The organism is Loigolactobacillus rennini DSM 20253 (genome assembly GCF_001436505.1).
GTDB lineage: Bacteria > Bacillota > Bacilli > Lactobacillales > Lactobacillaceae > Loigolactobacillus > Loigolactobacillus rennini.
This window is the reverse complement of sequence record NZ_AYYI01000007.1, coordinates 1-56,628: the sequence shown is the minus strand read 5'-3', so window position 1 is coordinate 56,628 and position 56,628 is coordinate 1. Positions and strand designations below refer to the sequence as shown.

51 protein-coding genes are annotated in these 56,628 nt (G+C 40.6%); 7 read left to right on the top strand and 44 right to left on the bottom strand.

Going from position 1 to position 56,628, the window contains the following annotated elements; genetic code table 11:
• Positions 1–359: 359 nt before the first annotated feature.
• The 13 genes from FC24_RS01535 to pth all read right to left on the bottom strand — a co-directional run bounded on the left by FC24_RS01535 (position 360) and on the right by pth (position 16,403).
• Complete coding sequence (locus FC24_RS01535) at positions 360–809, bottom strand: AraC family transcriptional regulator (RefSeq protein ID WP_057873110.1); 450 nt, start codon at positions 807–809, stop codon at positions 360–362.
• 366 nt (positions 810–1,175) lie between these two features.
• Positions 1,176–2,669: a lysine--tRNA ligase gene (lysS, locus tag FC24_RS01530; protein WP_420805245.1), complete on the bottom strand. Its 1,494-nt coding sequence runs from the start codon at positions 2,667–2,669 to the stop codon at positions 1,176–1,178.
• 115 nt (positions 2,670–2,784) lie between these two features.
• Positions 2,785–3,765 carry a tRNA dihydrouridine synthase DusB gene (gene dusB, locus FC24_RS01525; RefSeq protein WP_057873108.1) on the bottom strand — a complete coding sequence of 327 codons (981 nt, stop codon included), beginning with the start codon at positions 3,763–3,765 and terminating at the stop codon, positions 2,785–2,787.
• 182 nt (positions 3,766–3,947) lie between these two features.
• Positions 3,948–4,838: an Hsp33 family molecular chaperone HslO gene (hslO, locus tag FC24_RS01520; protein ID WP_057873113.1), complete on the bottom strand. Its 891-nt coding sequence runs from the start codon at positions 4,836–4,838 to the stop codon at positions 3,948–3,950.
• A gap of 138 nt (positions 4,839–4,976) precedes the next feature.
• Positions 4,977–7,148, bottom strand: coding sequence for an ATP-dependent zinc metalloprotease FtsH (ftsH, locus tag FC24_RS01515; protein ID WP_057873107.1), 2,172 nt, complete (start codon positions 7,146–7,148; stop codon positions 4,977–4,979).
• 96 nt (positions 7,149–7,244) lie between these two features.
• Positions 7,245–7,787: a hypoxanthine phosphoribosyltransferase gene (gene hpt, locus FC24_RS01510; RefSeq protein WP_057873106.1), complete on the bottom strand. Its 543-nt coding sequence runs from the start codon at positions 7,785–7,787 to the stop codon at positions 7,245–7,247.
• A 68-nt stretch (positions 7,788–7,855) separates the two neighbouring features.
• Positions 7,856–9,211 carry a tRNA lysidine(34) synthetase TilS gene (tilS, locus tag FC24_RS01505; RefSeq protein WP_057873105.1) on the bottom strand — a complete coding sequence of 452 codons (1,356 nt, stop codon included), beginning with the start codon at positions 9,209–9,211 and terminating at the stop codon, positions 7,856–7,858.
• A gap of 147 nt (positions 9,212–9,358) precedes the next feature.
• The gene (locus FC24_RS01500; protein ID WP_057873104.1) at positions 9,359–9,847 is read right to left on the bottom strand and encodes a S1 domain-containing RNA-binding protein; all 489 of its coding nucleotides are present in this window, start codon (positions 9,845–9,847) and stop codon (positions 9,359–9,361) included.
• Between the two features lie 78 nt (positions 9,848–9,925).
• Entirely contained in the window at positions 9,926–10,339 is a 414-nt protein-coding gene (locus FC24_RS01495; RefSeq protein WP_057873103.1) for an FtsB family cell division protein, read from the bottom strand.
• Positions 10,340–10,440: 101 nt separating this feature from the next.
• Positions 10,441–10,704 (bottom strand): RNA-binding S4 domain-containing protein, encoded by a 264-nt coding sequence (locus FC24_RS01490; RefSeq protein WP_057873102.1) that lies wholly within the window; start codon positions 10,702–10,704, stop codon positions 10,441–10,443.
• On the bottom strand, positions 10,704–12,293 hold the full coding sequence (locus FC24_RS01485; protein ID WP_057873101.1) for a putative polysaccharide biosynthesis protein: 1,590 nt from the start codon (positions 12,291–12,293) through the stop codon (positions 10,704–10,706). The genes FC24_RS01490 and FC24_RS01485 overlap by 1 nt, the downstream gene beginning before the upstream one ends.
• Positions 12,294–12,312: 19 nt before the next feature.
• Complete coding sequence (mfd, locus tag FC24_RS01480) at positions 12,313–15,834, bottom strand: transcription-repair coupling factor (RefSeq protein WP_057873100.1); 3,522 nt, start codon at positions 15,832–15,834, stop codon at positions 12,313–12,315.
• Positions 15,835–15,836: 2 nt separating this feature from the next.
• A complete protein-coding gene (gene pth / locus FC24_RS01475) occupies positions 15,837–16,403 on the bottom strand; it encodes an aminoacyl-tRNA hydrolase (protein ID WP_057873099.1) in 567 nt (188 codons plus the stop codon).
• Positions 16,404–16,770: 367 nt separating this feature from the next.
• Between pth and FC24_RS01470 the strand changes: the two genes are divergently transcribed.
• Together FC24_RS01470 and FC24_RS01465 are read left to right on the top strand one after the other, a co-directional pair.
• Positions 16,771–17,169 carry a PTS sugar transporter subunit IIA domain-containing protein gene (locus tag FC24_RS01470; RefSeq protein ID WP_057873098.1) on the top strand — a complete coding sequence of 133 codons (399 nt, stop codon included), beginning with the start codon at positions 16,771–16,773 and terminating at the stop codon, positions 17,167–17,169.
• A gap of 276 nt (positions 17,170–17,445) precedes the next feature.
• Positions 17,446–18,822, top strand: a complete 1,377-nt coding sequence (locus FC24_RS01465) for a L,D-transpeptidase family protein (protein ID WP_057873097.1) — start codon at positions 17,446–17,448, stop codon at positions 18,820–18,822.
• Positions 18,823–18,935: 113 nt separating this feature from the next.
• Here the strand turns inward: FC24_RS01465 and FC24_RS01460 are convergent, their stop codons facing one another.
• Entirely contained in the window at positions 18,936–19,610 is a 675-nt protein-coding gene (locus tag FC24_RS01460) for an O-methyltransferase (RefSeq protein ID WP_057873112.1), read from the bottom strand.
• A gap of 146 nt (positions 19,611–19,756) precedes the next feature.
• On the opposite strand from FC24_RS01460, the gene cbpA reads away from it, so the two are divergent.
• A complete protein-coding gene (gene cbpA, locus FC24_RS01455) occupies positions 19,757–20,392 on the top strand; it encodes a cyclic di-AMP binding protein CbpA (RefSeq protein ID WP_057873096.1) in 636 nt (211 codons plus the stop codon).
• A 103-nt stretch (positions 20,393–20,495) separates the two neighbouring features.
• Here cbpA and FC24_RS01450 read toward each other — a convergent pair whose 3' ends face one another.
• The 4 genes from FC24_RS01450 to acpS form a co-directional block, all read right to left on the bottom strand.
• Positions 20,496–20,852, bottom strand: coding sequence for a type II toxin-antitoxin system PemK/MazF family toxin (locus FC24_RS01450; protein ID WP_057873095.1), 357 nt, complete (start codon positions 20,850–20,852; stop codon positions 20,496–20,498).
• Positions 20,853–20,881: 29 nt separating this feature from the next.
• On the bottom strand, positions 20,882–21,130 hold the full coding sequence (locus FC24_RS01445; protein ID WP_235807290.1) for a hypothetical protein: 249 nt from the start codon (positions 21,128–21,130) through the stop codon (positions 20,882–20,884).
• A gap of 98 nt (positions 21,131–21,228) precedes the next feature.
• A complete protein-coding gene (gene alr, locus FC24_RS01440; protein ID WP_057873093.1) occupies positions 21,229–22,356 on the bottom strand; it encodes an alanine racemase in 1,128 nt (375 codons plus the stop codon).
• Positions 22,353–22,715 carry a holo-ACP synthase gene (gene acpS / locus FC24_RS01435; protein ID WP_057873092.1) on the bottom strand — a complete coding sequence of 121 codons (363 nt, stop codon included), beginning with the start codon at positions 22,713–22,715 and terminating at the stop codon, positions 22,353–22,355. Before acpS ends, alr begins: the two co-directional genes overlap by 4 nt.
• 261 nt (positions 22,716–22,976) lie before the next feature.
• Between acpS and FC24_RS01430 the strand changes: the two genes are divergently transcribed.
• The gene (locus FC24_RS01430) at positions 22,977–24,029 is read left to right on the top strand and encodes a D-alanine--D-alanine ligase family protein (RefSeq protein ID WP_057873091.1); all 1,053 of its coding nucleotides are present in this window, start codon (positions 22,977–22,979) and stop codon (positions 24,027–24,029) included.
• A 75-nt stretch (positions 24,030–24,104) separates the two neighbouring features.
• On the top strand, positions 24,105–25,004 hold the full coding sequence (locus FC24_RS01425; protein WP_420805244.1) for an aldo/keto reductase: 900 nt from the start codon (positions 24,105–24,107) through the stop codon (positions 25,002–25,004).
• 96 nt (positions 25,005–25,100) lie between these two features.
• Here the strand turns inward: FC24_RS01425 and FC24_RS01420 are convergent, their stop codons facing one another.
• The 10 genes from FC24_RS01420 to FC24_RS01375 all read right to left on the bottom strand — a co-directional run bounded on the left by FC24_RS01420 (position 25,101) and on the right by FC24_RS01375 (position 36,598).
• Positions 25,101–26,294: a MalY/PatB family protein gene (locus FC24_RS01420; RefSeq protein ID WP_057873090.1), complete on the bottom strand. Its 1,194-nt coding sequence runs from the start codon at positions 26,292–26,294 to the stop codon at positions 25,101–25,103.
• Positions 26,295–26,487: 193 nt separating this feature from the next.
• Positions 26,488–27,894, bottom strand: coding sequence for a C69 family dipeptidase (locus FC24_RS01415; protein ID WP_057873089.1), 1,407 nt, complete (start codon positions 27,892–27,894; stop codon positions 26,488–26,490).
• Positions 27,895–28,100: 206 nt separating this feature from the next.
• Positions 28,101–28,880 (bottom strand): ABC transporter permease, encoded by a 780-nt coding sequence (locus FC24_RS01410; RefSeq protein ID WP_057873088.1) that lies wholly within the window; start codon positions 28,878–28,880, stop codon positions 28,101–28,103.
• Positions 28,881–28,901: 21 nt separating this feature from the next.
• Entirely contained in the window at positions 28,902–29,660 is a 759-nt protein-coding gene (locus FC24_RS01405) for an ABC transporter permease (protein WP_057873087.1), read from the bottom strand.
• The gene (locus tag FC24_RS01400; RefSeq protein WP_057873086.1) at positions 29,641–30,537 is read right to left on the bottom strand and encodes an ABC transporter ATP-binding protein; all 897 of its coding nucleotides are present in this window, start codon (positions 30,535–30,537) and stop codon (positions 29,641–29,643) included. The genes FC24_RS01405 and FC24_RS01400 overlap by 20 nt, the downstream gene beginning before the upstream one ends.
• A 223-nt stretch (positions 30,538–30,760) precedes the next feature.
• Positions 30,761–32,272: a degradosome RNA helicase CshA gene (gene cshA, locus FC24_RS01395; protein ID WP_057873085.1), complete on the bottom strand. Its 1,512-nt coding sequence runs from the start codon at positions 32,270–32,272 to the stop codon at positions 30,761–30,763.
• Positions 32,273–32,537: 265 nt separating this feature from the next.
• Positions 32,538–33,923 (bottom strand): UDP-N-acetylmuramoyl-tripeptide--D-alanyl-D-alanine ligase, encoded by a 1,386-nt coding sequence (locus tag FC24_RS01390; protein ID WP_057873084.1) that lies wholly within the window; start codon positions 33,921–33,923, stop codon positions 32,538–32,540.
• Positions 33,924–34,018: 95 nt separating this feature from the next.
• On the bottom strand, positions 34,019–35,095 hold the full coding sequence (locus FC24_RS01385; protein ID WP_057873083.1) for a D-alanine--D-alanine ligase family protein: 1,077 nt from the start codon (positions 35,093–35,095) through the stop codon (positions 34,019–34,021).
• Positions 35,096–35,129: 34 nt separating this feature from the next.
• Positions 35,130–35,891 (bottom strand): hypothetical protein, encoded by a 762-nt coding sequence (locus FC24_RS01380; RefSeq protein WP_057873082.1) that lies wholly within the window; start codon positions 35,889–35,891, stop codon positions 35,130–35,132.
• A 146-nt stretch (positions 35,892–36,037) separates the two neighbouring features.
• On the bottom strand, positions 36,038–36,598 hold the full coding sequence (locus tag FC24_RS01375; protein WP_057873081.1) for a LemA family protein: 561 nt from the start codon (positions 36,596–36,598) through the stop codon (positions 36,038–36,040).
• Positions 36,599–36,818: 220 nt separating this feature from the next.
• On the opposite strand from FC24_RS01375, the gene FC24_RS01370 reads away from it, so the two are divergent.
• Positions 36,819–38,036, top strand: coding sequence for a multidrug efflux MFS transporter (locus tag FC24_RS01370; RefSeq protein ID WP_057873080.1), 1,218 nt, complete (start codon positions 36,819–36,821; stop codon positions 38,034–38,036).
• Positions 38,037–38,096: 60 nt separating this feature from the next.
• Here the strand turns inward: FC24_RS01370 and FC24_RS01365 are convergent, their stop codons facing one another.
• The 7 genes from FC24_RS01365 to FC24_RS01335 all read right to left on the bottom strand — a co-directional run bounded on the left by FC24_RS01365 (position 38,097) and on the right by FC24_RS01335 (position 45,267).
• Positions 38,097–38,765, bottom strand: a complete 669-nt coding sequence (locus FC24_RS01365) for a DUF2238 domain-containing protein (protein ID WP_057873079.1) — start codon at positions 38,763–38,765, stop codon at positions 38,097–38,099.
• 79 nt (positions 38,766–38,844) lie between these two features.
• The gene (locus FC24_RS01360) at positions 38,845–39,117 is read right to left on the bottom strand and encodes a type B 50S ribosomal protein L31 (protein WP_057873078.1); all 273 of its coding nucleotides are present in this window, start codon (positions 39,115–39,117) and stop codon (positions 38,845–38,847) included.
• A gap of 166 nt (positions 39,118–39,283) precedes the next feature.
• A complete protein-coding gene (rho, locus tag FC24_RS01355; protein WP_057873077.1) occupies positions 39,284–40,561 on the bottom strand; it encodes a transcription termination factor Rho in 1,278 nt (425 codons plus the stop codon).
• A gap of 151 nt (positions 40,562–40,712) precedes the next feature.
• Positions 40,713–42,005, bottom strand: coding sequence for a UDP-N-acetylglucosamine 1-carboxyvinyltransferase (locus tag FC24_RS01350; protein ID WP_057873076.1), 1,293 nt, complete (start codon positions 42,003–42,005; stop codon positions 40,713–40,715).
• A gap of 308 nt (positions 42,006–42,313) precedes the next feature.
• Positions 42,314–43,912, bottom strand: coding sequence for a CTP synthase (locus FC24_RS01345; RefSeq protein WP_057873075.1), 1,599 nt, complete (start codon positions 43,910–43,912; stop codon positions 42,314–42,316).
• A 224-nt stretch (positions 43,913–44,136) separates the two neighbouring features.
• A complete protein-coding gene (gene rpoE / locus FC24_RS01340; protein WP_057873074.1) occupies positions 44,137–44,757 on the bottom strand; it encodes a DNA-directed RNA polymerase subunit delta in 621 nt (206 codons plus the stop codon).
• A 63-nt stretch (positions 44,758–44,820) separates the two neighbouring features.
• Positions 44,821–45,267, bottom strand: a complete 447-nt coding sequence (locus FC24_RS01335; RefSeq protein WP_057873073.1) for a YwiB family protein — start codon at positions 45,265–45,267, stop codon at positions 44,821–44,823.
• 156 nt (positions 45,268–45,423) lie between these two features.
• Between FC24_RS01335 and FC24_RS01330 the strand changes: the two genes are divergently transcribed.
• Complete coding sequence (locus FC24_RS01330; protein WP_057873072.1) at positions 45,424–46,770, top strand: HD domain-containing protein; 1,347 nt, start codon at positions 45,424–45,426, stop codon at positions 46,768–46,770.
• Positions 46,771–46,928: 158 nt separating this feature from the next.
• Here the strand turns inward: FC24_RS01330 and rlmN are convergent, their stop codons facing one another.
• From rlmN to FC24_RS01285, 9 genes are all read right to left on the bottom strand, one after another.
• Positions 46,929–48,008, bottom strand: a complete 1,080-nt coding sequence (rlmN, locus tag FC24_RS01325) for a dual-specificity RNA methyltransferase RlmN (protein ID WP_057873071.1) — start codon at positions 48,006–48,008, stop codon at positions 46,929–46,931.
• Positions 48,009–48,088: 80 nt separating this feature from the next.
• Entirely contained in the window at positions 48,089–48,988 is a 900-nt protein-coding gene (locus tag FC24_RS01320) for a YdcF family protein (protein ID WP_162257001.1), read from the bottom strand.
• A 117-nt stretch (positions 48,989–49,105) separates the two neighbouring features.
• Positions 49,106–50,092: a ribose-phosphate diphosphokinase gene (locus tag FC24_RS01315; protein ID WP_057873069.1), complete on the bottom strand. Its 987-nt coding sequence runs from the start codon at positions 50,090–50,092 to the stop codon at positions 49,106–49,108.
• Positions 50,093–50,207: 115 nt separating this feature from the next.
• The gene (gene glmU / locus FC24_RS01310; protein ID WP_057873068.1) at positions 50,208–51,587 is read right to left on the bottom strand and encodes a bifunctional UDP-N-acetylglucosamine diphosphorylase/glucosamine-1-phosphate N-acetyltransferase GlmU; all 1,380 of its coding nucleotides are present in this window, start codon (positions 51,585–51,587) and stop codon (positions 50,208–50,210) included.
• A 235-nt stretch (positions 51,588–51,822) separates the two neighbouring features.
• Positions 51,823–52,650, bottom strand: a complete 828-nt coding sequence (gene purR, locus FC24_RS01305) for a pur operon repressor (protein ID WP_057873067.1) — start codon at positions 52,648–52,650, stop codon at positions 51,823–51,825.
• Positions 52,651–52,821: 171 nt separating this feature from the next.
• Positions 52,822–53,673, bottom strand: a complete 852-nt coding sequence (ispE, locus tag FC24_RS01300) for a 4-(cytidine 5'-diphospho)-2-C-methyl-D-erythritol kinase (RefSeq protein WP_057873066.1) — start codon at positions 53,671–53,673, stop codon at positions 52,822–52,824.
• Between the two features lie 139 nt (positions 53,674–53,812).
• Entirely contained in the window at positions 53,813–55,351 is a 1,539-nt protein-coding gene (locus FC24_RS01295; protein ID WP_057873065.1) for an L-lactate permease, read from the bottom strand.
• A 177-nt stretch (positions 55,352–55,528) separates the two neighbouring features.
• Positions 55,529–55,969, bottom strand: coding sequence for an acyl-CoA thioesterase (locus tag FC24_RS01290; protein ID WP_057873064.1), 441 nt, complete (start codon positions 55,967–55,969; stop codon positions 55,529–55,531).
• A 65-nt stretch (positions 55,970–56,034) separates the two neighbouring features.
• Positions 56,035–56,628: MFS transporter (locus FC24_RS01285; protein WP_157059063.1), on the bottom strand; the 594-nt coding region annotated here is incomplete at its 5' end.

Below are 56,628 nucleotides of genomic sequence, written 5' to 3'. Positions count from 1 at the left end.
GTGTTGCCAACGCAACTTGATTAGTTTACCATGCGGCTATTAGCTTGTCAAGCTTAGTTTTGCATAATCATGCAAAACATAAAGCCAAACTTCCTAAAGCCACAACTAACTATTGCTAAATTTGTATAAAGCCACTGAATTATTGAATAATTATTACTAATTAAACATAAAAATAATCCGTAGCCATCAATCGACAACAGAAACTACTATATCAGGAATCCGAAGTCGCGTCAATTACTTTTGGAAAATTTATCTTAAAAATTCACTTATTATTTAAATCCATCTTGATTTCCACCAAATACCAATTCATTTCAACTCAAATAGCCTAAACTAAAAAGACGCAAAATATCCTTACTTCATTATCGGATAGGAACTAATATTTCACACAAGTGCTTAGTGATCATTTGTGCAGTATATCTTTCTATGATTGGTTGCGCTTTGATTGACAGATTATTTCTTTTTATCTCAGAAAAAATATTGCCCCAAAACTCACTAATCGCCTCTTTTGTATGATCAACTAAGAAAACAGCGTATTTACCACCAGAGAATTCACCAATATGAGCTGGCTTTGTTACAATTAAATCTTTATTTATAATTACACAAACATCGTATCGACATGCCTCTTTAGGAACAATCTCTGGATTATCTTGCGGTATACCTAAAATCGTGGCATCATCGAAGACACCGTTTAATTTTGCCCACTTTTTAAAAGAAGCCATTAATTTTTGATTTTGTTTTCCACCATACTCCCCAACATTTCGGAAATAAGCAATTCTTGATTTAGGTAATTCTTCAACAGTGACTTTCATATTTAAATCTCCCTTCTTCGTCAAGATAACCTGGTTTAAAATGTTTTTCAAATTCTTTTTTAAACGAATTTGATTAAAGGATTAAAGTAAGAATTAATCAACCTTTTATGCCACCACACAACTCGATGTCAGTCATTTTACATATATTCTAAAAGTTTAATCACTCGTCCAGTCCATAAAATAATAAAAGCTACCACTGTTTACCAAGTAATCATAATTGAACATAAAAAAGAGCAGGCTTTAACACCTGCTCTACCTCGTCCATTAAAATAACAATGACTTAATTAATAACTATCCGTTTGAAGAACAACAATTAAATTGACCTCACTAACAGACATTAATTATTTCAAAGCACGGAACTACTTTTTACTTCTCATCATCGGTCAAGGTTTTTTCTGGTCGCATGGTTGGAAACAATTGAACATCACGGATGGAATCAACATCAGTTAATAACATAATTAGCCGATCAACACCGATGCCTAAACCACCTGTTGGCGGTAAACCATATTCTAAAGCTTCAACATAATCCTCATCGATACCGTGTGCCTCATCATTACCTTCTTTGCGCTCATTAGCTTGCGCTTCAAAACGCTGCCGCTGATCAATTGGATCATTCAATTCAGTAAAGGCATTACCATATTCGCCACCATGAATGAACAACTCAAAACGCTGAACAAACCGTGGATCTTTAGGATCTTTTTTGGCCAAAGGCGAAATTTCAATTGGATGCCCATAGACAAAAGTCGGTTGTGTCAAAGTATGCTCAACAAATGTTTCAAAGAATGCATTGATAATGTGACCAACTTGCCACCAATCTTTATAGTCAACCTGGTGCTCGTCTGCCAATTGACGGGCTTGATCTAAGGTCATTTCAGGCCAAAAATCAACACCAGTCTTTTCCTTAATTAAATCAACCATGTGTGCCCGTGCAAATGGTTGTTCTAAATCAATGGCTTGGCCTTGATAATTAATGTGGCCACTACCAGTAACTTTTTGGGCAACAAAACGAATTAATCCTTCCGTTTCATCCATCACGTCTTTCAAATCCCAATAAGCAGCGTAAGTCTCTAACATAGTGAATTCTGGATTATGTTGGGTATCGATACCTTCATTACGAAATACAGGCCCGATTTCATAGACGCGTTCCATACCACCAACAATTAACCGTTTCAAATGCAACTCTAAAGCAATCCGCAAATAAAGGTTAATGTCCAAGGCATTATGGTGCGTAATAAACGGACGTGCAGACGCGCCACCGACTTGTGTATGCAAAACCGGCGTTGTCACTTCAATAAACCGGTTTTGGTCCAAATATTGCCGAATCGCACTGATAATCTGGCTGCGCTTAACAAAACGATCAAAACTATCACGGTTAGCGATTAAATCTAAGTAGCGCTGCCGATATTTCTGTTCAACATTGTGTAAGCCATGATACTTATCCGGCAGTGGTCGCAATGCTTTAGTTAAAAAGGTGACATGATTGGCCCGGACAGTTAATTCACCAGTATCTGTCTTCATTACATCGCCTGTCACACCCATAATGTCGCCTAAATCTGAGCGTTTGAAAATATGATAGTTTTCCTCACCAACTCGATCCTTACGTACATAAACTTGAATCCGGCCGTCACGGTCAGCAAAATCTGCAAAACCAACTTTGCCTTTTCCGCGTTTAGACATCATACGACCTGCAATGGTAACCATGTGTTGTTCATCATTTAACTGTTCTTTAGTTTCATCCCCGTAGCGCTCACGAATTTGTTGACTAGTTGCACTACGCTCAAACCGATGTCCAAAAGGATCAATGCCTTCCGAACGTAACTCATCCATCTTTTGCCGGCGAACCCGCAATTGATCATTCATTGCAGTCGGCTTTTGACCGTTCTTAGCCACTATAATTCCTCCATTCAACTTATACATCTTTATTTTGCCGATTCCTAGCTAAAAAAGCAAGTCACGGTGTAAAACTCTATTAAACTTACTCAACTTCTAATTTAGCTACAAAATCATCTAAAATTTGATCAACACCTGCTTGTGTCTCCGCGCGATTAACTGCTGCCTTTGTCTTTGCAGCGTGACGAATTCCCTTTAAATAATAGGCAGAAGATGTTCGAAATTCACGTACACCAATTTTTTCACCCTTTAGTTCAACCAAACGTTTTAAATGTGCTTTAGCAATTTGTACTTTTTCACGCGGTGTTGGTTCAGGCAACAGCACCCCATCAGCTAAATATTCCGCCGTTCGTTTTAAAATCCAAGGATTACCTAAAGCGGCACGTCCGATCATTACTGCATCACAGCCGACTTCTGTTAACATTTTTTTGGCATCTTCTGGCGTCCGAACATCACCATTACCCATAAACGGGATGGTAATATGATCGCGAACGTCTTTTAAGATTTGCCAATCCGCCTGCCCACGATACATTTGCTTACGTGTCCGGCCATGCATAGCTAATGCCGCGGCGCCCGCTTTTTGTGCCGCCATAGCGTTTTTAACCGCATAAATATGGTCATCATCCCAACCAGTACGCATTTTAACCGTTACCGGTTTGCTGACTGCCGCAGTGACTGCTGCAACCATTTCGTACACTTTATCAGGATCTAATAACCATTTTGCACCGGCATCTGTTTTCACCACTTTATTTACCGGGCAGCCCATATTGATATCAATAATATCCGCACTAGTGTGTTGATCAACAAATTTCGCTGCCCCTACTAATGTTTCTTTTGTCCCACCAAAAATTTGAACGCTGACTGGATGCTCATTTGGATCGACAAACAACATGTTCAGCGTCTTTTGATTATGATGTAAGATCCCCCGGTCACTGATCATTTCACAAACTACCAAACCAGCACCAAAGCGCCGACAAATCATGCGAAATGCAGCGTTCGTAATACCAGCCATCGGTGCAACTACTACTTGATTGGGAATTTTTACATTACCAATTTGCCATTCCATTCCAGTTACCACCCATCATAAATTAAGTGAACGTCTTTTGTATCATAGCACAATTCCGTTCTTCCGAAAACAACCTAGCTTATCATTTTCAGAAAGCCAAAAACAATAAAAAGGAGCCAGCAGACACAGCTGTCCGGCTCCTTTCACTAATTTAACAAGTCCTGCTCATCACTGCTTTTTACTTAAGGCTTTTTACTTAAGGCCTTTTGCTTTAATCCTTTCAATTCAGCAACATCAAACTGATACTTACGACCACAGAAATGACAAACTGCCTGAGCACCATGGTCTTCATCAATCATCGCTTGTATTTCTGCTGGATCTAACGACGCAATCGAACGACCAAAACGTGCTTTAGAACAGTCACACTTAAAAGCAACTGGCATTTTCGTCAAAATTTTTAAATCAGTACCAAAAATTGCCGTTAAAATTGCCTCCGGCGTTTTACCTGCAAGTAACAATTCTGAAAGTTGTGGTAAAGCTTTGATTTTTTGCTCAACCGATTGGGCAACTTCATCAGTCGCTCCTGGCATCATCTCAATTAAAAAGCCGCCAGCCACTTGAATCGTATTGTCCGGATTAACAAAAACAGAAACGCCTACCGCCGATGGTATTTGCTCGGAAGCGGCCATGTAATAGGTGAAATCATCCCCTAATTCACCAGAAACTAAAGGCGTTTGCCCTGTAAATGGCTGTTCCAAGCCTAAATCTTTGGTCACTGCAATTTTGCCCTTTGTTCCTACAGCTTGCCGAACATCAATGTGATGTTGCCGATTCGGTGGTAAATTAACGTGCGGATTTTGAATGTAGCCCTTAACTGTCCCTTTAGCATTCCCATCAGCAATAATTGCGCCAACAGGACCATCACCCATTACTTTTGCCGTTAAAGTTTGTTCATCCTGCAAACCCGCCGTACTCATAAGCAATGTTGCAATTAACGTTCTACCTAAGGCAGCTGAAGAAGCTGGCCAAGTATCATGCTTTTGTTGTGCCTGAGCCACTAACTGACTTGCATCAACTGCATAAGCGCGCACCATACCTTGATGGGCTAAGCTTTTCACTAAATAATCAGTCATTTTATTCTGTCCTTTCATGTCAAACTTAAACACATCATTGACTGCCTAAATATGTAAAAAAGAAGCTGCAACAAAATCACTTTGCTACAACTTCTTTTTACCGCAATCAATATCACAAAACCGTCACTTGAACACTAACTAATCTTCTTTATGATCATTTTGCGAATCCGCTGCTGAACTTGCAGTTGAATCTGCTGAATCTGCTGTAGACGCGCCACTAGTCGCTGAAGCAGGTGCGGTCGAATCTGCCGTAGCAGATTGATCGTGGGCATTTTCGGAAGTAGCTTGTTCCGCGTCCGCATCGGACATGTCATGCTTATCTTCTACCTGTTTAGCAGCATCTTGCCGTTCTAATTCTTTCTTAGATTGTTCAAACGTGGCTGCCTTTTCACTTGGAAACTCTTCAGAACCAGCTTCGTGTGGCATTTCACCCGTTTTATACAAACTCAGAATTTGTTTTTCATTCAGTGTTTCATATTCAAGCAATTTCTCAGCAATTAACTTATGCTGATCACGGTGAGCTTGAATAATTTCATAAGCTTGATGGTGGGCTTCATTCATAATCCGCCGCACCTCATCATCAATCGCAGTAGCCGTCGCTTCTGAATATGGCCGAACACCAAATTCTTGTTGCTGCATCGCGGCGCCTTCATACTGAATGTCACCTAATTTAGAACTCATCCCATACTGGGTAACCATTGCTCGTGCTAACTGTGTCGCCTGCTGGAAGTCATTAGAAGCCCCAGTAGATTGCGTGCCAAAAATAATTTCTTCGGCAGTTCGTCCACCTAACAGCCCCACAATTTGTTCATTTAATTCCCGTTTGGTCATTAAGAACTGGTCTTCACGCGGCAGCATGATGGCATAACCACCAGCACGCCCACGCGGCACAATGGTTACTTTCCGGACAACACGTGAATCACTTAGCACTAAACCAGCGATAGTGTGCCCAGCTTCATGGTAAGCCACCATGGTACGTTCTTTCTTGCTAATGACACGGTCACGTTTGGCCGGACCAGCAATCACCCGATCTTCGGCTTCATCAACATCTGCTGCGTCAATGGCTTTCTTATCCCGCCTTGCCGCGACTAATGCCGCCTCATTGAGCAAGTTCTCCAAATCAGCCCCCACAAAACCAGGGGTAGTCTTGGCTAGCGTCTTCAAATTAACATCTTGTGCCAACGGTTTGTTCTTAGCGTGAACCTTCAAAATGGCTTCACGTCCTTTAACGTCTGGACTACCAACCAAAATTTTCCGGTCAAACCGACCAGGCCGTAGCAAAGCTGGATCCAACACATCAGAACGGTTAGTTGCCGCAATGACAATGACACCTTCACTACCAGTAAACCCATCAAGTTCAACTAGCAACTGGTTAAGAGTTTGTTCACGTTCATCGTGGCCGCCGCCCATGCCGCTGCCACGTTTACGACCAACCGCATCAATTTCATCAATGAAGATGATAGCAGGTGCATTTTTCTTCGCCTGTTCAAACAAATCACGGACACGACTAGCCCCAACACCGACAAACATTTCAACAAAGTCTGAACCAGAAATCGAATAAAATGGCACGCCAGCTTCACCAGCGACCGCTTTAGCTAGTAGCGTTTTACCAGTACCAGGCGGGCCCTCTAGCAAAACACCGGCTGGGATCCGTGCTCCTAGAGAAACGTATTTACGTGGATCCTTTAAAAATTCAACGACTTCAACTAATTCCTGCTTTTCTTCTTCGGCACCAGCAACATCGGAAAAGCGAACTTTGTTAGCCTTTTTGTCTGCTGGTTTAACTTTAGATTTGCCAAAGTTCATGACTCGGTTGTTGCCGCCACCTTGGCCGGCTTGTCCCATCATCATGTAGAAGAAGAAAATAATCATAACTAACGGTAACGCATAAAGCAAAATTTGAATCCAGAAACCGCTGGATTCCTCTGCTTTGGTATTCATCTTGATGTTGTTCTTCTCTGCAATACGCATTACCTGCGCCACTTGAGAATCACTATCTAACATCACCGTTGTAAATCCTTTAACACTACTGGACGAACTTGGTACTAAACCAAATCCGCCCCCATTTGAGGAAGCTTTTTGCGCTTTACGGTAATTACCCGTAATTTTATAAACACCATTATTGGGTTGTACACTAAAGTCTTTGATTTTGTCATCTTTGAGTTGCGTAATAAATTCACTAGATTGTAATTCTTTAGTTTGTGAATTTGATTGCCCGTTTGAAAAGAAGTAGATAATTCCGATCAAACTAAGAAAGATAACAATGTAAAACAGACTGTTGCGAAAAAGTCCATTCCGCTTATTATTCATACGTGACCTCCGTTTCTGAATTGTTATCAGTTAAAAATGATAGCTTAGCTTAACATTTCAGTTATTGATAATAGCATAGTTGATCAATACTGACCATTATTTCGTTTCATAAACTGAAGATTTTAAAATACCAACATAAGGTAAGTTGCGGTAGTTTTCTTCATAATCCAAGCCATACCCTACTAAAAAGGCATTGGGAACGGTATACCCAACGTAATCACTATGAACTGGCAAAACTCGGGTTTCCGGTTTATCTAACAGCGTGCAGATCTTAACTGATTTGGCTTGCCGATACTTAAATAAGTTAACCAAATAATTCAGTGTTCGTCCAGTATCAATGATGTCTTCAACGATTAAAACATCACGATTTTTAAGCGGAATGTCCAAGTCTTTAATGATTTTAACTTCGCCAGTAGATTTTGTCCCCCCTTGATAGCTGGAAACATCTAAAAAGTCCATTTCTAGATGTGTGTCAATCTGGCGGACCAAATCAGCCATAAATAACATTGCACCCTTTAACACGCAAATAACCAGTGGATTTTTCCCTGCATAATCCTTTGTTAATTGCGCCCCTAACTTTTTAGTTACACGCGCAATCGCAGCTTGATCATACAGAATACGTTCAATATCCTGATGCATCGCTAAACTCCTCTCCAACCTAATAAGCGTTCATTACATCATAAGTACATTGTAACAAAGTTAGTCGGCTATGTTTTTTTAATCGTCAATCTGTAATGTATTTTATCAGTTTGTTGGGGCTTAAACAATTGCGACTTTTTAAGCCCTAACAACCACAAAACTAAATTTTGCTGCGTAGCAATCACCCATAATTGATCACGTTGTTGCTGCGGAATTTTTTGATCACTTAAAATCCGCTTCACCTTTTGATGACCAGCACGAATTTTCAATCGGTCTCCTGGTTGCCGGTGCCGAATCTGTAGGGGCAATTCCTCAGGTGCCAGCCAAACATCCAATTGTTCACCAGCTTTCATAGCCATTGCTGCTGGCGCTAAACTGATCTGCCACTGTTGTACTTGACAAGTTGTGCCACTAGTCAATGTGTACTTAACTGGTTGCGGTGGTGCTAACGCAGGGCCAATGGTAAACTTTTGATAAGTTTTTCGAGCCTGCCAACCTGCTGTTAAATCTAATTGACTTTGTGCACGCTGACTATTTAATAACTGCAGCACAGCAGTAATTTGCTGTGCTTTTACTGCCACACCTTTTTCAACTAGCACCCGGGTTAGCAGCCGCTCTAAAACTAAACGCTGCTTATCGCCGGATAACTGGTGCCATAGTGTTAAATCACCTTGATAGCCAATGGCAGTAAAGGTGCCAATTTGAGTTAAAGCGTGATCCAATTGCGAATCGTTTACGGCTAGTACCCGCTGTAACTGTGCGGCATAGTTAACCGCGTGCTGTGCAGCTAACGGATTGAGCGCCTTTAACACTGGTACAACTTCATGACGAATCCGATTACGCGTAAGGCGTACATCTTGATTTGTCTGATCTTCAAAAAAGGGAATTTTCTTTGTCGCGACGTAACGCCGCAACTGCTGCCGCGTAAAGGGCAGCAATGGCCGAACTAACTGACCACTGTGAAACTGCCGAACAGGGGCTATCGCTGTTAATTGCTGTAGATTACCGCCCCGTGCTAGCCGCATCAACATTGTCTCCAATTGATCATCTGCATGGTGTGCGGTTACCAAATAGGAAATGCCTTGTTGTTGTAATACCTGAGCAAAATATTGATAACGAAATTGCCGGGCAGCGGCCTCTGTTCCGTGTTGTGGATGTGCGACTAACGGCCATTTAGTTTGAAATAACGGCCAGTCATGCTGTTGACAATAGGTCGTTAAAAAAGCGGCTTCCTTGACACTTGTTTCCCGCAGTTGATGATTAACATGCACCACATTCAGTCGAGGTCGTAGTGCTGACGGTAATTGGGCTAAGAGATTTAATAACGCCATCGAATCAGCACCAGTGGAGACAGCCACTAAAACTGATACTTGTGAATTAAATAATCCCATTTGTTTAATGTGAGCCGTAAACTCAGCTTGCAAGATTATGCCCCCTTTTTATAATGACAACCCTTAAAAATCAGAAGCGGACAAAAGGTTTGCCATTTGCAATACCCTTTTGCCCACTTTGTCATTGTGTGTAAATTAAAGAAGAGACTAGCGCAAAATTGCTCTGGTCTCTCTTAATGCTTAACTGCGGCGGCCACCACGACCGCCACGTTTGCCTTCAGTATTTCGTTTTAAATCCGTCAGCCGTGCTTCACTATCTTTAAGGAAGTTGGATAAGAGATCGTCAAAGCTTTCTTTTTTGGTTTCTTGGAAATGGCGCCGACCACCACTAGAACGGCCCTGACTGTGACCATTACTATGATGGTTAGCGTGATTAGACCGAAAATGATTATCTTTATGGTGCGGGGCGTGCTCATGCCGCTCAGATTCCGGTTTATCTACTGCACGGCGCATTGATAACCCAATTTTACCATCATCACCAATTGACATTACTTTAACTGTGACTTCATCGCCAATAGAGAGTACATCATGAATATCCTTCACATAACTATCTGAAATTTCACTAATGTGAACAAGGCCGGTTTTATGATTTCCCAGATCAATAAACGCACCAAAATTTGTAATTCCAGAAACCTTACCAGAAACTTTCGCTCCGACTTCAATTGACATAAAAAAGTTTTTCCTCCTTAAATCTTGTACTCATAAGTATAGCACAGGAAAGGTCGGTTGCAAGCTTCTCGCAGTGGATTATTTAGTCGAGAGCGTCGGGGCTTTGTCCTGTGGCAAACTATAAATCGTTTCATTATCTTTAGAATAATAATATTTCTGACGGATGACTTGTTGCAAATAATCATCATCTTTTAATTGCGCCGTTTTTAATTTAAGTTGACGATGTTGGGCTTGCTTTTTATTTAACTTTGCTTTATGTGTCGTCACCTGCGTATTAATCGCAGCTAATGATTGGCGGCCTTGATAAATCTGCCAACCACAAATTAACAGGATGGTAGTCAACAGTGCTATCAAAAGACCAGCCCGCCTTTTATGAACTTGACGCACATATTTCGCCCGAATTTGTTTTTGTTGGCGTGCTTGCTTCATTTTTGCATAAGGATCAACCGCTGATTGATGATTTTTTGTTTTCTTATTTTTAGCAAACAGCATCCTCACATCCCTCTAACACATCAAATGAATTTTTCGACTAAATACCTGTCTAGACCAAGTATAGCAAGCTTTAATCGCAGTGTCTACGGACAGTTACTATTTTAAAATTTTTCAGCATAAGTTTCTGAAACCACGTCGTACATTTGTTCTGCAACATCCTTTTTAGTGGTTTCTAACAATGCCTTAATTTTAATCGTCAGCGTTTTATTACCAAATTTAATGGTCACAACATCACCAATAGCCACATTACTAGATGATTTGGCCACTCGATCATTAATTAAAATTCGACCTTTATTGGCAATTTCTTTTGCAACAGTCCGACGTTTAATAATTCGTGACACTTTTAAAAATTTGTCTAACCGCATCATTTTTCCTCCCTACTTACATTAAAGAAACGTAAAATCTGTTTACCCAAGGGTAGTGATAGCCACTCCCGAGTAGTAAATAAACGTACCCAGCGGGCTAAACTAATAAACAAAACAGCACCGCCAGCCACACAAAACAATACGACACCACCACCAGCTAAACGACCCAACTGCCAGTGGTGCTGAATGCTAAAAAATAGACCGGTAACTACTAACATCATACTGCCAACACAAAACAACAGCTTCAAACTAAACCAATGACGAAACAATGCTTGGCGTACATAAGGACGAGAATACCACCAAATTAGACTCAAAATTACCGTTAATGCTAATACGGTTACCATGCTAGCCCCAAAAATTTGCCAACGGCGCACCGCCCATCCATTCAAGCCCAGTTTAATCAGAAAACCTAACGTCAACGCCCAAATGGGTAACCGATATTCACCTAAGCTCTGAAAAACACTATTATAACCAGAAATCAGTGCAATTAAAACAATGCTTAACATGTAAAGCATCAAGGTACGATCGCCTTGAGTGCTGCCAAATAACAATCGATTAACACCAGGCATCAGTGCAATTAGACCACCAGCAGCAGCTAACGAAAATGCAAAACTAAAACGTACCATCGTGGCTGCTTGCCGGTAAAACTGATGACGTTGCTGCTTTTGTAGCGCTTGCGATAAACTTGGTAACAGCGTGGCCGCTAAAGATGTCGCAACCACTAAGCCCAGCTGGACTAACGGCTGTCCGCGATCATAAATGCCCTTCCAGTTTTTAGCTGCTGCTTCTGTCAACCCGGCTGTCACTAAATTACTCTTAATCGTAAAGGAATCTAGCAATTGCAATAAAATAATTAATGACGTAAACAGGCATAAAGAACCACCTTCAATTAAAAATCGCCGTGTCAGCTTACCAAAAGCCATTCGGTTAAATGGTAGCAACTTTGCGTTTTCTTTTTGCCAGCGGTGCCAGTAATACAACAATACACCGCTAGCAGCAATACCACCAAATATCGCACCACTCATGGCCCAAGCACCCATCTTATAAACCGACCAACCTGTCTGCAAAGACCAAGCAGCTGCGGCCAAAATAACCGTTACCCGGATGAGTTGTTCAACAACTTGAGATAAGGCGGTTGGCACCATTGTAAAATTGCCTTGAAAAAAGCCACGACTAATCGCTAACCAGGGCATCAATAAAAATAGCCATGCCACGGTGCCAATTAGCACTGCTAATTGTGGGTCCCCCATCGCTCGGGCAAGCCAATTTTTCCCAAACTGCAAGATCAAAAAAATAACTAGTGCCATGATGATTAACAACCAACAACTATACTGTAAAACGGTTCGGCGTTCAGCCGCCGTTTTTTGTTGAGCTATTAGTTTAGAAATAAAAACGGGCAAGCCAGACAGTGCAAACGTCATGCCCAGACCATAAAGGGGGTAGATTTGCTGGTAAACATAAAAACCAGTATTCCCCACAAGATTTTGAAATGGAACCCGGTAAACTGCACTTAGGATTTTAGTCACCAGTGATGCCAACGATAAAATAAATGCACCGCGCACCACATGCTTCATTTGCCGATTTTGCATGTGAACCTCACTTTAAGTCTTAAGCTGACACTGGCTGCTGCACAAGTTCAGCTAAGCCAGTGACAAACTGCGTTAATTCGGCCAGCCAATCTTTTTGCTGCATTTTAGGTTGAATAATCAGCGTAATCACCATCTTATCTTGATTCATTTTAACGGTCGCTTTTAATTTCGTTTTACTCAAAGCTTTAAAAACATCTTCAGGTGCAATTTGGCGCGTACCTTGAGCAGATAAACGAACCTGAATCTGTTGATTGTTTAAATAAATGCGCTCAACCAAAGCTTGATCCGCATAAACTTTCAGCAAACCAATCGCTAATAAATTCGTGACCGCACGCGGATAATCACCAAACCGATCAAACAAATCAGCTTGCAGTGACTCTAAATCATCAGCACTATTCAACTCGCGCACTCGCTTGTAAATTTCAATTTTTTGCCGCTGATCAGTAATGTAATCACTAGGTAAATAGGCTTCAATTCCCAACTCGATTTCTGCATCCGTTTTAGTTGGTGCTTTTTTACCTTGCTTCTTAGCCACTGCATCTGCCAGCATTTGTGAGTAAAGGTCATAGCCAACTGAATCAATGAAACCATGTTGTTGTTTACCTAATAAATTACCAGCACCGCGGATAGATAAATCACGCATGGCAATTTTAAAACCAGAACCTAACTCTGTAAAATCACGAATTGCAGCTAACCGTTTTTCACTGACTTCCGTTAATACCTTATCCTGCCGGTACATGAAATAAGCATAGCCAACCCGGCTACTACGGCCAACACGACCACGTAATTGATAAAGCTGAGCTAATCCCATGTGATCAGCATCTTCAACAAACAAGGTATTAACATTAGGCATATCAACCCCATTTTCAATAATGGTGGTTGTCACAATGACATCATAACGCCCATGAACAAATTCATACAGTGTATTTTCTAATTGTGCTTCAGTCATTTGCCCGTGAGCATAGGTTACTGAAGCATCGGGCACTAGTGCTTGAATATTGGCCACTGTTCGTTCAATATCCTCAACCCGATTGTGGAGGTAAAATACTTGACCACCCCGCGCCAACTCGCGTTCAATGCCAGCTCTTAATGCGCCAGCATTTTGAGCCATGACATAAGTTTGAATGGGGTAACGATTAGCAGGGGGTGTTTCAATAACTGATAAATCACGTACGCCCACCATCGACATGTTTAACGTCCGGGGAATTGGCGTAGCCGTCATGGTTAAGACATCCACATTGGCTCGCAAAGTTTTCAGTCGTTCTTTAGCTTTAACACCAAAACGCTGCTCTTCATCTACAATTAGCAACCCTAAATCATGAAAAACAACATCCTTAGATAATAAGCGGTGCGTACCGATCACAATATCCGCTTGACCATTTTTAATTGCCGCTAGCGACGCTTTAATTTGCTTTGTCGTCCGAAAACGCGATAAGAGTTCCACTTGAACTGGAAAATCAGCGAAGCGCTGCAACAAAGTATCATAATGTTGTTGCGCTAAAATAGTGGTGGGGACCAGAAAAGCGGCCTGTTTGCCATCTTGCACTGCCTTAAAAATCGCACGCATCGCAACTTCCGTTTTGCCGAACCCAACATCCCCTACCAATAAACGATCCATTGGTTTAGGCTGCTCCATATCATGTTTAATTTCAGCTGTACTACGCAATTGATCAGATGTTTCTGTATAAGGAAATGCCATTTCAAATTCATGCTGATATTGATTGTCCGGTGAAAAGGCAAATCCTTTTTCTGAAGCACGCTCTGCGTATAAATCGACTAAATCATCCGCAATGTCTTCAATTTTAGCGTTAACTCGCCGCTTAGTTTTTGCCCATTCACTGCCACCTAATTTATTGATGTGTGGCGACTTACCTTCTGAAGCCACGTATTTTTGGACTAAGTTAAGTTGGGTCACAGGAATAAAAAGCTTATCGTTATTTTGGTATAAAATTGTAATGTAGTCTTGGTGCGCACCATCAACTTCTAGAGTCTGCATTCCTACATACTTACCGATACCATGATTGACGTGGACAACATAATCGCCTGGATTAAGTTCATTGTAACTTTTAATTCGTTCAGCATTAGCCAGATTTTGCCGGCGTACACGCTTTTTAACCGGCTGATTAAACAATTCTTTCTCCGTTACAACAACTAAATTAGCATCTGGTAATTCAAACCCATTTTGTAAAGTTGCGGCAACAATTTGTGTTTGATGCGCTTTTAAAGCATCTGGCTGCGTTAATACTGCTTTAATTTTAAAATCACGTAAAGTTTGATCAACACGCTCACGGCGCTGATCATCGTTAACCATGATAACAACCGTTTGCTTCTGGGTTTGCCACCGATTAGCTTCAGCTTTAAACAACGGCATTTGGCCAAAAAACTGTTGCATATCGCGATTTTGTAGATCTAAAATTTGGTCGAGTTTTAGGTTGCCCATTCCCTTTTGGAACAGCGTTAAATAAACCTTAGTCTGCTTAATTTGCTTTAACGTTGCTTTAAAATCATGACCTAGCTGCTGGTTATGCAACATACGCTGATTAGCTAGTTCCTCCGTTAGCCACTGACTAGCATCTGTCGCTAATTGTGTCGCAGTTTCTTGCATCCGGGGATAATCATCAAAAAAGACGAAGCCATCAGGCACTAGATAATCAAATAAGCTAGCAGCCGGCTGATAAATCAAATCCCGATAGCGCACTAGCTCTGGCAACACTTCACCCTTTTGCAAACTAGCGATGACCTCAGTAAAATTTTGTGCCAATTTTGTCTGGTCATCTGGTTGTTTTAATGTTTTCAGTTCGCGTTGATAGGCTTTTTTCACTTTAGGGGCAGCTGCTTGTAACAATTCTGGTGTCACAATAAAATCCGTTGCCGGTAAAATAGTGAAAGTCGTTAAATTTTTAATACTACGTTGACTGCTGGCTTCAAAATAGCGAAGCGAATCGACTTCAGTATCAAATAATTCAATTCTAACCGGATTAGCCGCATTAAGAGGGTAGACATCAATGATATCCCCACGCATTGCAAACTCACCAGGCCGACCAACTAATTGTTCCCGGGTATAGCCCATACCAATCAATTGCTGGCGTAATGCTAATGGATCCAGTTCAGCACCAGGTTTAACCGTAATGGCACTTTGCTGCCATAACTGTGGTTGCGGCAGTAGCTGCCTAATACCAGCTATTGAGGCAACCACAATGCCAAGTTGCTGCTGCATCAAAAAAGAAAGTGCCTGTACGCGCTGACTGCGATACTCTGGTGAACTAACCGCAACTTGCGCGGCCATCACTTCATCTACAGGAAATAATTGTACTTGAGTATCAGGTAATAAATTGCTGAGATCCTCTACCAGTTGACTCGCATTAAATAAACTATTTGTGACAACCAAAACGGGTTGTTTTTTAGCCCGCACAACTGCATTTAGCAGTAATGCCTGAGCTGAGTCCTGCAATCCTGTCACTAATTGGCGACTGTGTGGTTCAATGTTAGCTAACCATTTTTTTAATTTAGGTGCTTTTAAAAATAGTTCTGTCAGGTCCATAATTATCCCTTCCGATTATAATGATTCATCACACGCATAAAATCAGCTCCTTGCACCCAATCATCAAGCGCAGTCACGGCAGTATCAATTGTTTGGTCAATCAATGGTCTCGTATCCTTATCAAAGGGAGATAGCACCCAACTGACCACACTTTGCTGAGTAGGATGGCCGGTCCCAATCCGAACACGGTTAAAATCTTGGGTTCTTAAAAAACTGATTAAGCTTTTAATGCCGTTATGACCCCCAGCAGAACCGCGCTCGCGCAACCGTAAACTCCCAGGAGTTAAATCCATATCATCATAAACAATGACCAATTCATCTAACTGAAGTTGATAATAAGTCATCAGTGGTTTTACCGCGCGGCCAGAATCATTCATAAACGTCTGTGGTTTAACCACAAAAACTTTTTCCCCATTTTCAAAATAGGTGCCAAAGGCAGCCTCAAATTGATGTTGGTCAAATTTTACCTGGTGTGCGGCTGCAAAACGATCAACAGTCATAAATCCGACGTTATGCTTTGTTTGTAAATATTTTCTTCCTGGATTACCTAAACCGACTATCATTTTCATTTTAGATTACTCCGCTTCACTTAAAATTTAATCTTGCCAGCAAAGTTGCTGACACGAAAATGACCGGCAAAATCAAATTGCCGGTTCTCCGAAATTATTACTAGCCATTATACCATAAGCACATTATTTTTTCCGTGGCTTAACTGCTGCATTAATTATTTTACAGAAAACTATAATGGCTCGTAATTTTTTTATTTATAAAAATAAGCGCCAACTCGCACTACTAACACAAAAAAACCATTATTTATTCAATGTAAGCGTTGACAATTCTTTCTGAACGTGTTTTCATAAGAGTATAGGAATCACAAGCTAGTTTTCACCTTGAAAACTGACTCCTATACGCTAAAAGTAAATGGAGGAATACATCATGGCAAATTTCACAACAATTGTCACAGGTCACGGCAGTTTCGCAACGGGGATCAAGAATACATTGAATTTACTCTCGGTCATTCCAGATAATTACAAATTCGTTAATTTTGAAAACGGTATGACTGAAGCCGCTTATAAAAAAGAATTAGACAAAGTAATGGATAAAGACGAACAAATTCTTTTCTTCACGGATATTTATGGTGGCACACCATTTAAAGTTTGTGCAGACTTAGCTTACCATAACGATAAAATTGAAGTCGTTACAGGGTGCAATATTGGTTCATTAATGGAAGCAACTTATAATACTTACCGTTCATTAAGTAATTATGCTGATGATTTAATTGTTATTTCTAAAAACTTCACACAACGACTCAGTGCTGAAAAAGCGGGTAGATAAGTTCTAAGCAACTAAAACAAAAGTAAGTTGCACGTGGTTTTTCTAACTAGACAATTAACATTTTATTCAGTTTTGTTTTAAATGATAAAGGCTAGGCGATTCATTATGAATTGTCTGGCCTTTTCTAGGTGATTAAGCACAATTAAGCCATTTGAGTCAAACTAGGCTAGCAGTTAGTTCACAAGTTTAAGCTAAATTAAAGGTTAATCCCCTATCATTTTTAATTAACAAATGCTACACTCAGCTAAAGAAAGATTTATGGGAGGCCCATTGCTAATGCAAAAACGCAGTCGAATTGTGATTGCAGTTAGTGCGCTGGTCATTATTATCTGTGGCTTATATATTGCGCTCAGTCATCATTACCGCAACGTTTACTTGCCACGGACAAACGTTGCCGGTGTTAATGTTGGTGGCAAAACGGCAGCACAAGCTAACCAGCTATTAAAAACGCATTTTAAGCGACAAAAATTTACAATTATAGAAGGTTCAAAAAAGTTAACGCAATTTACCGGCCAAGATGCTGGCGTAACACCTAAATTTAAGCAAAATTTGGTTCAGCTAAAACAACAACAAAATCCTTGGGCATGGCCGTTGCAACTCTTAACGGGTACCAGTACTACTGAAGCTAGTAAAAGCTTAACCGTTAACCAAACAACTTTTAACCAGTTCTTTAAGCAGACGGCCCAAAAATTAAATCATGGCCGGCAGTTAACGCAAAATGCGACGGTAATTAAAAAAGCAGGTAGTTTTAAAATCAAAGCTGCGGTCAATGGCAATCATCTGGATGAGCAAAAATTACGACAAACAATTCGTCATGGTCTAGCGGCTACAGATGGTCAAATCCAAGTTGACACAACCTATAAAAAACCCAGTGTCACTGCCTCCGATCAAAATCTTGCGCAAGCCGTTGATAAGCTTAAACAAATTCACCAAGAAAAAATCACTTACACCATTAATGGACACAAACTGACAGTACCTCAAAATACGATTTATACTTGGGAAACTTTTAAAGCCGGCAAGGTAACATTAGATACTGATCAAGTTCAGCAATACATTGCTAGCTTGAATAAAAATTACGCCACCATCATTAAAGACCGGCAATTTAAATCTACAAAGCGCGGTACAGTTAAAGTACCAGCCGGGACTTACGGTTGGAGTATCAAAACTAATAGTGAAGTCGCAGCTTTGACACGTGAAGTTCTTAAAGGTAAAGACTTTACCCGGGAACCCATCACACAAGGGTCTGGTTACAGCACTAGTAAAAAAGACATTGGTGATACTTACATCGAAGTGGATAAAACCAATCAGCACATGTGGTATTACAAAGATGGACAGTCCGTTATTGATACAGACATTGTTACCGGAAAACCTAAACAAGAAACGCCATCTGGTGTCTTCTTTGTTTGGAACAAGCAACGTAATGCCACGCTTCGTGGTGAAAATGATAATGGCACTAACTATGCCTCTCCCGTTTCGTATTGGATGCCAATTGATTATACTGGTGTCGGAATTCATGATGCTTCTTGGCAGCCAAAATTTGGTGGCACTTGGTATAAAAATCATGGTTCCCATGGTTGCATCAATACACCGCCAAGTACTATGGCCAAGCTCTATAACGCTGTTACCACGGGCACACCAGTCATCGTTTTTTAATAAATAGTAAAACGTGCGTACAGGCACTACTCATTCATTTAGTTCTCTACCGCAATTAAGCAGTAGGTAAACATGTCATTGGGTAATTGTCTGGCGCACGTTTTTTATTATAGTTAGTCAGTTTGCTGCTTCGTAATCATTAGAATGCCATCGCCTAAAGGCAAAATGGTTGCACTTAGCGTAGTCGCGTTAAAAACATGTTCTAATAATGCATTTAAGTTACGATGAATCGCGCGGTTTCGTCTTGGAATACAATTTTCTGGCTGTAAAATGGTTCCACCCTGGAAAATATCATCAATTAATAAAACGCCATCTGTTTTTAATAAACGTAAACAGTCTGGTAAAAAAGCCAAATACTTTGCCTTGGCGCTATCCATAAAAATAAAATCACATTGTAAGTTTAAAGTTGGTAGAACTGTCGCCGCATCCCCAGCAATAATTTTAATTTGCTTCTTTAGGCCTAAGGTTTTGATGTTTTGTTGTGCCCGGGACACCATTAACGGATAACGATCAATGGTGACCACCCGGCCAGTCGGTCCCATACAAGTTGCAAATAGACTAGCTGAAAAGCCAATTGCAGTTCCAATTTCCAACACCATGCGCGGCTGCTTTAAATTAAATAGCGTCTGCATAAAGGTTACCGTTTCGTGAGGAATGATTGGAATGCCTTTTTCGTGTGCTTGTTTCTCAAGCGCACCAAGCTGACCGGGTAATGGTGGTGTTTTATGCCGCAAAAATTCTAATACTGCTGGTTTAATAATTGGTCGCCGCATCATTTCGTTTCGCATGCCATTCCTGCTTTCCTTAAAGATATCTTTCATAAAATTTTCAGCCAATAAAATTAACATTTTCTCATCATGGTATTCCCCAGTACTAGTAAAATAGGTTATGATAAGATGCGTATAAATGAGAATGATTTAATCTGGAGGAAATTATGCTTTTAAAATCGCTTATCCAACCTAAAGCTCAATTGACAACGGTTAAAGAATCCACCACATTAGCTCAAGCTTTAACCATTTTAGAAGACACCGGTTACCGCTGTGTGCCAATTCTTGATCGTTCTGGGCAAATATTCCGCGGTAATATTTATAAATTACATCTGTACCGGCACAAAGCACGTGGCGGAGCTATGGATATCCCTGTCACCCACCTTTTGAAGAACGCAACTAAGTTTATTCCGTTAGACGCACCTTTTTTTAAAGTCTTTTTTACCATTAAAGATTTACCCTATATTGCAGTGTTAGATCAACAAAATTATTTTTATGGTATTTTAACCCACAACCATCTCATGACATTTTTGGCACAATCTTGGAACATCAATCGGGGTGGTTTCGTCCTAAACATTACGGCGACACAGACACAAGAAACATTACCTAGTCTAACGAAATTAATTTCCCGCTACACAACCATTATAAACTGCATGACATTTAATTTAACACAACAGCAAAAACAGCAAATTTTAATCACATTACCAACTAGCGTTACACCGGAAATGCTACAAAAAATAATCGACCATCTACAACGAAAAGGTTTTTTGGTTCCAGTAGTCGAAGATTTACGAACTGAATAAAGTACACTATATAAAACGTGTCGTCAGGTTACAGCCGACGACACGTTTTTAATGTTGACAATAATTGCAAGAATATATGTACAAGCAATAATAAATGGGATCTTTATAAATTTTTAAGTCCAACACTGACGGCTAAAGCTTCCCCAACATGAGCCATCACAGCATCACTCAAATGAGTTACTTTATCCCGTAAACGTTGTTTATCAATCGTTCGAATCTGCTCTAACAAAATGACGGAATCTTTTTCAATTCCAGTCTGACGTGCTTTAATGCCAACATGGGTCGGCATTTTTGGTTTCTGAATTTTGGCAGTGATTGCCGCAACAATAACTGTTGGGCTGTAATGATTGCCGATATTATTTTGTATAACCAGTACGGGCCGCATGCCACCTTGTTCAGACCCCACTACCGGTGAAAGATCGGCAAAAAAAATATCACCACGCTTAACAACTGGCTCCAATAGACGCCTCCTAACTGATCCCCGTTAAATTAACGGATGTGGAGTGCGGCCTCTTCTTCACAATTGCAGAATTCAGCAGCAATTTCTGTATTTAAAGATGCCATCTCCACATATCCATGTGCAAGTGTATCTAACTTTGATTGGTGTGCTTTAAGAAAAGCGATTGTGGCATCATCTGCTAAGTCATTTTCACTGATTCCATAATAATCACAAAACAAATCAACCTTGGCCAATGTCGATTGATCACAAGTTGCTGCTAAGCGCTGCTTTGTTTTCATTTTCACTGCTATGACCCCCATAAGCTCATCAATACAAGATATTATCCCTATCATAATACCACGCTAACTCGTGAAATAAAAGACAATTTGGGTAGTGATTAGTTTTCCGGCAAATAAACACGTGGTAAACGATCAGTGAAGTTACAAGCAATTTCATAATGAATCGTCTTAGCAAAATTAGCCACGTCTTGTAAACTTATTGTTTGGCCACCATTTTGCCCGATCAACGTCACTTTTGTGCCCACCGGAAATTTTTGGGGCAAGCGAATCATAAATTGATCCATACAAATGCGGCCAACAATTTCACAAAATTGACCTGCTACCAGTACATGAAAGCCTTGCAACCGCCGCTGCCAGCCATCTGCATAGCCTAAAGGCACCGTTCCAATCCATTCTGTTTGACTTGCTTGATAAGTTGCACCATAGCCAATTTTACTCCCAGCTGTCACTTGTTTAACAAATACTAATTCTGTTTCTAAATTCAGTGCTGGTTGCAGCGGGTAAGGTAGTGCTTGATCACTACCAGAAGGATTCAGACCGTATAAGGCAACGCCAAGTCGGACTAAATTACCAGCACAAGCTTGGTGCCATAAACTAGTAGCAGAATTGGCAACATGCACATAACGCGGCAACGTTTTTAAAGCCTTTTTAAATTGCTTAAAGTGGTGTACTTGTTGTTTAAAATAGGCTGAATCTGCTTCATCAGCTGTGGCAAAGTGAGTATACAAGCCAGTTAACTCAAGTTGCGAATGTTGCCGAACCATTTTTTCCGCCATTGCTAGCGCTGTTGGTTCACGAAACCCAATTCGCCCCATCCCGCTGTCAACAGCAAAATGAATTTTTAGGGGATTTGCAGCAGGAGCTTTAGCTAATTGCGCTAAAGCTGCCGTCAACCAGGCTTGCGAACCCACAGTTAACGAAATTGTTTGAGTAGCAGCCAGACTGGCATATTCTGGACTAGTGATACCTAAAACTAAAATCGGTTCCGTAAAACCAGCTTGGCGTAATGCCAATGCTTCATCCAAAATGGCAACACAAAAGCCAGTGGCGCCCGCATGACTAGCCGTTGCTGCTACTTGCAGCAATCCATGACCGTAAGCGTTGGCCTTAACTACTGCCCACAACTCAGTATGCGCTGGTAAATGGGCAATAGCTGTTTGAATGTTTGTTTTAATGGCTTGGCGATCAATGATTATTTGTGCTGGGCGATGTGTCCCACTAATCATTCGTTCATTCTTCTTTCTAAAATAACTTCTGTCATAACCAACGTTTTGGTGTGTGAAATTGAAATCAGCACTCGACCAGAAAAAGGGCTTTTTGTGGCAAGTGGTTGTCCGTTGGCATTATCTAAAACTTCAATCTCTAAAAAACTGAGATTGCGAAAACCTGTTCCTAACGCTTTACTAAAAGATTCTTTAACTGAAAAACGCCCTGCTAAATATTCAGCTTGCCGCTTTGCGGTTAAAGTTTCATAAACTGCCAACTCAGCCTGAGTTAAAATTCGCCGTTTAAAACGTGAATTTCGCTTTTGCGCAGCTTTAATCCGCGCAATATCTGTAATATCAATTCCCACACCATAAATCACTGATGCATTACTCCCTCCTTCAAATTAAAGCTTAGTATAAAATTGTTTTTAGCTCATTTGTTTTGTTAAAATAATAGCAGCTGTTACTTAGACAATACCACACTTTTATTTTAGCAAATTTTAAGCACCCCTGCATGAAACTGTGCCAGAAATAAAACAAAACACAGTGAATGTCAAATTTTAACAAATAAGCGCTTGCAACTACCGCTTGCTGCGTTTTTGTGGTAAACTTTAGGTTCAATATAATACGGAGGCTTAATTATGAAAATTGTTGTACTCGCGGGTGGACGCAGCCCAGAACGTAATGTTTCGTTGTCATCGGGTGCCATGATTACTAACGCACTGCGGGAAAAAGGCCACGCAGCTGTGTTAATCGATCTGTTCTTAGGTGATGATTTACATGATGTTAAAACCGTCGATGAAGTTTTTCAGCGGGACGCCGCAACAACAAAGTCACTTGGCTATGCCATTAGTGATGAAATTTTAACCGATCAAACTATCAATGCCCTGAGAAAAGATGGCACTAAAGGCTTATTTGGCAAAAATGTACTCAAAATTTGCCGGGCAGCTGACATGGTTTTCTTAGCTTTACACGGCGAAGATGGTGAAAACGGGAAAGTACAAGCTGTTTTTGATCTTTTTGATATCCGCTATACAGGAAGCGGGCCTTTAGCTTCTGGTGTCACCATGGATAAAAAAATCTCGAAAGAATTATTGTTACATAATCAGATTAAAACTGCTGGTTATGTAGCAGTCAAACAAGGTAAAACCACGCCACAACTGCCTTTTGACTTCCCGGCGGTGGTTAAACCTTCAAATGGTGGCTCTAGTATTGGGATGCAGATCGTCCACAATCAAAAAGAACTCGAAACAGCGTTACCTGATGCTTTTCGTTTTGACGATGAAGTAGTCATTGAAGAATACATCAAAGGCCGAGAATTTTCTTTAGGTGTCGTTAATGGAATCGCGATGCCTGCAATCGAAATTATTGTCAAAGATGGCTGGTATGATTTTGAACACAAATTTCAAGAAAACCAAACTGGCTTTCAAACACCACCAGATATTCCAGATGATGTTCACCGGAAAATGCAAGCCATTGCTGTTGAAACCATGTCCGTACTAGGCTTAATCAATTATGGCCGGATCGACTTTTTCTGGAATGACAATGGCATCTATGTCATTGAGGGTAATTCACTACCTGGCATGACACCACTTTCCTTATTACCTCAGGAAGCAGCTGCAGCTGGTATCAGTTACCCTGATTTGTGTGAACAAATTGTTCAAGGCAAACTAGCTATCTACGAAGCCAAGTAATCCCGATTAGACTTGAATCGTGTTAAACTAAATGTAGGCTAGTCAGCATTAGACTGACTAATTTATTAATAAAGGGTGAGCAAATTGGCAAATAGCATTTTACAAGAAACGACTAAGCTTAACAATGGTGTCTTAATGCCCAAATTAGGTTTAGGCGTTTGGAAAACCGCTAATGAACAAGCAGAAGAATCTGTTGCACAAGCCATTAAACATGGTTATCGGCTGATTGACACTGCTAAGCAGTATGGTAATCAAGCCGGTGTTGGCGCTGGTATTAAACGCGGTATCTTAGAAAATGGCTTAAACCGTAAAGATCTCTTTATCACAACAAAAGTTTTTAATGGCGATCAAGGGTATGACAGCACCTTACGTAATTTTGAAAAAACATTGCAAAAATTACAGCTTTCTTACCTTGATCTTTACCTGATTCACTGGCCAGTGGATAACAAGTACATCGACACTTGGAAAGCATTAGAAAAACTCTACCGTGATGGCAGAGTTCGGGCCATTGGCATTTCTAATTTTGATATCGAACATACAAAAACTTTACTAGCTCATAGTGATATCACACCGGCTATTAACCAAATGGAATTTAATCCGATTAACCAAGAAAAAGACATTTTATCCTACATGAATCTTAAAGGGATCCAGATGGAAGCTTGGTCACCATTAGGTGGTGGCGAAGCATTGAGCAACCCTACCATCAAAAAGCTGGCAACTAAATATAACAAATCTGTTGCTCAAATCATTCTTCGCTTCGATAAGCAAATGGGTGTCATTACCATTCCTAAATCTACCCATGTTGAACGTATTGTTGCGAATAGTCAAATCAATGATTTCACACTGACGACTGAGGACATGGCAACGATCAAGCAACTTGATAAAGGCCAGCGAAGCCTTTGGTATAAAGATTTTGCTTGGCATGCTGGCCATAAGCCAAATGCTTACGTTGATGCTGTTCAGACTTGGGATTAACCCACTATTATTAGTTTAAATCAATTACAAAAAGACAGCTAACTCACAGTTTTATTAAACCTGAGTTAGCTGTTTTTTTGATTTCAGTCATTGCATCTAATCAACATATTTAGCATAAGCTTGTTTCATCCGTTGTAATGCTTCTTCAACATAGTGCGTTGGTTCAGCTAAATTCCAACGTTCAAAGCCTTGCGCTGCTTTACCAAACATTGCACCTTCATCGAAAAATAATTTAGCCTCTTGTTGGTTAATTCGCTGTAATTCTTTATAATCCAAATTTAAACCATTCCAGTTCATCCACAGTAAATAGGACGCTTCCAGCTTAAACACTTTGATTTGCGGGAAATTCTGCTGCATAAAATCAGCGACTAGCTGGTAATTATGTTGAATGACTTGGAGGCATTGATCTAACCAAGCAGCTCCTTGCGTATAAGCGTAATAACAAGCTTTATACCCTAAATAATTGCAATTTGGTCCTGGTGTCCCTTGATACAAAATAGCCAAAAACTGCTGCCGCAAGTTTTCATTTGGAATAATAATATTAGAAGTCTGGAAACCAGCTAAATTAAACGTTTTCGACGGTGCAGTCATCACAACACAATTTTGCTCTGCTGCTTTTGAAATGGTCGGGAACATCACATGCTGGTGTCCCGGCATCACTAAATCATTATGAATTTCATCCACAACCACTAACACATGGTTGGCTTGGCAAATGGCAAAAATTTTTTCTTGTTCTGCTTTTGTCCATAGACGTGACCCGGGATTATGCGGACTGCACATCAAAAACATCGTCACGTTAGGATCTTGACATTTTTGTTCAAAATCAGCCCAATCAATTTCATAATGATCGCCAGCATCAATCAACGGATTTTCAACTAATTGGCGCTGATTATATTGAATGGCATGGTACATTGGATAATAAACTGGCGTCATCAAAATAACTCCTTCACCAGGCTTTGTATAAGCGCGGACTGCAACATGAAAAGCCCGGACGATGCCGTCTGTGTTAACAATCCATTCTGGCTTAATTTGCCAATGATGGCGGTTTTTCATCCAATCCCCAACTGCCTTGTAATACGCCGGTGTTGGTTGATAATACCCTAGTACTGTATTTTCCAGTGCATCTTTTACCCCATTCACAATTTCCGGTGCCGTTTTAAACTCCATATCGGCAACAGACAACGGAACGATGTCTTGTGGCCGACTATGTAAAGTATCTTCAATGGCTTGCCACTTGCCAGAGCCTGTACCATATCTCGTGCCATTGGTGTGTTCAAAATCGTACTTCATGCTATCTCTCCTTTAATTATCATGGCTTTACACATTTCACTATAACCCATTAACAACTAAAATAGCCATCAAACGAATGTAAAATTTAAAATGAAAAGACACCAGAAGCTCAGCACAACTCACAATCTGCCAGTCATGCTCATCTTTCTGGTGCCGATTCAACTCTTAATTTAACAACTAATCATCCAAACGGTTAATCATTTAAGTTGTAGCGCAACTTCATGTTAGCAGAGCCTAAAACGACCATGTCACCTAATAGCTTAGTCTGCCACTGTAAAGCTTCTTTAGCTAACTTCTCATTGGCTGCCTGCAAGAATTGGTGCACATCTTGCTGCCCAGCAACTGCTTTGTCTGTTTCGTGCTGAATCTTATGGAAAACAGCCATGGTTTCAAGTTCAAAAGTGTTCTTCAAATCAACGTATAAATTATAGTCTGTATCCCCTAACAATGCCGTTGTGCAACTTAACCAGTACATATTGTTTAAATCAAAGGTGCCAGTCGCATCCTTATAGCAGCTTGGGGTGTCAAGCACATTAGCATAAAATGGTACAACTGCATTAAAGGTGTTCGCACCATAAGCTAGCCAGTGGATTCCCGCAATCTCTGCAGGAACGTCATTACGAATTTGTAAAATATGAACGTTATGGTTCCGGTTAATCCCAATTGGGCGGAACAGTGTTTTTTCAACTTCTGTGCCATTACCATAAGGATCATACTTAGTATTTTCAAAATGTGCACTCAAAACAAATTTAACATCTTCAATCGAAATTTTACGGTTAGCCCGGCAAATAAATGGTAAATCTTGTTCCATTGGCTCATGCTTAATTTCTGGATTGAAGTATTGCTGACCGTACCAAGTCCGCGGATTATTATAAACCGTATCCTTAATGGAAGCAGTACCAAAAATATGCCGCAAATTATAGCCATCGTGATCTGGATTTAAATGATACGTTTCAATAAGCTCTTTTAAATCTGTTGAACACAATGTTTCTTCAGATTCAAAGTCAAATTGATCAATGTTTCGCCGATTAGGTGCTACAACGTAAGCATCGTCTGGGATTCGTACCGCAGCCCAGTGGTGGCCACCGATAGTTTCTAACCACCAAACTTCATCTTTATCCGAAAATGCAATCCCGTTAGGTTCATAAGTACCATATTTTTCTAATAAAGCCCCTAGGCGCTGCACCCCTTCCTTAGCGCTATGAATGTAAGGCAACACTAAAGTCACTAAGTCTTCTTCACCGATTCCACCAGCTTCAAGCGGATCAATACCTAAAGTTTGTGAATTAGTGGTAATGGTTTCTGTCGCTGACATCGCAATATTTTCACTGTTAATTCCAGCGGCCGGCCAAATCCCGCTTGTTAAAACGGCATTTGGCGTTGAAGAATAAGTTAGCGGGTTATCTGGCAATTTAATTTTAACCCCACTAAGAACTGACTGATAATGGCGTGGTTGATCTTCTGGTTTAACAATGTCAAAGCGTTGAGGGTCTAGTGCTTCATGACCATCATCGTTTCGCGAAATAATCGTAGAACCATCAATGGAGGCATTTTTACCGACTAAAACTGTTGTACATGATCCTTGGACTCTGTTTTGCATTGTTAGCCACTTCCTTATTTAGGTTATGTCTTAAGTATAACGCTTCACAATCTAAACGACAAATTGATGGGCGTGAATCTGATTGCCACTGTAACAGGTAATAATTTAATTTAATCAGTAATTGCAAAAGTGAAACCACAAACAAATACGGGTGCCCAGCCAAATTTAATTTTCTATTAGTTTGAACTGGGGAACCATACTGGCCCTTAAAATCTTTTCTTCCGAAAAACCAAATAACCCAAAATAAAGAAGCCTATCGCGTATAGCAACGCCCCATTCAGCAATTGCCCAGTTTCTAAATGACTAGTTGCATGGTACGTAATGTAATTGACGTATTGCGCGGTTAAATTCAGCATATTAAATGGATTCCATTTTACTAGCGGTAATAAATTTAACGAAAATAGATTACCTGCCAATAAAATACTGCTGGAAAGAAACTGGCCCATAAAAATTAGTAAAAAGGTGACGCTCACCACCACTGCATTATTGTTAATTAAACAAGATAATAGAAAAATAATACTAATAACCAATGTGGTGGTGATTAAATCAAGCGCACTAGCCTTTAGCATGTTTTCCCACAGTGGCTGGTGGTATTGATAAAGTGTCGTCCAAGCAACAGGTTTATTTAACGGCAGCCACCGTAGTACCACGGTTAAAATCAGCGCTAAGCCGTGTAGAAAAAGATTATAGACCAACAACACAATTAATTTTGATAGGTAAACATAAAGCTTGCTGGAAGCTTTATATAGTAACGTTAAAATGGCATTATTTTGAAATTCCATCGAAAAAAATGTGGCCCCAACAATCACCAAAATAAACATAATCCAATCATGCGAATCATAAGACAATGCCGTTAATAGCTTACTTTCCCCATAGCCAACGGTATACCCGGCCAGCACCATTAAGCCTAACAAAATGATTGGCGCAATCCAGATCACTTTCCGGTGAGCTAGTTTATAAAATTCTTGATAAAGACTTGCTGCCATTTACCTTCCCCTCCTTTGTCATTAAACGCGCCGCCGCTTAAACAAATTAAAACCAATCACCATAAACAGCAACGCATAAAGGATTGTCGCCAGGATAATTTGCGAATTACTCAACAGCGATAAGCGGGCATACTTGGGATCAGCTAACTGTTGACTGACAAAAATCATGTTAAGCGGATTCCACTTGGCAATTCCGCTTAACTGCGGAAAAGCACCAATAAACGCCCGCGAAAGTGACGTCCCGATAAAACCAATCGCAAAACCGATGCCTACCACTGCTACATTAAGTTTAACTAGCATCAGCAACATAAACGCCAAACTAATTATGAATAATCCATAAATTAAGGTGCCAGCTAAATTTAGCAATAACGCGGTCAGCAAGGATTGGTGCCCATTAATTGGCATTACCCAGCTGTACTTACCCCCGATTAAAATGATTTTTAACCCAAAGGTCACGACTAAGCTGACTCCCGCTAACAAAACGCTATAAAGAAAAACCACTAAAAATTTAGCCAGATAAAGGGATAAACGACTTGAACTTTTGTACACCAACATCAAAATCGTCCCGTGTTGATATTCCATCGCAAAAATTGACGAACTCAATGCAAATAAAACTAAAGCTAGCCATTGATTCGTGCCAAAGCCCAGTGCAAGCATCTGCGGCGTTGCGCCTTCGTTTAAGCCAGTGTAAATTAATAAGATAACAAATGCTAAAGTTCCATACAAAGCTACCGGTTGGTGGCGAAATTTGAAAATTTCTTCAGCTAAGCGTTTTTTCATGTTCCCGCCCCCGTTGTCGTTCCAAAAGATCAACAATAATCTGTTCAAAATTAAGCTGCACTGGCGCTAGCATTTTTAAATGAATCTGCTGTGCCGCCAATAAATCCTGTATGGCAAAAATTTCCTCCCGGGGCACCAAAAATCCAGTTTTAGTTTTAGAAAAAGTCAGTTGGTGCGCCTGTAATAGTTTAGTCGTTGCTGCATTGGCAACCGTATTCAGCTGATATTGTTTTTGAGCCCGCTGGTTAAAGGCGGCCACATTTTGATTGACAATCATGCTACCGTGATTAATCAAGATCACTTGGGTCATTACCTTTTGCAATTCACTTAAAACGTGACTAGAAATCAAAAAAGCAGTCCCTCGTTCAGCATACTGTTTAATGATTTTACGAATCGAGATTGTCGCTTCCACGTCCAAACCGTTCATCGGCTCATCTAAAATCACTAAATCTGGTTGGTTCAATAACGCAATCGCAATGCCTAACTTCTGTTTCATTCCTAACGAATAGCCTTTTGCTTTCGTATTAATATAAGCATCCATTTGCAATAATGTTACCAATTGCCGCATATCAGTAGGATCCTGACTGTATAATTGTAAATTTTGCAACCCGGTCAAAAAAGGATAAATTGCTGGATGTTCAATTAAAGCACCCACCTTAGCTAACGGCGCATGATGATTTTCCGTAATGGCTTGCTGATTCACGGTAATCTTGCCATTGAATTTAGTCAGTCCTAAAATGGTCTTCATAATCGTCGTCTTACCAGCACCATTTGGACCCACTAAACCTACAATCTCTCCTGGTTTAACCTGAAACGACACCTGCTTGATGATTTGTTTTCTCCCAATGTAAACATCAATTTGCTTAACAGTTAGCACTGACCTCACTCCTACATCATTACTTTTCAGCAACACCATGCATTTTCATAAAACTAACATTGCCACATGATCCCGCTTTCTTTTTCAGGATAGCACCTAATCTTTTATCCGTCGTCTATTAAGTATATTCGGCACAATGTTGGTGTGTTGCAACTTATTTTTTGCCATAAAAAAAGAACCTCGTTTCAATTGTGAACGAGATTCTTAATCGCATTAAATTAATTTATCCGTGGCTACGAACACTGTAATTTTGGTTGCCCTTCTTATGGGAAAAACGCTTTTTACGATCATAACGGTTTTCGCGACCGCGACTACGACTATGGCCACCATGACGATTATGGTCGTAGCGCCGATTACCACGGTAGCCACCGCCATTGCGATGATGGCCACCGTTGTGATGACCACCATTACGCCGTGGCAAAGGCCGCTCAGGCGTGATTTTAACGGGAACTTCAGCTGCATCATCTTTACTAATGGTTTTCAGTAATGCGGCAGCAAGCTGTAGTGGCGTATAATCATCTAATAATTGTTCGCCCTGAGCTTCATACTTAGTTAAGTTTTCACCATCAATTAATTCATGAATTGAACTAGTAGCAGATGACAACTGTCCTTGAAAGGCTTCTTTTGCACTTGGCGCCTTTAAAGGTTGCATCCGTAAGCGTGTCAATTTCTCAATTGTCCGCAAGTAGCCCATTTCGTTTGGCGTAACAAACGTGATTGACGTGCCTTTATGCCCAGCACGCGCGGTCCGGCCAACCCGATGGACATAACTATCTGGGTCTTGGGGGACATCATAATTATAAACATGGGTGACACCGGAAATATCTAATCCCCGAGCCGCTACGTCAGTTGCGACCAGAATATCTAATTTACCAGCCTTAAATGACTTTAAAACCGTCATTCGTTTCTGTTGTGATAGGTCACCATGAATGCCCTCTGCGTTGTACCCGCGCGCACGTAAGCCTTTTGATAATTCGTCAACCCGCCGTTTAGTCCGACCAAACACGATAGTCAACTCAGGATTTTGAACATCAAACAAACGGGTCATCACATTGAATTTTTCGAACTCTTTTGTTTGAACGAAATATTGATCCAATAAATCCGCCGTTAATTCTTTAGCTTTAATCCGAACCATTTTGGGATCGTGCATGAACTGATCCGCAATTTTACGGATCGCTGCGGGAATGGTAGCGGAAAATAATAGTGTCTGCCGTTGTTCAGGTAATTGTTTAATGATTTTTTCAATATCATCTAAAAAGCCCATGTCCAACATTTCGTCGGCTTCATCCAGCACTAAAGTTTGGACGTGTGCTAATTTTAATGTTCGCCGATTAATGTGATCTTGCAACCGGCCTGGCGTTCCCACAACAATTTGTGGATGTGCCTTTAAAGCCCGGATCTGCCGGCCAATATCAGCACCACCATAGACCACTTGTACTTTGGCTTTTTTATCCTGTCCTAAACGATAAAGTTCTTCTTGCGTTTGAATGGCTAGTTCGCGAGTAGGTGAAATAATCAAAGCCTGCACATTGGGATTGTCTTGATCAATCCGCTGTAAAATGGATAACCCAAAAGCTGCTGTTTTACCCGTACCAGTTTGTGCCTGGCCGATTACATCGTCACCATTTAAAGCTAAAGGAATCGTTTCTGCTTGAATAGGCGTCGCTTCTTCAAAACCTTGACGGCGAATCGCCTTTAATAAATCTGAATCTAAATTTAAATCTGTAAATTTCAACTAGTTTCCTCCTCGGGGCTGTTAAACACAATTTGCAAAACAGTTCCCGATCCCATTCGCGTCTGCCTTGCAAAAATATATGCGGTCAAATTTGTATCTTTACTATGTTATCACGAACAATAGGTAAAAACAAATTTTTCTGCTTATTCATTTTCATGAAATCCTTTTTATAATCCTAATTTAATCAGACCACTTAAGTAAAAAAGCTAATCCTTTTCACAACTTATGTTAATGAAAAGAATTAGCCAGTCACTACTTTATTCAATTAAGCGGTCGGTTTTTGTAACGCCCGTAAAACTTGGTCAAGATGAATGCCATTGCTTGCCTTAAGTAAGATAACGTCATCAGCCGTCACATCAGCCACTAAAGCTTGAATCAGCTTTGCTTTTTGGGCTAAAGGATAATAATGCACTTGTTTTGTCATCTTGGTTTCAGTTGTTAAGCGTTTGGCAAGATGCTGCATTTGTTCTCCTAACAGATACACTTCATCAATTAAGTTAGGATCAATTGCAGCAGCGATGTCAGCATGTAATTTAGCGGCCTGTTCCCCTAATTCAAGCATGTCGCCTAACACCACAATGTGCCGTCCCTTGGTTGGTACAACCGAAAAAGCCCGTAAGACAGCTAACATTGCAGTAGGATTAGCATTATAAACATCACTTAAAATCTGCTCACCACACGCACCAGTCACCCACTGCGTTCTGTTTTTTGTAAGCTGCATTTGTGCCAATGCAGTTTGCATTTGTTGTGGTTGCACATGGAATAAACGACCAATACTAATGGCAGCCATTGCATTATTCACATTATAAGTACCTAACATCGGTAAATGAAACTGCACTTCAGGGAATTGTTTTAGCTTAAAATCAACTTGGCGACTATCCGTTGTGATCGCTGTTGGATACACATCATTGGTTGGTTGGTGACCAAATGTCAGTGTCTGCTGGTCAATTTGGCTGACGCGTTCCCGCAATAGTGGCTCATCACCATTATAAATTAAAACACCGTCTTCTTTTAAGCCATTCGTAATTTCCATTTTAGCGTCAGCAATTTTTGCCCGACTGCCAAAAAATTCAATGTGCGCTTCACCAATCATGGTAATTAACGCAATGTCTGGCTCAACTAGCCGGCTCAAAAAATCTAACTGCCCTGGACGATCCATTCCCATTTCTAATACAACCGTTTCGGTATTCGTACTCATATTTAATAAGGTGATGGGCACGCCAATCCCATTATTAAAGTTTCCATGGGTTTTAACCACATTAGTGTGCGGCGCTAAAATTGCAGCCGTCATATCTTTAGTCGTGGTTTTACCATCACTACCAGTAATGGCAATTACCTTAGGGTCCACTTTATTTAAGTAATACTTTGCTAATGCTTGCAAAGCTTGCAATGGATCCCGGACTTCTAAAATTGGAAAATCAGTGGGTTTACCTGGATGGCCTAGTTTCCAAAAAGCAGCAACGGCCCCATTTTGCTGTGCATTGCCAATGTAATCGTGTCCGTCATTTGCAGCTTCTAATGGAACAAATAACGCACCGTTAGTTAACCGGCGTGAATCAAAAGCAACGCTGGTTACTTCAACATTCTGCCAACGTTGATAATCATTTTCCGCAGAGACTGCACGTGCAATTTCTGCAAGTTGCATTTTCATCGATAAAAGCTCCTATATTAGATTTAAACTGATTAAAATAGTCAAAGATTTGTTATACGCCTATCATAACGGAACATCACAAACGCGACAACCACTTAAGCTTGTGCTGTTTGCTGTTGCTGGCGTTTAAACCGTTTGCGGGCCAATTTAACTAACTCATCAATTAAATCGCCACTACTTAACCCCATCTTTTGCCATAATTGCGGATACATCGCATATTGATCGAATACTGGCATAGTATTGATTTCATTCAGCAAAACATCATCGTTAGCCGTTAAAAAGAAATCGCACCGTGCTAAACCAGCCCCATCCATAATCGCATAAGCCTTTCGGGCATACTGCTTCATTTTAGCTAAGGCAGTGGCAGTGATTTGCGCCGGTATTTTTAACCGTTGCTGCTGACGCGTTGCTGCATCAGTCCGCTGATTTAATCGTTGCCGGTCCAACACTTCACCAGGAATCGTAAACTGCAGCTTTTCGTCTCCCAGCAGGCCCAGTTCAATTTCTCGCGCAACAATACCTTGTTCAACTAAGATACGACCAGCAAAAGCAAATGCATTCTCAACAGCTGAGATAAGCGTTGCGCGATTATCGACACGTCGCACACCTAAACTAGAGCCTAGATTGGCTGGTTTAACGTACATCGGGTAAAGCAATGAGCCTTCACAACGACTGAGAAGCCGTTCACTATCTTGTTGCCACTGACCTTTTAATATGGGGACATAAGGGGCTTGAGGGATCCCAGTTTGTTGAAACAACATTTTACTAACAATTTTATCCATACCAACTGCACTGGCTAAAACACCGTCACCGATGTAAGGAATCCCTAACGATTGCAATAATCCTTGAATGGTGCCATCTTCAGCATTTCGCCCGTGCATCAACGGAAACACCACACTATTATCAACTGCTAAATCACCTGGTTGAATCGGAATCCCGGTTGCTACATGGTCCTGAAAGGTTGCGGTTTTGCCAGCCTGCAAACGTAACTGAGCAGCAGTAGCTAAAGGCGCATGTAGCGTAGCACCTTTTAACCATTGTCCAGTTTTAGTAATGTAAATGGGGCAAACTGAATAAAATTTAAAATAAATTGCGCGAATCACTGCAAAAGCTGAAGCTAGCGACAAATGATGTTCCGCATTTTGGCCGCCATAAAGTAGATAAATTTGCATACGCGCCCTCCTATTCCATTAAGCGCAACACCAGCTAATGATTAAATGCCGCTGGCTTAAGAATGTTTAAACGCCATTTTTTCTGATCATGATCATAAATTAATTCTGCCACTTGTTCTTGATCTGTATTTTGCCAATCATCGTTCATAATTTTGAAATGACTATTCAAATACCAAATTGGAATGTGAATCTGCCGTTGACGAATATCCACATGTTCAAAAGATAATAACGCACCGTCAATGAATAATGGCTCTAGCTGCCGCAGTATAGCTGGGTCAACATTTTGGATTAACGAACGCCGCCGGAACAAGAAACGTAAATCGGGGTATTTTTCTTGCAAATGGCGCTTTAAGCTGCGGTTCAAAACCACATAAAATTGATTTAAATGGCGGTAATAAGTTTTCACAGTCCCATCCGGCAAATCTAAATAAACATAATCATTTTGTAATTTATAATAAAATGGTGAGGCCAAATGTGTATAAGCATGCCCCAAATAAAGCAATTGGGCAACCTCATTAGGTGTCACTTCATCTAGATAAGGCGCATGTGCAAAATCAATCCACTTACGAGTGGTAATGTGGGAATCCGTTAAATAAGCTGCAACCGCCGGCGAGCCTGAAATCACATTAAAACCAGTATGTGGATCAACTTCATCATCTAAATCTACTGGTGTTAATAGCAATAAATGGTTGGGGACGCGGGGCAGAGCACCAGCAAAATCTTGCAAGCTAACACCATAAGACAATATTAAATTAGAAACTGTTTCTAAATGAACGTATACAATATCAGCATTCATGATCCCACTCCAAATCACAATTAACCATTCATCAACACTTCTATTATTGTACTACGAACAGCGACTAAAGACAGCGGAATTTAAACTGAAAAATAAAAATCAAAGTGAAAGTCACGCATCACTTTGATTTTACTAAAAAATTTAAATTAAAACGAGACTTTAGGTGCTTGTTTTTCTGTTTCTGGCGTTGCTAAATAATTAATTTTTTGGAAATTATGTGCTGGTGCAATGACATTTCCCGGAAAAGTTTGAATTTTATTATTGTAGTTTACCGCACTAGAATTATATAGTTGGCGCGCATAAGCAATTTTATTTTCCGTGGTTGTCAATTCAGTCATTAGTTGTCCAAATTGTTGATTCGCCTTTAAATCTGGATAACTTTCTGATAAGGCAAAAATACTTTTCAATGCCGCTGATAATTGATTTGAAGCTGCCATTTTCTGTTGGTGATCACTGCTGGGAACTTGTGTCAATTGATTACGCTTAGCAATAACTTGTGTAAGCGTGGCTTGTTCATGCTGTGCGTAACCCTTAACCGTTTCAACTAAATTAGGAATTAAATCATTACGCCGCTTCAATTGAACATCGATTTGACTCCAAGCTTCATCCGTCCAATTCCGGCTGCGGACTAAGCCATTATAAAATCCAATGTAGCCAATGACGACTAATGCAACTAATAATATGACAATTAAAATTAACCAAAGCATCCAATCCCTCTTTTCTTTAAACTGACCTAAGCTAACTGACATTTAATTTATTTCAAGTGTGACAAACCACTCGGTGCTTGTCAATTCACCATTAAGGTAAATGACTTGGTTTATTTATCATATCACATCAATTAAATTAATCGGTAGCAAAACGAGTCTGGCACTTTTAAGTAATCGTGCTACTATATAATTAACTTGAATTAATAAAGAAGGTGAAAATTTGTCGAAAACACTTTCTAAACGGCCACAATGGCAGCAAAATTTATACGTGCTCTGGTTTGGCTGTTTCATGGCCGGGATGGGCTTCAGCCTAGTTTTACCATTTATGTCCTTATACATTGATACTTTAGGCAATTTTTCCCACATCCAATTAAACTTTTGGAGTGGCTTAACTTATGCGGCAACTTACTTGGTCACAGCCGTCATTTCACCTTGGTGGGGACGGTTAGCTGATCGTAAAGGACGCAAATTAATGTTATTGCGTGCCTCAGCTGGTATGGCTATCGTCATGGGAGCGATGGCGTTTGTCACAAACGTTTATCAACTGGTTGCACTACGGACATTGCAGGGCGTTTTTTCTGGCTTTATTAGTAACGCCAACGCCTTGATCGCCACTTCAGCGCCCCGTGCAAAAAGCGGTCAAGCTCTGGGCACTTTATCAACTGGTAGTGTAACCGGGATGATGATTGGCCCATTACTGGGTGGTACCATCGCCGGTCTTTTTGGGTACCGGGTCACTTTTTTAATTACGGGTAGTTTGTTGGCTGCTGGATTCTTTTTATGCTTATTTTTTGTTCACGAAACTTTCCAGCCACAAGCTAAAAAACAGCAACAACCTGTTGGCGTGATCATGCACCAGCTCCCTTACCCACATTTAATCATTGGTATGTTTGTAACTACTATGATCATTATGGCAGCCAATAATTCAATCAGTCCAATTCTTAGTCTGTTTGTACGCCAATTGATGCATAATCAAGGCAATGTCCCTTTAATTAGCGGAATTGTCGCAGCATTGCCTGGAATTGCGACTTTGATCGCCGCACCACAATTTGGTAAGTTAGGGGATCATATCGGAACTCAGCGTATTTTATTGTTAGGCCTGCTTTTGGCTACGCTAATTTACCTTCCCCAAGGTTTTGTTCAAAATGTTTGGCAATTAGCTTTTTTGCGCATCGTCGTTGGCATTTCTGATGCCGCTTTACTACCAGCAGTCCAAACACTGCTCGCTAAGTACGCGCCGCATACCGTCGCCGGTCGCTTATTTAGTTATAATCAATCCTTTCAGTCCATCGGCCAAGTAGCCGGTCCGTTAATCGGGTCGAGCATTTCTGGTTTCTTCGGCTATAGCGGTGTTTTCTTTGCCACTGCACTCTTAGAATTAGTCAATTTAATTTGGGTTTGGTATAGTACACAACCATTAAGGCAAAAAAATAAATAGCGTGAGCCATGAAGTTTAGCATTTTTAAAAATCAAAAGTGCATTGCTTCTGGCACACGCTTTATTTTTTACGAAATAAGAATTTATCCAGCCAGCGTGGATTACGCTTAATCCCGCAATAGCCAATGATCACAATGATTAAGGCTCCCAGCGCATCGGCAAATAAATCTCCCATGGTATCCATCAAAGCGGCACGGCCATGTAGCAGCGTATTGCCGACCATAAACCGCTGCATATTTAATCCTAATAAACCATCGAAAGTAAATTCATAAAATTCCCAGAAAACGCCCAGTGCTAAGCCAAACGTAAACGCAAATAAACTTAACATAAAAGGTGATAGTTGCCGTAATTGTTTTTTCGGCGTAAAAAGACCAAATAGTGCATAACCTAGGCACCCTAATAGCATGGCACTACCTACATGCAGTAATTTATCCCACAGTGGTACTAAACTATAAAAGTGGTAAATCGTGCCTAAATACACGGCACCGTAAATAAAAACGATGAATAACGTATATAAAATAGCCGGCAATTCAAAGTGACCTAGCCAGGCAACTCCTTGAGGAAGCAGTAAAATGACGATTCCTAAAATAATTTCTAACAGTAAAAATAATTCTTGTTCCCGGGCTGCTCCGCTGGTAGCTAAAATTGCTTTAACCGTCAAACCTAATGAAATAATCATTGAAGCTAAAACAAATACCAGTAAATAATCGCTAAAATGCCAATTTTTCAAACTAGTCACCCCTTCATCTAATTAAAATAAAAAAGAGTCATGACAAACTGAATTGCCACAACTCCACCATAATCGTTGGTTATTTTTTGTCTGCTGCTTTATTTGCATCAGTAAAACCATATTTTTTGTTGAACCGATCAACCGCACCATCGGCTTGCGTGAATTTCTGCTTGCCGGTGTAGAATGGATGCGAATCCGAACTAATTTCAACTAAAACTAATGGATAAGTGTTACCGTCTTCCCATTCAACCGTTTCGTTAGAAGTCTTGGTTGAGCCAGATAAAAATTGGAAACCAGTCTGTGAGTCACGGAAAACAACGGGATGGTAATCTGGATGGATACCTTTTTTCATGTTTCTTCGCTCCTTTGCCCTGAATCATACACAATAGCTGCATGATCAAGCCGCCTAGGTATAGCAACTTGATTTGCAAAAGCTGCCGCAAACTATTGGTCTGCGAAACAGAGATAATTTAGTCATACAACTTATAAAGGATAACATGGTGACTTTAATTTTGCAATTAGTGTTGTGAATTTCGTGCCAACTTTCGTTTAAGCTGCCGCAAAAATCCTGCATTCGTTTTAGTCCGCTTTAAAAGTCGTAATAATTCTTCGGTGTAACCTAAGGCATCCCCACGCATTGAACGCCGAATCTGCCAAAGGACATCTAAATCCGGTTTTGCCAGCAATAATGCTTCTTTGCGAGTACCAGATTGTTTGATGTCAAGTGCTGGAAAAATCCGCCGCTCAGAAAGTTCCCGGGACAAATGCAATTCTAAATTGCCAGTACCTTTAAACTCTTCATAAATAACATCATCCATTCGACTGCCAGTATCCACTAGTGCAGTGGCCAAAATGGTTAGACTACCCCCTTCTTCAATATTACGTGCCGCACCAAAAAAACGTTTAGGCCGGTAAAACGCCGCCGGATCCAATCCACCAGACAGCGTACGGCCGCTAGAAGGTGTGGTGAGATTATATGCCCGCGTTAACCGAGTAATAGAATCTAACAAAATCACCACATCTTGTTTTCCTTCGACTAAGCGTTCAGCTCGCTCTAAAACAAGTTCTGCCACTCGCGTATGGTTGGCTGGCTGCTGGTCAAAAGTAGAATAAACCACTTCACCATTTACTGAACGCTCAATATCCGTCACTTCTTCTGGTCGTTCATCAATTAATAACACAATTAAATAAGCATCCGGATAATTTTGAGCAATGCCATTAGCTACTGCCTTTAATAAACTGGTTTTCCCAGCTTTCGGTGGTGCCACTATCAACCCGCGCTGACCAAAACCAACCGGCGCAAAAAGGTCGATTAGTCGCGGAGCTAAACGTTGAGGTGTCGTTGTCAATGTCATTTTTTCTTGCGGATAAAGTGCCGTTAAAGCAGGAAAATGTGGACGCTGCTTGGCTGTTTCTGGATCTTTACCATTAACTGTATCAACATGCATCAACCCGTAATAATGCTCATTGGCCTTAGGCGGCCGAGCACGACCAACCACTCGATCTCCAGTCCGTAACTCGAAACGACGAATTTGTGAAGCTGAAATGTAGATATCTTCTTGAGAAGGGCCATAATTAATCGGACGTAAAAAACCAAAGCCTTCACCGCTGACAACTTCTAATACACCTGCCATGGACACAAAGCCTTGCTTTTTAGCCTGCGCTCGCAAAACTGCCAACGACAATTCTTTTTTATTCATTTGACTGTAATATGAAATCTTAAATTGACGTGCATATTTATAAATTTCTTTAAGGGTTTTATGTTTCAATTCCCCCATGGTCAAAAAATCGCTCATTGACTCACTCCATTCTAGACAATTAATGACTAGCAATCCCATTTTAAGCGGCAACGACATCTCGTCCCATTAAGGATAAAAGCCGAATAATCCACAAACGTGAATTATTCGGCTTCCAGATTAACTAGCCGTGGCAACTTAAATCCGCAAATTAATGCTGGGAATTAATTGAAATCTGTTCAACACCATCAATAATTTCAACCCGTGCCCCTAACTGACGGAGCTTAGCGACCACTTGATCATAACCACGTAAAATATTCTCCACATTGGTGATCACAGTTTCCCCTTTTGCCATTAAACCAGCGGTCATTAAACAAGCCCCAGCACGGATTTCGTCTGCTGACACTTCAGCACCAAGTAATTGATCCACGTGATGCAAAATAATCACATCATTTTCAATGGTGATCTTAGCGCCCATTCGAATTAATTCGGGAATATGTTTGACGCGTTTAGGATAAATCGTATCAATAATTAACCCTTCGCCACGCGCTTTTAACATCAAAGGCGTGATTGGCTGCTGCAAATCCGTTGCAAAACCAGGGTAAGGGGCAGTTTTAATCTGCACCATCTTTAAATGATCGGACGGGCGCACATAAATACTGTCTTCGTGATAATCCAACTGCACGCCCATCTCTTCTAATTTAGCTAAAAAGGCATCCAAATGTTCAGGAATAATGTTCTTAACTAAGACGCCATTACCAACTGCAGCCGCCATTGCCAAATAAGTTCCGGCTTCAATTCGATCCGGGATAATTGTGTGTGAATTATGGGCAACTAGATGATCAACTCCGGTAATCCGGATAATATCCGTCCCAACACCACGAATTTTTGCACCCATATTATTCAAAAAAGTAGCTAAGTCAATAATTTCTGGTTCTTTAGCTGCATTTTCAATAATCGTCCGACCTTTAGCCCGAACAGCAGCTAGTAAAATATTAATGGTGGCGCCAACAGACACCATATCAAGAAAAATCCGCGCACCATGTAAACCACCAGCTGGTGCTTTAATGTACATCGCCCCATGTTCATTGGTAACCTGTGCGCCTAAAGCTTCGAAACCTTTAATGTGCTGATCAATCGGCCGCGGACCAATATCGTCCCCGCCAGGCAGACCCACAATCGCCTCACCGAATTTACCTAATAATGCCCCCATAAAATAATAGGAAGCACGTAAGCTTTTAATGCGGCCATTGGGTAACGGTACCGGCTGAATGTGAGTGGGATCAATTTTGAGGACGCCAGCGGTAAAAGTAGACGAAACCTGCATCGACTTCAAGATTGACATTAAATTATGTACATCCCGAATTTTAGGTACGCCGTCCAGCGTTACCGGTGTATCAGCTAGGATCGATGCAGGGATCAACGCAACGGTACTATTTTTCGCGCCACCGATCGTCACCGTACCGGATAGCGGCTTACCACCTTGGATCCTCATTTTTTTCATATGCTACTTTCCTCACTTTAATTATAATCATTTCAATGATAAAGAATGTCACTTCAAATTACAATACCCCAACGCAATCGGTTAGACAATTTTTACGGTTTGCTGGACAAAAAACTAACGCTGTTGCGCATCTTTTTGTAATCACAATTGAAGGATGAATTGATTTCTATGTTCATTATAATACAACAAAACGCTGTGCCAAACTAAACCATTTTTAATTGTTAGGAACTTGCTTGAATAAGCCACAAAACAGATAGCAAAAAAGCAGTGCCTGTTTTTATCAAATCAGGACACTGCTTAAGCACAAATTATTGATTTGCAGCATGAATAAACGCTTTGTATAACCCTTCTGGACGGTTAGGCCGCGATAAAAACTCCGGGTGGTACTGTGCTGCCACAAAGAAATCATTTTGCGGCAATTCAATGATTTCAACTAAACGCTGATCTGGAGAAACACCGGAAAAGACCATCCCTTTATCTGCTAATTGTTTCCGGTATTGATTATTAAACTCATACCGGTGACGATGACGTTCTTCAATTTCGGCAACGTTATCATAAGCTGCAGCAGCCACGGTTCCTTGCTTCAAATCACAAGGATAAAGGCCTAATCGTAAAGTACCACCTAAGTTTTCTGCTGCATTTTGATCTGGCATTAATGAAATGACTGGATCAGCAACATCAGGATGTGTTTCTGTTGAGCCAGCATCTTTAAGGCCGACAACATTCCGCGCAAATTCAACGCACGCCATTTGCATCCCTAAGCAAATGCCTAAAAATGGGACGTTATTTTCACGGGCATATTTTATTGCAGTAATTTTTCCTTCTAACCCCCGGTCGCCAAATCCACCGGGCACTAAAATACCATCAACATCACCTAATAAGTCAGCGACATTTGCTTCCGTTACTTTTTCAGAATTAAATTTAACGATTTTGACGTTGAGATTGTAATAATAACCAGCATGTTTTAATGCTTCGGTAACTGAGATGTAAGCGTCTTGTAAGGCAACATATTTACCAACCAGTGCAATGGTAACTTGTCCTTTTAAATTACGAACACGGTGTAATAGCTGCTGCCATTCACTCATATCAGCCGCGGGAACATCTGTCATCTTAAAATGTTTTAAGACAATCTGATCCATTTTTTGTTGTTGGAGATTAAGTGGGATCTGATATAACGTATCAACATCCAATGATTCAATCACAGCTTCTGGTGCCACATCACAAAATAGGGCAATTTTATCCCGCATTTCTTGTGTAATCGGCTTTTCTGAACGAACCACCAGTAAATCAGGCTGAACACCCATTCCCCGTAATTCATTAACAGAATGCTGTGTTGGTTTGGTTTTCATTTCACCAGCAGCCCGTAAGTAAGGGATTAATGTGGCATGAATGTATAAAACATTGTCCCGGCCCATGTCAGCTTTCATTTGTCGAATAGCTTCAACAAACGGCAGTGATTCAATGTCACCAACCGTTCCACCAATTTCAGTGATGATAATGTCTGAATCGGTGGTTTTAGCAGCCCGGGTAATTTTTTCTTTCAGTGCATCCGTAATGTGGGGAATAACCTGTACCGTCGCACCTAAATAATCACCATTCCGTTCTTTTTGCAACACTTCACTATAAATTTTACCAGTTGTGACATTGGAGTATTGATTTAAATCTTCATCGATAAAACGTTCATAGTGACCAAGATCAAGGTCAGTTTCTGCCCCATCATCAGTCACAAAAACTTCACCGTGTTGATAAGGATTCATTGTGCCGGGATCAATATTGATGTAAGGATCAAACTTTTGAATTGTCACTTTCAAGCCTCTATTTTTCAGCAGACGGCCTAAAGATGCTGCAATGATGCCTTTACCTAAGGACGAGACAACGCCGCCTGTTACAAAGATATACTTGGTCATATCAAAACTCCTTCAAGATTATTCGGGAACGTCATGATGTTAACATGGTAACTGCCAGCCTAATTATTGGCAACACCAAAAATAAAAATAAGCTCCCCATTCCTTTTAGAATAGGGAGCTTATCAACCGATCAATGCTTTACAAGTACTTGTAAAGCGCCCAAGCAATATGATACCTTGAATTCACTTTAGCGTCAAGGACTAATCGTCACTTTCTAAAATTGCTTAAGCTTTGTCATCGTCATCGTTTTCTTGATCATCTTGTTCATCATCATCAGCGCTGAAATCATGTTCATCATCGACATCTTCGTCACTGAATTCAGCTAACTCACCTTCAATGCCATCTGGCAAGCCATCATCAGGATCATCATCGCTATCACCATCGACGTTGGTTAATTGCTGGTCATTGGTGTTAACATATTCAGCTTCATCATCCAAGTCATCATCATTATCTTCAGGATCATCGTCATTATAATCAATGACGTCGTCATCATCGCTGACATCCGCTAAGAAAGCATTGACCTTTTTACGCCGTTTACGCTGCGGCTGTTCGTCATCATCTTCCGGATGGTTAACTTCTTCATCGACTGAATCAAAGGGGTACCACGAACGCAAACCCCAAACGTTTTCACCTAATGAAATAAAGCTACCGTCAACGTTTAAATCTGTATAAAATTGTGACAGACGATTCCGGACTTCCCGATCACTTTCATCTAGGTAGTTCTGAATTGCATTAACTAAGTCAGCAAAAGGCATCACATCACCTTTTTGCTCCAAAATTGCATGTGCCACTTCGATCATTGATAATTCGTCTTTTTTTTGTCCCTTAAAAACGTCGAGTTTCAACAGGTACACGTCCTTTCAGCAGTCTATTCTACATCATACGCTGTCAAAATCAAAAAAGCAATATCAAGCTGTAAAAGCCAACCGCAGACGATAATCACCTAAATGGTCATTACCACCAAAAAGTTGGTATTCAATGTAAATTTCACCAGAAACTGGCCGCTCCTTAATGCGCACATCTAAACGCGGCGTGACTGTTTCAATGGGAATGATGCCGTAGGGTGTTTGGTAACGGGCAATTACGCGTGTGTTCCGGCTAAAATGCAATTGCAACCGTTGGCCGGTACTTTGCGCTCCCCGAGTTAATTTGACATCACCATCGCCTTCCAACTTCATCGTTACGGGAATCTGTGACCCATCGTCTTCAGAAGTTTCTTTGTAGCGAATGTACAAAGAACGGCCAACTTGAACTAGTTGCCCTGGCTCATCAAAAACATGCTGGGTTGAGTCACCATTTTGCTGCACGATTGTTTCTAAATGAATCATAATCGGCAAGCTCGCTGAAAGCTCCATAATTATTGCCACCTTTTTTATCATTCTATCTGTTTCTATTATATCAGGCTTGGGTCAATCTGCGTACCATGGCGACTTTTTCAATTAGTCGCAGTCTGTACTTTAAAACGGTATAATTGAAGTAAATCACCTATTATTTTTACAAAGGAAGTTAACATGGATTACAGTAAACAACTATTACCCCGGGAAAAAGTTTTTCGCGATCCCGTTCATAATTATATTCACGTTCAGCACCAGATTATTCTAGATTTAATCAATACTAAAGAATTCCAGCGCCTCCGCCGAATTAAACAATTAGGCACCGCGTCTTTTACTTTCCACGGCGCTGAACACACGCGTTTCAGCCATTCATTAGGCGTGTATGAAATAGCCCGCCAAATTTGTAATCATTTTGAACGTAATTTTCCTTCTCAACGGCCAGGAGATGGCTTATGGGATGACCATGAACGACTTGTCGTGCTGTGTGCCGCTTTATTACACGACATCGGTCATGGTCCTTATTCACATACATTTGAACACATTTTTGGCACTGATCATGAAAAATTAACCAGTGAAATTCTGACCTCACCACAAACTGAAGTTAACGCTGTTTTGCACCGCGTCAGTCCAGCTTTTCCTAAGCAAGTAGCCAGCGTTATCACGCACGATTATCCCAACCCACAAGTTGTTCAAATCATTTCCAGCCAAATTGACGCTGATCGTATGGACTACCTATTACGTGACGCCTATAACACTGGAACAGAATATGGCAAATTTGACTTAACTCGAATTTTGCGCATGATGCAGCCTTACCGCGACGGCGTTGCTTTTTCCATGGATGGCATGCACGCCGTTGAAGATTACATTCTCAGCCGTTTCCAAATGTACATGCAAGTTTATTTTCACCCGGTTTCTCGCGCAATGGAAATGATTTTACAACATTTACTCCAACGGGTAAAAGTATTACACGACCAAGGTCAGCTACCAGCGGAAAATACCCCTTATTTGTTGTTACCTTTCTTAGAAAACAACTTTACCTTAAGCGATTATTTAAAACTAGACGATGGTGTTTTAACCACTTACTTTATTCGTTGCACAGATTTTAGCGACCCCATTCTCAGTGATTTAGCTAAACGCTTTTTAAACCGCAAACCATTTAAATCAGTCAGCGTCACGCAAAGTACCAAAAAGTTATTGCCACAAATGCGCCGGTTGATCGCTGCTGTGGGCTATGATACCACATACTATACTGCAATTAACAATAGTTTTGATCTGCCTTATGATGCTTACGATCCCAATGCGGCTAATCCGAAAACACAGATTGAAATTATCCAACCAGATGGCAGTTTAATCGAGCTATCATTGTTAAGTGACATTGTCGCAGCTATCAGCGGTAAAATGACTGGTGATGAACGCTTCTTTTTCCCAAAGGAAATGCTGACCACCGAAAAAACGGGCAACCTATTTGCCGCAAGCTACCAAGCTTTCCAAAATCACATTTTAAATGGCACATTAATTCCATAAAGTAAACGAACAAGCAGGTTACTGTTGAGCGTTAGTGTCCCTTAGCAATCACTTGCCAATCATAATTGAAGCAGTACTTTAATCCCTATGTTTAACCAAAAAGCAGTGATGTCACCGGCTTAAAACCGGTCACGTCACTGCTTTATTTATTCATGCGCTTAAGCTTTTTTATGTTGCTGATTGGACTTCATTTTCTTAGTGCGTAGTTGGCCGCAAGCAGCATCAATGTCTGTGCCAAATTCACGCCGAATTTGCACATTAATTCCTTGCTGCTTCAACGTGTTATAAAATGCCATCACCCGTTTTTTAGGACTACGAGAGTACTGCGCATGTTCAGCAACTGGATTATACGGAATTAAATTGACGTATGCCAAACGGTGAATGTCTTTTAATAAGGCTGCAAGTTGAAAAGCTTCTTCTTGATGGTCATTGACATCATTTAGCATAATGTATTCAAAATCAATTCGCCGGTTAGTTTTGTCTAGGTAATAATGCACAGCGGCGAATAATTTTTCCAAATTCCATTTGCGGTTAATCCGCATCAGCCGGTTACGCAGAGTATCATTAGGTGCATGAAGTGAAATTGCTAAATTCACCTGGGTATCATAATCCGCAAATTCGCGGATTTTATCTGCTAGGCCACAAGTCGAAACTGTGATGTGCCGGGCACCGATTGCCAATCCTTTTTGATCATTGATAATGCTTAAAAAGCGCATAACATGCGTGAAATTGTCAAAAGGTTCACCGATTCCCATTACCACAACATGACTTACTCGCTCACCTGCATTTTGATCGTCTAAATAATGCTGGATTTGCATCACCTGTGCAACAATTTCACCAGTAGTTAAATTACGTTGTTTAGCAACTAGGCCACTTGCACAGAAAGTACAACCCATGTTGCATCCTACTTGCGTTGTTACACAAACCGACAACCCATAATCATGCCGCATCAAAACCGTTTCAATTAATTGCTTATCTGCCAATTGAAATAAATACTTTGTCGTTTCATGATTAGGTGCTTCTTGCACTTCTAATGGCACTAGCGGACTAAAATCAAAATTTTCCGTCAGTAAGGCACTAGTTGCCTTTGACAAATTGGTCATTGCAGCAAAACTAGTCACCCGCTTAACGTAAAGCCAATCCCAAACCTGTGTTGCCCGAAACTTTTTATCGCCATGCGCGATAAACCAATCAATTAATGCTTGTTTATCTAATCCATAAATGGATGTTTTTGCCATGTTACTGCCTCCGATTATCCCGTTAACATTCCGTTTTCACAATATGCTAATGGTAGCTTAAGTTAGTGGGTTCTGCAAGCCTACACTAAAAAACAAACCGTCACTAGGCACAATAACCACCCACTTAATTGCCACCAACCAGTTAGTACTAGCAGCGCCAAATAATCGCGTAAGCTTCCCAGTATAAAAGCTTTTCCAGGTGCCAATGCTGCATAATAACTGCAAGACCGTTTCAGCCGCCGACTGTACAATTGGGCCCGCAATAAATGAAAATTACTAGTCACAATCCCAATTTGCGCATTTGCTGGCACTAAAGCAAATGAAAAACGCAAATTTTCCCAAGTCGACGTTGATTGCGTTTCTAAATGCAGTCTATCTGCAGCAACACCTTGAGCAAGTATAGCCTTAGCCATCGCGATAGCCTCGGGTTCAGGTTCATCCGCACCTTGACCACCAGATAAAACGATTTGACTTGTAGTATTAGTCAATAGCGCCACAGCAAGTTGAACGCGATTGCTTAATGTCTGCGTTAATTGCCCGTCTGGTTGCAAACCCGAGCCTAAAACAACTAAATAAGTAGGTGTCGGCTTTGGAACTAACTGTAACAACAAAGAAGCCAAAATATAAGCTAAAAAGCCCCCGGCAAAGTATCCGCAGCTCAACCACAGTAAGTCAACCAACCAGCGCGGTCCAACATAAGTGAAGATTGGTAAAAAAAAACTGACCAAGCCAACACCTTGTAGTCCCCGGTAAATTAATTGCTTTTGAGTGTGCTTAACACGTTGCTGACCAAAATAAATCAACCAACCACCAACAAACCACAAACTTAAACTGGCAATACTAAACCAAAATAGCCAATAACGTGTGAAGCAAATAGCTATCACGTCTTGGCCTAACTGCCAACCACCTAAACCAAGGGCTAAAAGTACACTATAACTGCCCAGCCAAAAGTGATTTCGCCAACATGCGCCAATTGCCAAAATTAGAAAAAATCCGCTTAACCACCACACTAGCCTCATCCATTCCCTTTAAAAAAACGTGTTGGGTGCGCAGTCATCCCACTCACCCAACACGTTTATCGTGATTTAACATTAAATTTAATTATACTTAAGCTCTTTATGAAATTTATTTTCAAACAAGGGACTCACTGGTTTATTCTCATGGATTCGTTTAATGGCATCCCCGATTAATGGTCCTACTGAGATTTGAACAACTTTATCAATCAGTTTTTCTTGCGGCAATTGAATGGAATCCGTCACAACCAACTGTTTAATCGGCGAGTTAGAAATCCGCTCAATGGCTGGTCCAGATAAGACAGCGTGTGTAGCACTGGCATAAACTACCGTGGCACCCGCATCCATCAATGCTTGAGCACCTAAGGTAATGGTTCCTGCCGTATCGATCATATCATCGATTAACACACACTTTTTACCTTTAACATCACCAATAATGTTCATCACTTCAGCAACGTTCGCCCGTGGCCGCCGTTTATCAATAATGGCTAGTGGCGCTTTTAAGAATTCTGCCAGTTTACGTGCCCGGGTGACGCCTCCATGATCTGGTGAGACGACTACTGCATCATCGCTAACGCCATTGGATAAGAAATAATCAGCAATTAAAGGTGCTCCCATTAAGTGATCAACTGGAATATCAAAGAAACCTTGAATTTGGGCAGCATGTAAATCTAACGCCAAAATTCGAGTTGCACCTGCCATCGTCAGCATGTTTGCAACCAATTTAGCCGTGATTGGTTCACGTGATCTTGCCTTACGGTCTTGCCGCGCATAGCCATAATATGGTATTACCACATTGATCGACTCTGCAGACGCGCGCCGCAGTGCATCAATCATGATCATTAATTCCATAAGATTATCGTTTACCGGTGCGGAAGTTGATTGAATGACGTAAACATTGTCGCCACGAATGCTTTCTTCGATATTGATCCGGATTTCACCATCGCTAAATTTGTCGACAGTCGTCTTTCCCAGCTCAACACCAACCTCATCAGCAATTTTTTGTGCCAACGGTTTGTTTGAATTCAAAGCAAAAATCTTTAGCTTTGGATCGAAATAATGTTCTGACATGAGAGCCTCCATCTTTAATTTAATGACCTGTAATTAAACCCACAATTAAATAATAGGTAATTTTAGCCGACAAAGCAAGCTAGTCAGCCAAAACTAACGCTTTTTTCATTAAAGGCTAATTTTCAGGTTCGTGAGGCAGCTTGTTCCAATAATCGGGCTTATTCACCTGCCGGGCCCGGGCAATGGCCATGTCATGGAAATTAATATTATCTGTAATCGTTGAACCAGCTGCAATAAAGGCATGGTCTGCGACTTTAACTGGCGCAACTAAATTAGAATTACTGCCAATAAATGCCCAGTCGCCTACTGATGTCTGGTGCTTATGCAAACCATCGTAGTTCACAAAAACAACACCGCAACCAATATTAATGTGTTTTCCTAAAGTAGCATTACCAACATAGGTTAAATGACCCATTTTAGTATAAGCGCCTAATTGTGCTTTCTTAACTTCACAGAAATTACCGATATGAACATGTTCGCCAATGTCAGATTCTGGCCGCAAATGGCTCATTGGGCCAATATTACTGTGATCATGCATTGTGGAAGCTTCAATGGTTGAACTGGTAATCTGAACATCATTACCAATTGTTGCATCAGTTAAAGCTGAACCTGAAGTGATAGTGCAATCTTCGCCAATGGTGGTATTTCCCTTAATCGTAACATTGGCTTCAATCGTTGTATCGCGCCCAATTTCAACGCCCACATCAATGTGCGTTGCCGCCGGATCAACTAAAGTCACCCCAGCTGCCATATGCTGTTGGTTAATCCGTTGTTGCATAATGGTGGTCGCTTGTGCTAAAGCCTGTCGCGTATTAACTCCTAGCGATTCCGCAAAGTTCTTCATCTTATAAGCTGCGACAATTTCTCCCTTAGCTTTTAAAATACCAATAACATCTGTTAAGTAATACTCCCCTTGGGCATTATCATTACCAACTTCATGTAATGCTTTGAATAAAGTTGCATTATCAAAGCAATAAACACCTGTGTTAATTTCTTTGATAGCTGCTTCTTCTCGCGTAGCGTCCTTTTGTTCCACAATTTTTTCAACAACACCTAAATCATTGCGGACAATTCGACCATACCCGGTTGGATCAGGTGCAACAGCTGTCAATACTGTCGCTTTAGCCCCTTTTTCCCGATGATATTCAAATAACTGTTCAAACGTTTTTGCCGTTAAAAGTGGCGTATCACCACTGACCACCATGGTCATGCCGGTTTTGTCACCTAACTGGGCCTCTGCCTGTAAGACAGCATCTCCAGACCCTTTTTGTACTGCTTGGCGGGCATAATCTGTCCGCTTTCCCAACACGGTTTTAACTTGATCAGCACCATGGCCAATCACAGTCACAATTTTGTCTGGCTGTAATTGTTCAGCCTGCGTTAATACGTGATCGACCATTGGCCGACCACAAACAGGATGAAGCACTTTAGTTAACTTTGATTTCATTCGTGTTCCTTGACCAGCCGCTAAAATTATCGTGTATTTTGCCGTCATTTTCTTACCTCTATTCCAGAATCAACCTATCATCCAAAAATATTAGGGCGGAATCACCCATCCTGAATAACACTTATTTATCATAGCTTAGTCACAAATAACTGACAAGTGCTGTCGGACAAACAAAAAAACCAAAGACGAACTTAACTCAGCTTATAACCCGATAAAAACTAAAAAATCGGATTAATTCACGTTTATGGCCATTGTTTTTAAAGGGACTACATAATAGCTAAGATTAGTTAAATGTCCGTTCTAAATAATTACCTGCTTTAACGTGCAGCATCTTAGCCTGATCATCAACCTGATCGACTGCTAATAAAGCTGTGTAGTCTGAAATTGGCCGCTTTCCTGAAAAAAGTGATTCTGCAAAAACAGTAATACCGACTAATTGCGAATCAAATTCTTCAATCAAGCTCTTCATTCCATTAACTGTACCGCCACCTTTAATGAAATCATCAACCACTAAGACACGTGAATTTTGACTTAGGCTCCGTTTGGATAATTCCATCTTTTCAACACGACGTGAAGAACCTGACACATAGTTAACGCTAACAGTGGGACCTTCAGTAATTTTAGAATCACGGCGGACAATCACAAAAGGTACATTTAAGTAAGCTGAAACACTTTGCGCAATCGGAACACCTTTAGTAGCAACTGTCATTACCGCATCAACTTGCTGTTGTGCGTACTGTGTTGCAATTAAACGTCCAACTGCTCGAAGTACTTTGGGCTGCCCTAATAAATCAGACAAATAAACATACCCACCTGGTAACAATCGACTTTTATCAGAAAGTTCAATGGCCATTGCCCGGATGAATTCAGTCGCCTCAGCTGGGGCAATCGTCGGAATAAAACGCACGCCACCAGCAGCGCCTGGAATAGTTTGTAAAATCCCAGTTCCCCGGCCTTTAAAAGTTCGCCTAACAATTCCTAGATCTTCACTAATTGACGATTTTGCTGATTCATAACGTTTAGCAAAAAAAGTCAGCGGCACTAATGTATGGGGCCGCTCTAATAAATAATGCGTAATATCAATTAATCGTTCACTTCGTCTTACTTTCAACAAATCCACCTCATTTCAAAGCATTCGCTTGTCCATTATATAGACTTTATCGCAAAAAAACTAGCATTTATTAACTTTTAAGCAAAATAGTTCGCCTTTTTATCAAAAAAGCTAGTAAAACAGAGGATTTATCGGTGCAAATTTAAATATAGCCAAAGATTTGTCTATTTTTTACAGCGGTCGTACCAAATAAACATCACGACAAAAACCTTTCATACTGTTAAAAATATGCTGCGCACGAGAATATTTAGTACACAAACCAAAAACGGTTGGCCCACTGCCACTCATTTGAACTGCATCTGCCCCAAAGCGCAACATTTGCCGTTGTACGTGCGCAATCTGAGGATAATATTGCTGACTGACAGTTGCCAGTGCATTCCCCATATTATTAACTATCCCCGAATAGTCTGCTTGTTCAATGGCCCGAACCATCGTTGCTACTGGCGGGTGCGTTAACTGTGACACATCATTAATCCTCCGCAACAAACGCGAAGTCGAAATGCCAACGCGCGGCTTAGCTAAAACTACCCCAAAAGGGGGTAATTTAGGTAACAAATGGATTTGATCACCAACACCAGTAACCAGCGCAGTCTGTGAATAAACACAGTAAGGCACATCCGAATCAATTGCAGCGCCTAGTTGAGCCAATTTTGCTGGTGACCATTTTAATCGCCACAGACTGTTCAATCCGCGTAAGACAGCTGCAGCATCCGTACTACCACCGCCTAAACCAGCTGCTACCGGGATGTGCTTATCAATCATAATTGACGCACCGGTAGTTACCCGCGCTGTTTTCTGTAGTAACAGCGCTGCTTGCAAGGCTAAATTACGTTGATCAACTGGTAGAAAACCGCTATTAGTCCGTAATGTGATCGTTGCTGACCGCGTTGGTGTTAGCCTAACGTAATCAGCAAGATCAACTGAGGTCATTACCATTTCCCACTCATATTGACCATCTAAGTGGCGCGAAATAGCATCTAAACTTAAATTAATTTTTGCTGGTGCTTTTTCCGTTAACTCCATGCCTACCATCCGTTCGCTTGGTTTGCTTATTATTATACTAAGTTTTAAACCAACTGAAAAGTTGAGCAAAACAAAGCCAGAGCAAAAGTATTTCACTTCTGTCCTGGCTTTAATTATTAACAATAAATTTGATATTTATCTAGATATGCAACGCACCAACCATTAATCCGGCCACAAATATCCACAGACAAATAATGACTAAATAACCTAAAAAATAGGTCATGCTACGCTTGAGGATATTACCTTCTTGTCCTTGCAAATTGGTTGCAGCAGATGCTACAGCAATACTTTGTGGCGAAATCATTTTACCTGCAGTTGCCCCAACAGCATTTGCAGCAACTACCCAGTAACGGCTATCATGTAACGCCGCTGCTGCTTGACGCTGTAAACTACCAAATAACACGTTGGCAGAAGTATCCGAGCCGGTTACAAAAGTGCCTAAAGCACCAATTAAAGGCGAGATCACCGGATAGAACGCACCTAGCAGACTAACTAGCGTTGCCGCAATGACGGAAATCATACCACTGTAACCCATAACTTTTGCCAAAGCGACAATTGCACAAACTGTAATCAAAGTTTGTACCATTTGAACAGCTGTCTTTCCTAAAATTTTAAAAATCTGTCCCAATTTCATTTTTTGAATTAGACCACCGATAATAGTCGCAATAATAATCAACGTCCCTGGTGTCGAAACCCAATTAAATACATAAGGTGCAGCTCCCGACCCCGTATAAATCGTGATTGCTGATTTAATGCTAACTAAAAAGTGATTGAGTGGTGGCACTAAAGGTGACGCCAACATGACAAAAACAAAAACCAGTATGAATGGCATCGCAGCTAAAGCAAACTGTTTGGTTGATGGTAAGTTCGCTGTTACTTTTGCTTCACTAGGTCGCTTTTTTTCATAGCGGCGAGCAAACCAAACTGTGACGATAATACATACCAATGCACCAATAATTGCAGGTAATTCAGCACCTAAATAACGAGCAACAATAATCTGCGGGATTCCAAAAGCTAAACCAGCCGCCAATGTTGGCGCCCAAACTTCACGGATTGCTTTGATGCCACCACCGATTAAAGCAACTAAAACAAACGGGATAATGACAATTAATGGTAGCATCTGCACGGTGACTAAATAAGATAAATGAATGACATCTAATTTTGCAATTTGTGCAAGCGTAATGACCGGTAACCCAATTGCACCAAAGGCAGTCGGTGTCGTATTAGCAATTAAGCAAATCGTCGCAGCCAAAATCGGATTAACACCAAACGCCATTAAAATACTTGCTGGAATAGCAACTGCAGTACCAAAGCCGGCAATTGCTTCTAAAAAACCCCCAAATCCCCACGCAATAATCAACACCAATAGCCGTTTATCATTGGTAATACCAGACAATCCGGAACGAATAGTCTTCATGCTGCCACTAGCCGTTGTTAAATTGTAAGTAAAAACAGCAGCAATAATAATATAAACAATCGGCCAAATACCCATCACAGCACCTTCCAAAGCAGCAGTCAAACTATCAAGCCATGACATATCGAACACCACAATGGCAAGTATAATAGTTAGAATTAATCCCAACGTACATGCTTTACTACCCGACATTTTCAAAACACCTAATGAAAAAATCAACCAAATAATCGGCAATAACGCCGCGGCAAATAATCCCCAATGCATCTTAATGTCCTCCTGTCTTTAAACTATCAGCTCTTTTCAGGTCTTCTCCAATTGTAACCGATTTCATTACTGCTGTGATTAAATTGCAGGGCGTTAAATAATAATAGGGGTATTCCCTTATTTGTGTTTCTTTGAGCATAAGGAGAAATAACCCCCCAGTAATTTAATAGATTTAGTTTATAAATGAAATTGTTGCTTAATCCTTTTTATAAACTGTTTTTGATTTATATCTTTAGGCGTAAAGGTGGGTATAGTAATTGGCTTGAAATCTTTATTTACGGCTACAAAAATAAAAATAGTTTCACCGACCTTTAAATTGGTACCATTAAGTCTTTCTAAATTAATAGTTGCGTAAAATGTCATTGTTCTGGAACTTGTTTCAATTAATGAAACTTCAAAATTAATATGATCACCTATTTGTGATCGTCTTTTAAAAGAAAACTCTTTAATCGCGGCAGTTAAAACACTGGTACCCGCATATGCCGATGCCAATAAACCAATTGCACTATCACATTGTCTAACCAACTCACCACCATGCAAAATATTTAAATGATTCAGCATGTATGGTTCAACATAGAAATCGCCAGTACGATACTGATATAGCCATTTTCTTTCCACACCACAACACTACCTATAATTAAAAATTCGTATTTAAAATCAAAAATCATAACAAATTTATTAATCTAAATTAATTTTTTTGTATTAAATACCACAATAGTACTAATTAAAACACCTAAAAACGCGATAAAACAGTCAAGCAACATAATGTACCACACACTAAAGTGGTAAAGATACCCCGTAATAATCGGAATGGAAAAAGAAGAAAGACTGCCCGCCGTATAATAAATTCCTGTAATTAAGCCTTTTTTCTTTGGAAAAAGTTTACTCATAACAGTTAGACCAACTTGCATAACTCCACCAGCAGCGGAAAAACCAATAGTAAAAGAACCCACAAAAAGAACTATTGGACGGAAGATCGTTGTCATCGCAATCAATGTAACTAGCGAAATACTTGTATTACTTAACATTAAAACAGTTGGTCTAATGTGCAGTCGGCTTAGTAAGGTCATTAAAACAACACCAACAATGGATCCAATACTATAAATACTGACTAAATACCGCGCATTTGCAAGTGTCATATGAAAAGTCATTTCTCCATACTTAGTTAACCATTGGCTAACTAAGTAGAATGTTGACATTGAAACATAACCATAAATGGTTAAAGGAGAGCGTAAAATATTTTGTGTAAATGCATAAAAGATTTCTGAATTGTATAG

What these genes read in the sequence shown, in the direction of transcription:
- FC24_RS01535 (WP_057873110.1), bottom strand. Translation starts at nt 809, where the DNA reads ATGAAAGTCACTGTTGAAGAATTACCTAAATCAAGAATTGCTTATTTC.
- lysS (WP_420805245.1), bottom strand. Translation starts at nt 2,669, where the DNA reads ATGAATGATCAATTGCGGGTTCGCCGGCAAAAGATGGATGAGTTACGT.
- dusB (WP_057873108.1), bottom strand. Translation starts at nt 3,765, where the DNA reads ATGGAATGGCAAATTGGTAATGTAAAAATTCCCAATCAAGTAGTAGTT.
- hslO (WP_057873113.1), bottom strand. Translation starts at nt 4,838, where the DNA reads ATGACTGATTATTTAGTGAAAAGCTTAGCCCATCAAGGTATGGTGCGC.
- ftsH (WP_057873107.1), bottom strand. Translation starts at nt 7,148, where the DNA reads ATGAATAATAAGCGGAATGGACTTTTTCGCAACAGTCTGTTTTACATT.
- hpt (WP_057873106.1), bottom strand. Translation starts at nt 7,787, where the DNA reads ATGCATCAGGATATTGAACGTATTCTGTATGATCAAGCTGCGATTGCG.
- FC24_RS01500 (WP_057873104.1), bottom strand. Translation starts at nt 9,847, where the DNA reads ATGTCAATTGAAGTCGGAGCGAAAGTTTCTGGTAAGGTTTCTGGAATT.
- FC24_RS01495 (WP_057873103.1), bottom strand. Translation starts at nt 10,339, where the DNA reads ATGCTGTTTGCTAAAAATAAGAAAACAAAAAATCATCAATCAGCGGTT.
- FC24_RS01490 (WP_057873102.1), bottom strand. Translation starts at nt 10,704, where the DNA reads ATGCGGTTAGACAAATTTTTAAAAGTGTCACGAATTATTAAACGTCGG.
- FC24_RS01485 (WP_057873101.1), bottom strand. Translation starts at nt 12,293, where the DNA reads ATGCAAAATCGGCAAATGAAGCATGTGGTGCGCGGTGCATTTATTTTA.
- mfd (WP_057873100.1), bottom strand. Translation starts at nt 15,834, where the DNA reads ATGGACCTGACAGAACTATTTTTAAAAGCACCTAAATTAAAAAAATGG.
- pth (WP_057873099.1), bottom strand. Translation starts at nt 16,403, where the DNA reads ATGAAAATGATAGTCGGTTTAGGTAATCCAGGAAGAAAATATTTACAA.
- FC24_RS01470 (WP_057873098.1), top strand. Translation starts at nt 16,771, where the DNA reads ATGGCAAATTTCACAACAATTGTCACAGGTCACGGCAGTTTCGCAACG.
- FC24_RS01465 (WP_057873097.1), top strand. Translation starts at nt 17,446, where the DNA reads ATGCAAAAACGCAGTCGAATTGTGATTGCAGTTAGTGCGCTGGTCATT.
- FC24_RS01460 (WP_057873112.1), bottom strand. Translation starts at nt 19,610, where the DNA reads ATGCGAAACGAAATGATGCGGCGACCAATTATTAAACCAGCAGTATTA.
- cbpA (WP_057873096.1), top strand. Translation starts at nt 19,757, where the DNA reads ATGCTTTTAAAATCGCTTATCCAACCTAAAGCTCAATTGACAACGGTT.
- FC24_RS01445 (WP_235807290.1), bottom strand. Translation starts at nt 21,130, where the DNA reads ATGAAAACAAAGCAGCGCTTAGCAGCAACTTGTGATCAATCGACATTG.
- alr (WP_057873093.1), bottom strand. Translation starts at nt 22,356, where the DNA reads ATGATTAGTGGGACACATCGCCCAGCACAAATAATCATTGATCGCCAA.
- FC24_RS01430 (WP_057873091.1), top strand. Translation starts at nt 22,977, where the DNA reads ATGAAAATTGTTGTACTCGCGGGTGGACGCAGCCCAGAACGTAATGTT.
- FC24_RS01420 (WP_057873090.1), bottom strand. Translation starts at nt 26,294, where the DNA reads ATGAAGTACGATTTTGAACACACCAATGGCACGAGATATGGTACAGGC.
- FC24_RS01415 (WP_057873089.1), bottom strand. Translation starts at nt 27,894, where the DNA reads ATGCAAAACAGAGTCCAAGGATCATGTACAACAGTTTTAGTCGGTAAA.
- FC24_RS01410 (WP_057873088.1), bottom strand. Translation starts at nt 28,880, where the DNA reads ATGGCAGCAAGTCTTTATCAAGAATTTTATAAACTAGCTCACCGGAAA.
- FC24_RS01405 (WP_057873087.1), bottom strand. Translation starts at nt 29,660, where the DNA reads ATGAAAAAACGCTTAGCTGAAGAAATTTTCAAATTTCGCCACCAACCG.
- FC24_RS01390 (WP_057873084.1), bottom strand. Translation starts at nt 33,923, where the DNA reads ATGAAAATGCAACTTGCAGAAATTGCACGTGCAGTCTCTGCGGAAAAT.
- FC24_RS01385 (WP_057873083.1), bottom strand. Translation starts at nt 35,095, where the DNA reads ATGCAAATTTATCTACTTTATGGCGGCCAAAATGCGGAACATCATTTG.
- FC24_RS01380 (WP_057873082.1), bottom strand. Translation starts at nt 35,891, where the DNA reads ATGAATGCTGATATTGTATACGTTCATTTAGAAACAGTTTCTAATTTA.
- FC24_RS01375 (WP_057873081.1), bottom strand. Translation starts at nt 36,598, where the DNA reads ATGCTTTGGTTAATTTTAATTGTCATATTATTAGTTGCATTAGTCGTC.
- FC24_RS01360 (WP_057873078.1), bottom strand. Translation starts at nt 39,117, where the DNA reads ATGAAAAAAGGTATCCATCCAGATTACCATCCCGTTGTTTTCCGTGAC.
- rho (WP_057873077.1), bottom strand. Translation starts at nt 40,561, where the DNA reads ATGAGCGATTTTTTGACCATGGGGGAATTGAAACATAAAACCCTTAAA.
- FC24_RS01350 (WP_057873076.1), bottom strand. Translation starts at nt 42,005, where the DNA reads ATGAAAAAAATGAGGATCCAAGGTGGTAAGCCGCTATCCGGTACGGTG.
- FC24_RS01345 (WP_057873075.1), bottom strand. Translation starts at nt 43,912, where the DNA reads ATGACCAAGTATATCTTTGTAACAGGCGGCGTTGTCTCGTCCTTAGGT.
- FC24_RS01335 (WP_057873073.1), bottom strand. Translation starts at nt 45,267, where the DNA reads ATGGAGCTTTCAGCGAGCTTGCCGATTATGATTCATTTAGAAACAATC.
- FC24_RS01330 (WP_057873072.1), top strand. Translation starts at nt 45,424, where the DNA reads ATGGATTACAGTAAACAACTATTACCCCGGGAAAAAGTTTTTCGCGAT.
- rlmN (WP_057873071.1), bottom strand. Translation starts at nt 48,008, where the DNA reads ATGGCAAAAACATCCATTTATGGATTAGATAAACAAGCATTAATTGAT.
- FC24_RS01315 (WP_057873069.1), bottom strand. Translation starts at nt 50,092, where the DNA reads ATGTCAGAACATTATTTCGATCCAAAGCTAAAGATTTTTGCTTTGAAT.
- glmU (WP_057873068.1), bottom strand. Translation starts at nt 51,587, where the DNA reads ATGACGGCAAAATACACGATAATTTTAGCGGCTGGTCAAGGAACACGA.
- ispE (WP_057873066.1), bottom strand. Translation starts at nt 53,673, where the DNA reads ATGGAGTTAACGGAAAAAGCACCAGCAAAAATTAATTTAAGTTTAGAT.
- FC24_RS01295 (WP_057873065.1), bottom strand. Translation starts at nt 55,351, where the DNA reads ATGCATTGGGGATTATTTGCCGCGGCGTTATTGCCGATTATTTGGTTG.